Source organism: Microbacterium sp. MF43, assembly GCF_012847295.1.
Lineage (GTDB): Bacteria > Actinomycetota > Actinomycetes > Actinomycetales > Microbacteriaceae > Microbacterium.
On sequence record NZ_JABBDY010000002.1, the window covers coordinates 799,848 to 857,518 of the forward strand.

Here is a 57,671-nt window from a genome sequence, read left to right on the forward strand (position 1 = left end):
ACCCCCACAGATTCTCATTGTTGCCGTTGAGCACGACGAGGGAGGGATGCTTCGAGATTCTCCCGACGTTGTCTCGCGCCTCTGCCTCGATCTCCGCTGAGAGTTCGGGGTCTTCAGAGTATGCGGCGCAGGCGAAGAGGAAATCCTGCCAGACGAGGACGCCTTGCTCGTCGCACTCGTCGAAGAAGTCGTCACTCTCGAAGATGCCGCCTCCCCACACACGCAGGAGGTTGATGTTCGCGAAGCGCGCCTGCCCCACCCTTTGCCGGTAGCGTGATCTGTCGACCCGATGTGGGAAGGTGTCGTCGGGAATCCAGTTTGCGCCGCGGACGAAGATAGCGCGGCCATTGACCACCAGCCGGAACGCGGTGCCCTCGGCATCGACCTCTGTCTCGGCCAGGACGCTTCGGAAGCCCGTGCGGAAAGAGCGATGATCGATGATATGACCCGATGAGTCGAGAACCTCAACGCGGACCGTATAGAGGTGCTGCGGGCCGTGCCCGGCCGGCCACCAAAGTTTCGGAGAGGGGACGATGGCGCGAAGGACGTTGGCTGGCGCGTCTACGGGCTGGCGAGCGAGCTCGTCACCCTCCACAATGAGCCGCACAGATCCGCCATCTGGCGCGCCGGACACGTCGTAGACGACGTCCAGAAGACCGTTCTGGTCGACCAGTCTGGGCACGACGCGCACATCGCGGATTCGGCAAGACTCGTATGCGACGAGTTGGACGGACCGCCAGATTCCGCACGAGACTGCATCGATCCCCCAGTCCCAACCGAAACTGCACGCCATTTTCCGGACCGCATTGTACGGGTGATGGTTAGCGTGCGGGCGGTAACCGAGTTCCTGACTGCGACGATCTGCGTACTTGACGGGCGACTCGAAGCTGACCACTAGTTCGTTCGATCCGTCCCGCAACAGGTTGCCCACGTCGAAGACGAATCGCCGGTGCATGTTGCGGGTCACGCCGACGAGAGCCCCATTCAGGCGGATCGTCGCCACGGTATCAAGGCCGAAGAACTCGAGATCGACCTTCTGACCGCTTCTCCCACTCCATTCGAAGCGGCGACGGAACTCCCAATCACACAGACCAATCCAGTGGAGCCGGCGCTCGTTGGTGCTGTAGAACGGGTCTTCAATGTGTCCGGCACGGAGTAGATCAGTGTGCACCGCGCCCGGGACCCGCGCCGGGATCCACCCCTCGCCGAGGTCGGAGGGTTGCGGGCCTGCGACCGCGCGGAGTTCCCAGTCGCCGTCCAACTTAGCGGTAGTCACTCTCAAGCTGGGCCCCATCCGTTGCCTTCCCCTTCTATTTGCCTGATCTCTTTCCCTGCAGACTCCTCGTCACAGGCCTGAAAAGGGATGTCCTCGAGCACCTCCAGCCTATACATAGGATGAATTTGGTGCAACCATCAGAATCGTCGAGACATCTTTCGCTGACGGCGTTACAATCATCGGATGACCAATCTCCTGAGCGATCCGCTTGCGGCTGCCGAGCCGCGGGAGCAATCTCAAACGGATGTCGTCGTCGAGAGCGTGAAGGCCAGGATCCTCAGCGGCGAACTCCGCGCGGGCTCGAGGCTTCCCACCGAAAAGGATCTAGCAGTCGAATTCAAGGTGTCCAGGAGCTCTCTAAGAGAAGGAGTGCGCGCCCTCTGCATGATGGGGGTGCTCGAGACGCGGCAAGGCGACGGCACATATGTGACCGCGCTCGAACCGGGACTTCTGCTCGCGCCGATGAGCTTTCTCGTCGAGTTGTACACAGGGCCAGCGACCGCGCACCTACAGGCTGTGCGCCGCACATTGGAGACCGACGCTGCTAGCCGTGCGGCGCTCGCGATCACCGACGTTGAGCTGTCTCACGCCGAGAGTATCCTTAACGATTGCGAGGGCCTTATCGCTGCAAACGGTTTGGATCAGGTGGAACGATTCATCCGCGCGGACATGGCATTCCACCATGTGATCGCGAGAGCGTCTGGGAACCCCGTGCTCGAAGCGCTTATTGAGGCGCTTTCTTCCCGCACGATCCGCGACAGAATGCGGCGTGCCACCGTTGAGCACGGCGTTCTGGCTACGACTCACGCCGAGCACCAGGCCATACTTCACGCCCTGCGCGCACGCGACCCAGAGGCCGCACGATTCCGAATGGGCGCGCACCTGCTCGGTGTGGAGGACTTCATCCTGGATCATCCTGTGGCGTAGGCCGGACCGACCAGTTCGCGCCAATACTCGCCGTCCGGATAAGTAAATCGCGCGACCGATTCGTCGAGCATCTTCGCGCTGTATCCGGGAGCGCGCGGTACCACATAGGCTCCACGATCGACGATGCAAGGGTCCTCGAAGTGCTCGTGGAGGTGGTCGACGTACTCGGTCACGCGACCTTCAAGACTTCCCGAGATCGCGATGTAGTCGAACACGGAAAGGTGTTGTACGAGTTCGCACAACCCGACTCCCCCCGCGTGCGGGCAGACGGGGACCCCGAATCGGTGAGCCATAAGATAGACGGGCAGGATCTCGTTGATGCTCGCCAAGCGCGCAGAATCCAACTGGCAGACGTCGATCGCATCGGCCTGAAAGAACTGCTTGAAAAGCACGCGATTCATCCCATGCTCGCCGGTAGCGACCGCGACCGGTGCGACTGCTCGTCGGATCTGTGCGTGGCCCAGCACATCGTCAGGGCTTGTCGGCTCCTCGATCCACCGCGGCGCGAATCTGGCGAGGTCGCGTACTTTTTCGATGGCCTCAGGGACATCCCACACCTGATTCGCATCGATCATGAGGTTGATCTCAGGGCCGATGACATCACGCACGATTGTTAGCCGGCGCACATCGTCCTCGTGATTGGCGCCGACTTTGATCTTGATGTCTCGGTACCCCGCCTCAACGGCTTCTCGACACAGCCTCCGAAGACGGTCGTCCGCATAACCCAGCCAGCCCGCGCTTGTGGTGTAACACGGGTACCCGTTCTCACTTAGGTGCTCCAGGCGCGCGTCGCGCGATGGACCCATCGACTGGAGGATCTCGATTGCGTCCTCACGCGTGAGCGCGTCACTGAGATAGGTCAGGTCCATCGTGTCGACGAGCTCGGGGGGGGACATGGAGGCGAGGAATTGCCAAAGCGGTAGACCTTTGAGGCGCGCCGCGAGGTCCCACACGGCGTTCATCACTGCGGCCAGCGCCAGATGCTCCACCCCCTTGTCGGGCCCGAGCCAGCGCAGCTGGGAGTCGGACTTCAACATGCGATACGTGCCCCCGAGATCTCCTACGACGGCTTCTACGCGAAGCCCCACCAAGGTGGCGGCCCGAAGACGGCTCGCCAGCACGCACACATCGTTTCCCCGGCCGATGGTGAAGGTGAAACCGTACCCCGCCACCCCTGGAGCATCGGTGCGAATGATCACATACGCCGCGGAATAGTCGGCGTCGGCGTTCATCGCGTCCGATCCGTCTTGCGTGACCGAGGTGGGAAAGCGGACATCGATGACGTCGACTGCAGTGATTGTGGGCACAGATACTCCTATGAGTTGGATGTGGCGCTTGTGCGCGGCGAGAATCAGCTCTTTACAGCGCCCTGGAGAAGCGCGTCTTCCATGCGGCGCTGAAGAAGGATGTAGACGAGGTACACGGGGATCATCGTGATCAGGCAGCCGGCCAGCAGGACGCCATAGTCCGTTGACGTGAGACTGATGAGGGTGGGCAGCGCGACCTGGACTGTTCGTTCCTCGACCCGCGGACCGATCAGGATCAGAGCGAACAAGTACTCGTTCCAGAAGGTCAGGAAGTTGAGGATAAGAACGGTAACCACACCCGGAATCGTGAGGGGAACATAGACACTCACCAAGATGCGAAGCCGACTCGCGCCGTCGAGCATCGCGCTCTCCTCCAATTCCTGGGGCACCGCTCGCATGAACTGTGCCAACAGGATGACGGACAGCGGGAGGGCGGTCGCTGGGAGAAAGAGAATGAAGAACTCGCGGGTTTGGAAAAGCCCCATGACGACTGCGAGGAGGAGCGTCGGGACGAGCGCTGCGAAGGCCGGTATGAGGAGCCCCAGAGCGAAAAGTCGCTCGACGAACAACCCGAACCGACCGGTACTTCGCGCGATGGCGTACGCCGCGGGGATGGCAAGCACGAGAGTAAGGATCTCGGCCGCGACCGTGGTGAGGGTCGAGTTAACCAGCCCCAGCCCCAGCTCAACGCGGTTCCACGCTGCGACGAAGTTGCTGATGTCCAGGGACGTTGGCAGTGCGAAAGGTGCAGTAAAGATCTCCGTGTTGTCTTTGAATGAGGCGAATACGATGAAGATGATCGGTATCGCGAGAAGAGCTGCGTAGAGCCAAGCGAGGACGTGCGCAATCGGATTCAATCGGAGGCGTGACCCGCTCGCCCGCGGGCGCTTGGAAGTGTTCATGATGTCCACTACACCGCCGGTCGGAAAAGGCGACGAATGATGACAACCCCGACGATTCCGAGCGCGAAGAGAACCACTCCCACCGCCTGGCTGTAGCCGATGCGTGTTTGAGTGAATGCCAGGTCGTACACCAGAAAAGAAATCGTGGTTGATGCGTTCCCGGGGCCGCCCTTAGTTAGCAACAGAATCGACCCCGCCGAGCTGAACAGCACCCAGATGAATTGCAGCATGAGGATCACGCCGAAGTAGTCCCTCGTGATCGGGAAGGCGACTCCCCACATGCGCCGCCAATGTCCCGCCCCATCGAGCTGCGCTGCTTCGAAAACGTCGGATCCAATGCCAGCCAGCCTCGCGCCAAACAGCACCGCCGTGAATCCGATGCCTCCCCACAGATCAACCACCATCACCGTCGCAAGAGCCGTTTCTTGAGTTGCCAGCCAGGGGCGGGTCAACTCCGCGAGGCCGATCGACTCGAGCGTTAGATTGAATAGTCCTGTGGGGGCGAAGATCGCATAGAACACCATGCTGCGTGCGGAGACAGAGATGAGCGCTGGCGTGAAGAGAAGAATTCGAAGAAGGCGATGACCTCGCGGCTTCAAGGACACGTAGTACCCCAGCATGAAGGAACACACGAGCAGTATGGGAAGCACGACCGCGAGTTGGATCGCGGTGTTACGGACAGCGATCCAGAAGACCGGATCGGCCCACATTGTGACGAAGTTCTGCGCTCCGACATACTCGCTCTCCGCGACCAGACCGGACCACTCGAGGGTCGCGATCACGAACATCGCGATGAGCGGACCGATCGTAAAGACGCCGTACCAGACGATCGCTGGCGTGGTCAGCAGAGCAAGTCCGTGCTTGTCAGCGGATGCGCGCCGCCTCTTCGGGGTCGCAGGGCTAAGCGCGGCAGCCGTGGCCATGAAACTCTCCGTTCGATAGAGGCAGCGGGCGGGGCTCACGGTTCCGTCGAGACCCCGCCCGAATGAGCTCCTCAGGGGTACACGCTCTCCAGGCCGGCACAGATTGTCTGGGCGTCGGCTCCCGGTGAGTAGGCCAATGTCGTCTGTCGGATAAGGGGATCGGCGACCTCGCCCGGAACCGCGGTGTCGGGCATAACTGCGAACTCAACAGCGCTGGGCAAATCCGCGGTCGCCTCCGCGAGCAGCGGATTGGTGATTTCGACGGGCTCGTCGAAGACATAGGCGACCGAACCGTTCGCCTCGTTGACGAAGCGTCCGGCAATCTCCGGGGTGTAGAACGCCGACACGAAATCGCGGACAGCGTCGATCTTCTCGGCGCCGTTGTTGCTGATGAAGAATCCGCTGCCCGTGTAGCCGGAGAGCGCCGTCGGCTGGGTGTATTGTCCGCCGTCGGGGATGGGAAGGCCCCCCAGTTGGATGTTCAAGTCATCGGGGGTGTCGCCGAAGGCCCACTCGCCAGCGGACATGATCGCAGCGCTGCCATCATAGAAAGTCGCATTCATCTGGTCAGCGGTGTATCCCTCCGCATCGGCGATGAAGACACCCGCATCCCTTAGCGTCGTGAAGAGCTCGATGCCCTCCATGGCGGACGGGACCGCGCAGTAGTTTCCTTCCGCGAAGACGGCACGCGCATCTTCGGGACTCATGTACGATTGCATGATCTGCATGAAGAGCTTCTGACCCGACCAGTCACTTCCGCCGACGACGAGGGGCTCGGACCCGGTTGCCCGCAAGGCGTCTGCGGCGCGGATCAACTCGTCGGTGGTGGTGGGAACGCTCACGCCCGCGTCCTCCAGCAGGTCGAGGTTGTACCAGACGGGCCAGACGAAGCCGCGATATGGGAACCCGCTGAGCTGGCCCTCGGCGTTCTGCCACTCGTCGAGCGCCTCGGGCTTGATGGAGTCGGACAGTCCCCAGTCGCTGAGGTAATCATCAACCGGCACGGCCACTCCATTGGCGACCCAGTCGAGCGTCCGGCCGAAGAGATTCACGATGACGACATCCGCTTCGTCGCCCCCGACGACCGAGGTCTCGAACACCTCTTGGATGTCGTCACCTGCTGGGGTGACTTCAACCTCAAGTCCGCTATCTTCCTCGAACTGAGCGATCACATCCTCCTGGATCTTCCACTCGGGACTGTCGGGCGTAAATGATGACAGGACGGTGAACGTCTCATCCTCACTCTGCGCGCCCGAGGTGCATCCCGCGACGCTCACGGCCGCTGCCAGCAGGACCACCCCTGCGCCCGCCTTTATCGATCTGTTCATCATGCCTCCTTGCACGCTGTGTCGGTCTCTGCACGAAACATCCCACCAATTACGGGAATCTGCGCTGAGTTCCTTAGAATTTACATCACTGTAACGAGGAAAGATAGGATCAATTGGAAAGTCCGAACGATCCAAAACAAGTTGATCCAGTGCCTTCCAGGCGGAAGCGCTCCCCACGAAACTCGACTTCGCACGGCGCATCCGCGAGGACGACGAGCCGCGTGTGGTCGGCGAGTGCGACAACCCTCGCTGAGGCCGTCACCTCGTCGGTAACGTCCCAGAGCATCACATCGGCCTCGACGCCGACTATCCGTCGAGTCGCGTACACCACGTCGCCAACACGGATCACAGTCACGGAATGCTCTCCAGCGGGCAGGCGCCTCACCCCCCAACCGCTCCATCCCGCAGGCAGCGGAGGAAGACTCGCGCCGAACGACAGTTGGCCATCCTCATGGTCGAGGTGCAAGAGTCCTCGCACGACCGCCCATGTGTAGGTCGGCGGCATCCATGGGCTGGCTGCCATGCCCAGACTCAAGGGAGGTCGGTCGGGGGCGCCGGAGAACCACTCAGGGAACGCGCCGGGCGCTACTTGGCCGAACTGGACCGGGCTATCACTGAGTACGGGGACGCTTAGTGTCACGAGCGACGTCGCGGTTGCGTCCGGATCATGGTCGCGCACTGCTACTGCGATCCAAGCGCTGAGGTTCGGCCAGACACCCCCCATCAGGCCCAGTCCATACTCGTCGTCGTACTCCGGCTCACCCAGCGGCACGGTGCGGGCTCCTGCTGGTGCCTGGACGCGAGGCGAGGTGAGAAGGTCCGCCACCGCCTTCGCGCGGTCGCCCTCGGCGGCACCGAACAGGAGGGGAAAGACCACGTCGGAAGTAAGTTCCTGGCGCACCATCCCGTCTCCCGTCTTCGTCAACGCGTAGGAATTAAGCGCCGAGCTCCACAATTCTGCGTTGATCGCGCCCCGCAGCTCGCTCGCGCGATCGCGCCAAGACCCCGCCTGGGCATGCCCCGATGCCTCCAAGAGGTAACCCACATCGTCGAGGGCTTGGGCTATGAGGCTGTTTATCTCAGTGGTCGCGCCGAGGATCTGATAGCCGTTGATGATGTTTCTCCAGGTGGCGAGACCCCAGACGTTAGTCGGCTCGATGTATCGCGCGCTTTCCGCATAGAACAACCCGTCGGCGCGACGTTGATCGAGGAGGTACTCGGCGGCCGCGACGACCGTGGGAAGGATCCGACCGAGGAAGATCGGATCTCTGGCAACTCGGTAATGCGCGGCGACCGCAATGATGAAGAGCGGCGTGTCGTCCTTCACCGTGAGGGCGTATCCGTCACGGAAACCATCGAACGGCGGCGACGAGACGAGTGCAGAAAAGTCCTCGGTGCGATGCGCCACGCCGTGGAAGGTCATTGCGAGATGATCCCCCCGCGCCGGCGGATCGGTTTGCGGGTCGACCGCGCTCCGCATGAACTCGGTGATGTCTCCGGCCGGCTCTACGCCGTACTGGGCAACGAACTCGAGGAGCCGTGCGGCGAAGTCGGTGGAGAACAACGCCGCGCCGAGGACGAACCAGGCGATGTCCCGCACGACTGCAATGTCTTGTGGAGGATTGTTCGTGAACGCGGCCCCGGTCGCGAACTCGTGCTGCACCCGGATCGCGTTGATCTTCGCCCATTCGTTGGCGTCGTCGATTCGACTGTCCGGGGTGAGAATGGATGCTCCTGAGATGCTGGCGGCGAGCGTCTGTTCGTCGCGCAATAGAAACCCATCGTCCTCGAGTACAGCGTGGGCAGCCTCCTGCGTCCGCGAGATCGTGACTCGAACACGGGTGCGAGAGGAGGGAGGGACCGCGACGGCCCACTCCGACGCGGCGCGCGACGGCTCGCTTATTCGGACGGGCCCGAGTGCGTGACCAGCAACGAAAGTCACAGCGTCGCCTGAAGTTGCCCGAGCTGTGATGAGACCGCTCTCCGTGGAAACAGTGAAGCGAGTTTCCGATGGCGTCCATCCCGGCTTCTTGGAGTGGCGAGTGCGGACGTTGGCCGTGAAGTCCGCCCTTAGGAGAATGTCGACGCTCTGCTCACGGGAGGTCTCGTTGTGTAGGTCCAGCCATATCGAACACACCACCCGCCCGTCGTAGGAGGTGAGTGCAGTGGTACGTGACACCTGCCCCCACCCTGTCGCCCAGTCCGCACGGATGTGGCCGGGGTGAAACGTCACTGAGTCGGGTGATATCGCACGTCCCCCGCGACACGGGCTGAGGTCGACTCGCCCCACGAGGAAGGAATCAGCGACATCCCACAGATTGTCTACGCCCCCGTCCGGGCTTGCCTGGAGATAGCCAACCGAGTTCCCCAGCGACCCGCCTACTCCGATCTCCCCCCACTTGGCAGTGATGGCGAGTCGGTCAAGTGTCTCAACGGTCATTCCCTTGTTTCTTCCTTTCGGTGTCTGCTCCCGGCGCACGGGAAGAAGGTTTCAAGCGGGCGGCCCAAGATGAAACTCGTCGATCTCAGCCTGATATGCGTTCACGCGACCCCGGAGGACGTCGTCGACATCCACCCATGCGTTGACATGCGACGATTCCAGAAGCGCCATGCAGACCGCCACGTCCCGAAGCCCTTCCTCGCCAGTCACGGCGACTTTGCCCTCGCCTCCGATCGCGCCAAGCCATCGATAGATCTGCTCCGCAAATGGGTTCGCGAAGGTGTTCTCGCGGAGAAGCCCAACTCCTTCAAGGCGCGGTCCGGAAGGCGCCTCCCCGGGATGACCACTCCACTCGCCTAACGAACCGCGATAGGTCGGCTGCGGCTCGCCGCCGCCGGAGGTCGCCCAGGATGATGAGAGAGAGCCCACTACACCGTTCTCGAAGGAGAGCACGGCCTGCAGGACGTCGTCGACGTCGGCAGCCACCGCACCGCCGCCGCCGGTATACCGAATCGGCTCAGCGATCTTCGTGCGCGCGACGACGCTAACGACTTCCCCGACGGTGTAGCGCAGCCAGTCCACGTAGTGCACACCATTGTCCAGCGTCGTCCCACCGCCCGCGTACCGCCGACGATGCCGCCACGTCGTTCCTGCAACCACGCGGTCTGGCGCCCACGCTCCACCGACGTTGTTCCAAGAAACCTGACGAAGTATTCCCACGCCGCCGGAGCTGATCACCTGCCGCTCCACTTGCACCTCATCCATGCACCGAACCGTCTCCGCGACGCCGAGCACTCGGTCGTGCTTGATCGCTGTGGCGACGAGCGTCGACGCCGTGCGAACAGTGAGACCCAGGGGCTTCTCTGTCAGAAGGTGAAGCCCGGCACTTAGAACGTCGTGACCCACACGGTGGTGCAGAAACGGCGGGGTCAGGTCAAGCACGGCATCCACATCACCGGACGCGATCATGCCGCCGTAGTCGTCCCAGAGTGCCACAGGATCGGCCTGCACCTCGGCGAACGCGAGGTGAGGCATCGCGGTTGCACGCGAGGCGAACTCGATCGGCCACTCGGACCGCTCCTGCCACAGTGGCAAGATGCTTTCCGGGCGGCGAGTACATATGCCCCCGATGCGGACGTCGACACCGGCGGCAACGAGGTCCGCTATCCCCTGGAGGTGCGCGGACAGGATCCACCCCGATCCGATAATGCCGATTCGGATCACTTCGTAACCCCGGAGGTGAGACCGCTGATCAACTGCCGGGAGAAGATGATGTAGAGAAGAAGGGGCCCTGCTGCGGCGAGAGTAAGCGCAGCGAGAACTGCTGGCCAGTCGCTTTGAAACTGTCCCAGGAACTGTTGAGTGGCGAGTGTCACGGTTTGTGTTTGCGTGCTGGGCGCAAGAATGAGCGGGAACCACAGATCGTTCCAGATGGGGATCATCACAAATACCGCGACCGTCGCAAGCGCTGGCCTGATGCTGGGCAGGACGAGCCTGAAGATAGTGAACTCGCCTGCCCCGTCAACCCGCCCTGCTTCCTTGATCTCGGCTGGCACTGAGCGCATGAACGGGCTGAGGACGAGAACGGCGATGGGCAGCGATGACGCCGTGTACACGAGAATCAGTGCGAGCACAGTGTTCATGAGTCCCAGTGTTGACATCACTTCGATCAGTCCGACCGTTCCGAGCCTGACGGAAAGGATCAGGCCCGCCCCCAGGATGGCCGACACGATGAGACGACCACGGAAGGCGTACTCAGTCAGGGCGAAGCTGAGCATCGCTCCGAGGATGACGACAAGGAAGGTGCTGGCAACGGTCACCACTGCACTGTTGAGGTACGCAGCCCCGAAGTGCCCATCGTCGAAAACGCGTTCGTAGCCGCCCAGGCTGAACGCCTCTCCGATCGGTAGGGCGAATGGGTGGGCGAAGAGCGCGTCGCGGTCCTTGAAGGAGTTGATCGCCACCATGACGACCGGTCCGATTACGAGAAGGCTTCCGAGCGCGAGTATCAGGTGAGCAAGCCATTCGCCGCGCTGCTCTGGACGGCGCACAACGCGTCCTGACGACAACCTAGAGGGCATAGCTCGGCAACTTTCGCTGGACGAAGTAGATGTACGGGACGAGGACGATCACCGTGATGAGGACTGTCATTCCCGCGATCGTCGCGCCCATCGCCTGATTACCAGCGATTCCCGGCCCTCCGAAGAACGTCCGATAGTAGAGCGTTCCCAGCACGTCAGTGCTGTAGTTGGGTCCTGCGAGAGGACCCTGGAGAGTGAAGATCAGATCGAAGGCATTCATGCTCCCTGCAAAGAGGAGCACAGCTATCACGCCCACGGTGGGAGCGATAAGCGGCAACTGAACAGACCAGAAGATGCGTCCGTTGGTCGCACCGTCCATCCTCGCGGCCTCGATCAGCTCATCAGGGATGGACACGAGTGCAGCGAGGAACAGCATCATTGGCACGCCGAACGACTGCCAGACCGCGATCAGTGAAACCGTGACAAGCGCGGAGCCTTGAAGACCCAACCAAGGTTCGAACAGTTCACCCAGCCCAATCGCTTCCAAGATGTCCCGGGCAACACCCCAGATCGGGCTGAGAATCAGCAGCCAAGTGAACCCTGCCACCACCGTTGAGAGGACTGCCGGGGAGAAGAGGCTCGCGCGGTAGGCGGCGCGGAGACGTAACACCCGCCGAGCAAGCAGGACTGCGAACAGAAGCCCGAGAGGGATCTGCACGAGCATCTGTATCGCGAAGAAGATGCCGTTGTGGAGAAGCGCGGGCCAGAAGAGCGACGACCACGCCGGCGAGAACATCAGCGCAAGGTAGTTGTCCCACGGGTACTGTGTCGGCCCCTCTGCTGTGCCGCTCTCGAAGAGGCTGATCCCAAAGGACCCGGAGAGCGGGATGATCATGAAAACCATGTAGAGCAGGAGCCCGGGGAACAGGAACCCGAACAGGATGCTCGCTCTCGGTCTGAGGGTCGGTCCTGTGGTTCGGACTTGACGACGCTTCATCGATCGACTGTGATTTCGGTGGGCGGCCGGGGCTGTTCCCGGCCACCCACCGGAAATCACTGGCGAGGCTCGTACCACGACTCGAGCTGAGTCTGCGCCTGCTCGGCGGCTTCCTCAGCCGTAATGTCACCGTTGAGGACCTTCGTGGTGACGTCTGTGGCAATGTCGCTGAGGCTGGGCGTTCCGCGCGACAAGTACTGCGCCCACAGCCGAATGGTCGGCTGCGCGGTTTCGCGCCACGAAAGGTACTCCTGTGCGATCGGGTTTTCGAGCTCGACGTCGTAGTCACTCAATGGCAGGAACCCCGGGAACGCGTTCGCGTTCAGGACGGCTGCTTCCTCGCCTCCCAGCCACGCCAGCAGCTCTTTGGCCTCTTCGACGTGGTCCGACTCGGGATTGTAGGTGTACGCCGTGTCGATGAAGTCGTTGATCCAGCGAGGGTCGCCTTCGTTCTGCACCGGAGGCTGGAAGATGCCCACCTCGAAATCGGCCCTGTCCTCGAAGCCGCGGATCTCCCAGGAACCAGCAGGCATGATGATGGCCTCTCCCTGGTAGAACAGTTCCTGGGTGTCCGTGTACTTCACGCTCTGATAGCCGTCAGGCAGGTAGGGGATCCAGTCCTGCATGAACTGCCACGCAGCGACGTACTCGGGGTCGGTGAGAACTTGGCTACCGTCGATTACGGCCTGGCGGCCGTTCTCGCCGTCCCAGAAGTTCGGACCTACGTTGCTCAGGCCGGTCACCGTCGTGATCCAGGCGTCTCCTGTGCCGTAGGAAAGCGGGGTGTAGCCCGCCTGCTTGATCGCGTCGAGCACATCGAAGAACTCGTCGACGGTCTCCGGGGGCGTAAGTCCCAGTTCGTCGAACACGGTCTTGTTGTAGGTGAACCCGTGCATCACGGATGAAGCGGGAAGACAGTACGGAGTGCCCTCGTCGGTGGACCACGCCGCCTTTGCGACATCCGTCACTCGCTCCAATTCGGGCATGCCAGACAGATCCGGTAGGAAGCCCGCGTCCCACAGGGCCAGGCTCGTGTCGAACGGCTCGCAGGCAAAGACATCTGCGGCCGTTCCTCCCTCGAGCTTGGTGGTGAGAGCGGGGGCGTACGCCTGGTTGGGCGTCGCCTCGAACTCCACCTCGATGCCGGGATGGGACTCTTCGAAAGCAGGGATGATGACGTCTTCCCACACCTGTGCGTCATCACTCCTCCAGCTGTCGACCGTGATGGTGACTGCGTCGCCATCCGACTCATTGCCAGCAGAGCTGCAGCCGGCGACGACCAGGGTCGCTCCGACCGCGACGAGGGCAAGACTTCCGCGTCGTTTGTTCATGGGACTCTCCGTTGAGGCACTGCGGGAACCAGACGCGCGAAGCGCTCGCCTGAGGATTGCACCGTGACCCGTGCCATCCGAAATATAGGATGAATCCTCAGAGCCCCGTTGTCAAGGGCGAAACGATCACGGTTCATGCTCGGTACTGGCGCAGCGATGCATAGCGCCTCCCGGCTCTGGATTTCCAACGGATGAAGCTCTCACCCACACCCGCGCGAAGTCCTCCCCTGCGGGATAACGGGTCTGGCGAAGTTGCCGGCGAGAATCGCTATTCATCCTATGTATCTGAGATTCGGGCGCGCCTACCGCTCGAAAGGAAAATGGAGCCCAATCTGCCTGCGGACCTCGTCGAGGGCCGCCATGATCTCTACACTCTCGGCGGGAGGCATGACCGGACTCTCCAGAATTCCGCGGGCGATCTGGTCCTCCAGCGCTGCCGCTTCGAACTGCATGCCACGATGCGGCACCTCCTCCTCGAAGCGCTCGAGCACCTTGCCTGCCGGATCTCGGACAACGAAGCTGGTCGGCGAGTACCACACGGACTCGACTTCGATTCGAGCCTCGGTCCCCACCACCACTGCAGTGTTCGGCCCCTGGGCGTCGATTGCCGTTTGAATTAGCGACTGCTTGCCGCCGGGGTACTGAAAAATCACAGACGTCTGACGGTCCACGCCTTCAGGCGTCGGTGACGAAGTCGCAAGGGTGCGCGCGGGGGGACCGAACAATTGCGACGCAAATGCGACGGGATAGATGCCGAGCTCGAGGATTGCGCCGCCGCCGAGCGACGGCTGGTTGAACCGGTGCGGCGGCTCTAGTGGAAGCCGCTGACCATGATCGGCAATCAACGTGTGGATCTCACCGAGCGTGCCGTCCTCGATGATCTGCCGTATCCGCACCATGTGGGGGAGGAAGCGTGTCCACATCGCATCCAGTACCACAAGACCCTTCTCTCGCGCCCGGTTCGTGACTAGGCGCGCTTCCTCCGCGGTGATAGTGAATGGCTTTTCGACGAGTACATGCTTGCCCGCATCGAGCGCCAGCAGCGCGTTCGAGGCGTGCGCGACGTGAGGAGTGCCTACGTAGACGATGTCGACAGTGGGGTCGTTCACCAAGTCCTCGTAGGACCCGTGAGCACGGGGGATTCCGAAGCTGGTCGCAAACTCGTCGGCTCGCGGTCGGTTCCGCGAGCCGACCGACACCACGGAGTGTCCGAAGCCCAGCAGGTCGCGGGTCATCGACCGGGCCACACTACCTGTCCCGATGATTCCCCACCGAAGTGCTTGCCGCATCTCAACCTCCGCGCTTATTGTTAGGATGAATCGCTAGGCATTCTTCCACTTTCGCGGCCAAAAGTCTTGTCCATTCCAATTGTCAAGGCGATAGATACGATGAATCGCCCGTTCGCCCACCGAAGCTCCGAGGACCAAAGATGACTCAACCGATGCCCCTGAAGCGTTCCACGGAGCCGCACGACTGGCTGTACAGCGTCGCGTTCATCCGCGCGCTCGAAGAGCACGCACTGACCCTCCGCCGTCAAGAGCTCGTGAGCGGGTCAATTCATGTGTGCGTAGGGCAGGAGACGGCGCCCGTCGTAGCGGCGGGCGTGTTGGATCAGCGAGATCGCGTTATCTCGACGTACCGCGGCCACGGGTGGGCACTCGCGAGCGGAGTCCCCCCAATGCAGTTGATGAGCGAGCTCCTCGGTCGAGGCACCGGTACCAATGGTGGCCGCGGCGGCTCGCCATATCTCTCCGCCCCGGAGTACGGATTCATCGGCGAAAACAGCATCGTCGGCGCCGGCGCACCTATCGCGAACGGAGTGGCGATGGGGCTGCGCGCCGCGGGCGAAGGCGGAGTCTGCGTCGTGGCTTTCGGCGACGGGGCGACCAACCAAGGCGCGGTCCACGAGGCGATGGTCTTCGCGGTCGCGCGTAATCTGCCGGTAATCTTCGTCTGCGAGAACAATGGCTGGTCGGAGATGACCCCGATCTCGGCGACAGTCCCCCACGTGTCGCTTGAGCAACGCGCAGCGGGCTATGGAATCAACACTCGAGTCGCCTCAGGTTCAGACCTGTCGACAATGCACGACGTGTTCGCCGATGTCGTCGAACGCGCGCGACGTGGAGATGGACCCTCGTTTGTCGAGGTCCACTCGCCCCGCCTTCTGGGGCATTACAGCGGTGACATCGAACATTATCGCAGCGCCGAAGACAGGGCGTCCGCCGCGGCGCGCGACCCCCTCAAGCTCTTGGCGGCGCAGCTCGCCGATCAGTCGATAGACGAAAGGGGACGAGTCGACGCAATCATCGAGTCCGCTCGCGCCGCCGCCGACGAAGCCGTGCAGATTGCGCTCTCACAACCCCTACCTTCCGCCGAATCGGCCCTAGCCCACATCACCGCGGCAAAACCTCCGGCGTTCGCCTCGGCCGACGCCAGCGGCGCAAAGGAGGAGCTGACGTACGCTCAAGCGGTCAATCGCGCGCTGATATCCGAGATGTCGGAGAGGCCCGAGGTGGTGACGTTTGGCGAGGACATCGCGATACCAGGGGGCACGTTTGGGGTGACTCGAAACCTGTACAAGACCTTTGGCGAGGAGCGGGCGTTTGACACCCCCATCGCCGAAGCGGCGATTCTCGGCGCCGCCCTCGGTGCTTCCCTCGAGGGGTTGCGGCCGGTCGTCGAGATCATGTGGACAGATTTCCTCTTCGTCGCATTCGATCAGGTAGTCAATCAAATGTCCAACGTGCGCTATCTTTCGCGCGGATCACGTAGCGCGCCCCTTGTCGTGCGAATGCAGCAAGGGATTACGCCCGGCTCGTGCGCCCAACACTCCCAGAGCTTGGAGGCTCTGCTGGCTCACATCCCGGGTATCAAGGTGGGTCTCCCGTCTGACGCGCAGGACGCCTATGCGATGCTGCGCGCCGCTGTCGCTGACCCCGACCCGGTCTTCATCATCGAATCGCGGGCGCTCTACGGCGAGAAGGCGGCCGTCGATCTCGGCGGGGCGACCGAAGCAGTAGGCGGCGCGCGGCTGTTGAAGCAGGGACACGACCTCCTCATCGTGACCTGGGGTCGGATGGCACGCACGGCGCTCCGCGCGGCCGAGCAGCTGGAGGCGTCCGGTGTGTCGGCTTCTGTGCTCGACCTCCGCTGGCTCAGTCCGCTCGACGACGAAGCGATTGGGAACGCACTCAAGTCCTCCGGGGGCAGGTTGCTCGTCGCGCACGAAGCGAATCTGACCGGCGGCTTCGGGGCGGAGGTGGCCGCGAGGGCCGCATCGAAGTACTTCTGGCTCCTTGATGCTCCGGTGGCACGTGTTGCAATGCCGGACGTTCGAGTTCCTGCGTCTCCAACACTGCAAGAGGCAATCCTGCCGAACGCGGAGTGGATCGTCCGTGGGGCGATGGGCCTGGTGGGGCGATGACGTTCGATCTAGCTGGTCTCGACACCGTGTTTGACGGTGTCGATCACGCCGAGGACCTCTGCGCCCTCCGCGACGGACGAGTCGCGTTTGGCGGTGAACGCGGACAGATCTATATCGGCGATCCAGCCTCTGGTCACTTTACTAAGGTCGCGTCCTGCGGGGGCAGGTCACTCGGAATCGCAGCAGACGCATACGACAACCTTTATGTCTGCAACCCAGGCTTAGGGTCGGTTCTTCGGTACAACGCGGTGGACGGGTCGGTAGACACGGTGACCCGGGGGCCTCGCGACGTCGGGTTCGTGCACCTCAACTCACTCACGTTTGCCCCAGACGGTCGCGCATTCGTATCGGACTCCGGGTCATGGGGCGAGGATGACGGGAGAGTTTACGAACTCCTCGGCAATGGGCAAACCCAACTGATGACGATGGAAGCCCCGAGGTTCACGAACGGCCTGGCGGTGGACCCATCGGGCCGCTACCTCTACGTCGTTGAAAGTAGATTCGGCGTCTCGCGCTTCGCGATTGAGACGCACACGCTCGGGCGACGAGAAACCGTCCTGCCAACCGCCGGCCGGGTTCCCGACGGTCTCGCGTTCACCATCGACGGTGGGATGATCGTCTCCTTCTATCAACCCAACACGATCTGGAAAGTTGATCCGGACGGCCGCGTAGCGACACTGCTTGAGGATCCGCAAGCATCTATGCTCGCCATGCCGACAAACGTCGCATTCGCGGGAGACCGTAACCGGACCCTTCTCATCGCCAACCTCGGCGCACGAACGGTGGTCGCGCATGAGTTGACCGAGTCAGGAGCTCACCCCTTCCGGCCAGAAACGCCTCTGGCCGCCCGGTCATGCGGGGCCGGGCCAATTGACTCGACAACCGACGAGGTCGTCTCGGAAGATGAGCGGAGGGGCGGACGATGACCGTCATCGTGACAGGCGGCGCCCGCGGGATAGGTCTGGCGTGCACTCGGCAGCTCCTCGAGCGCGGCGAGCGCGTAGTCGTGGTCGATCAAGACGTGGCCCCTCTCGACCGGACGCTGCAGGAATTCAGGTTGACGGAGGGGCTGGACCGCCTCGTCGCCGTATCTGGCGACGTCGCGGACACCAGCGTGCTGTCGGAGGCCTGCGAACTCGCCAGAGGCGTGGACGGAGTCGTTGCCTGTGCTGGCATCAGCCGCCCCGGTCCCACACTCACGTATCCGCGAGGCGCGTGGGACGCGATGATCGAGATCAACTTGAGCGCCGTCTTCGAGACATTTCGCGTCGCCCTACCAGTCTTCACCGAGGGGGCATCCTTCGTGGCCATTTCCTCCATCTCGGGCAGCCAAGGATTCAGCGGGCGGGCCGCGTACTCCGCCACCAAAGCAGGGGTTGAGGGCCTCGTCCGGTCTCTCGCGATCGAGTATGCACCGCGGATCCGCGTGAACGCCGTCTCGCCTGGATACATCATGACGGACCTCGTGAGGCAAAATCTCTCACGAGGCGTGATCGACGAAAACGAGATACTCGACCGCACCCCCATGGGCCGCTGGGGCGAGGCAAGCGACATCGCCGACGCCGTCGAGTTTCTTCTATCTCCAAAGTCTTCCTGGATCACGGGCAGCGTGCTGACCGTTGACGGCGGTTGGACGGCTCTTGGATTGGGAGGGTCCGACCGTGCCCCCCGATCTTGATGAGCTAGCCGACCCGGGCGACCGCATCGCCTCGGTGATCGCCTACCAGTTCACGCTTCCACTTGAGAATCCGGTCCGTAATGGTACGACTCTCATTTCCGATCGAGAGTACGTGGTTACAGAGGTTTCCACGATTGCTGGGACGGTCGGCCGCGCAGTCGGCTTCACGCGCGGTGCCCCACTCGCAACGATCATCGAGAGTGTGATCGCGCCGTATGCGATCGGGCTGAATGCCTCGGCAGGCCGAGCGCTCGCCCGGACCCTGGCCCCTAACGCCGAGCGGTTCTGGGGAACGCGCGGGATGTTCCCGCGCGCGCTTTCACTTGTTGACATCGCCATGTGGGACGCGTGGGGATCGCAAGTGGGTTGGAGCATTAGCGATCTCGTCGGAGGCTCCGGCGAACAGACGGAGGTACTGGTCGCTCTGGGCTATTACCGCGACGGGAAGACTCTCGACATGCTCGCGGCGGAGTATGCGGAGATGGCGCAACGGGGTCACCGCAAGTTCAAGATGATGGTGGGCGGGGACACCCCGGCTAACGATGCTCAGCGCGTACGGGTCGCTCTCGACGCCCTGCCGCACGACGCGAAGCTCTCCATAGACGCAAACGGCAAGTGGGTTGATGCGCGTGAAGCGCTGTCGTTTCTGGAGATGCTTCCCTTCGTGCCGGACTTCGTCGAGGACCCGTTCGTGCCTGGTGACAGCCTCTCTCTTCGACGGCTTCGCCGCAGTTACTCCGGCCGCATCGCCATTGGCGAATGGGAGTCGGATGCCGCTAGCTTCCGCAGGTTGGTCGACGAGGACCTATTGGACGTTGCGCGGATAGACGCGACCGCCTGCGGGGGGATCACGGGGTGGATTGATGCAGCCGCCATCGTCAAGTCCGCTGGTAAAGCGATACTTCCGCACTACTTTCCCGAGATTCACGTCCACTTGGCGGGCCCGTTCGGCGCCGAGGCCCTTGAGACGGTCCCGGTCCAAACCGGCGCCGACAACTTCGATCAGCTGGTTGTCAAAGCGCCATGGGAGATGGAGCCGGTCACGGCAGCCGCCACGGCGCCGGGACTGGGAATTCTTTGGGACGAGAAGATCTTCCCCCGCAACCATCCGCCAGTGAGCGCGCACGCATGAGCCGGATACCCGCCCGACTGAAGCTGGGCGAAGAGGGGACTCTGACCGCCGAACTCCTGCCGCGCGCAGGCATGGGGGTGGGAGCGGTCCGGTTCGCGAATCGCCTTGTCAGTTGGCAACGTTCGGCTTACTCCACCGCGAGCAGCTCGCATGCAGACCCGTGGCTCAACGCCTTCTCCGGTGGACTGATCACCACGTGCGGCCTTCGCAACGTCGGCGCGCCGAGTGAAGGGCACGGGCTCCACGGCAGGTTCGCCCTCACTCCGACCGAAACTGCTCGAGTGGATCGTCCAGCGAGCGATGTCTGGAGCGTTAGCGCGGAACTCAACGACGACATGTTGCACTGCAGCCGGACGGTGGTGGTGGATTGCGCTCGCGGGTTTGTCGAGATCCTTGATGCGGTGCGGAATGACGGCGTCCTGCCAGAACCCGCACCCTTGCTGTATCACGTCAACTTTGGTGGTGACTTGCTCGGCATCTCGACTTGTGTGCGACTCCAAAGCCGCGGATATGAGGCGAGGGACACGGCCTCCAACCTGGAATGCGGGCACTGGTCCGCTCCATCGAGTGTCGGGGCATCGCACGAGGTTGTTCTTGAGCATCAGTCTGTTGATGGAGAGGAGGGCGTCACGGTCATGAACTACGAGGCAGGCATCCGCGCTCACGTGCAGTGGACCGGATTGCATCGCCTTCATCAGTGGATCGACTTCCAACCCGGGTGGGGTGTGATGGCCATAGAACCGGCGAACTGCTCGCTCCTCGGGCGACGTGTCGACCGTGAAAGTGGTCGCTTGCCCACTCTCGCACCCCGTGAGGTGCGCTGGACATCTGTTCGCGTCACGATGGAGGTGATATGACGAGGAGTTGTGTTGTCACGGGCGGTGCGGGAGGAATCGGGAATGCGATCGCGCAGGAACTGAGGACAGCGGGCTGGCACGTCGTTACTGTCGACATCGCTGGCTCGCCTCACGTCGAAGGTCATGTTGTCGGTGATGTTGCTGATCCATCGACCCATCAGCGCGCGGCACAGGCGGCGGAAGCGTTGGCGCCGCTCGGTGGCTGGGTGAACTGTGCCGGCTACAACATCCTCGGTGCTGTTACTGAAGTGACCGAGGCGGAGTTGCGCCACGGGACCGACGTCAATCTGCTCGGCGTCTTTCACGGCACCGCGGAGGCCTGCCGCCGGCTGGTCGAGGCCGACAGACCGGGCGCGATCGTGAACATCTCCTCGATTCAGGCAGCCGTAGGATTCCCCGGTTTCGCCGCCTATGCAATGACCAAAGGAGGCATTGAGGCTCTCAGCCGGCAGGTGGCGGCAGAGTACATCGCGCGCGGCATCCGATGCAATGTCGTCGCACCGGGACTAATTCACAGCGAGATGAATGATCGCCTACTCGCCGCGAGCGCTCACCCAGAGACATTATCGGCACAGTGGGCGCAACTCACGCCGATGGGTCGTTGGGGTCAACCCAAAGACGTCGCCGCCGCGGTGAGCTTCTTGCTTGGCCCAACATCCTCCTACATCACGGGAGAGGTTCTCGCTGTTAACGGCGGAGCTCTAACCATCGCGCGAGGTCACGGGTGAGCGGTTCGCGCGAGGCGGAAGAGTTTTTTGCCGCGGTTGCGAAGATGCCGCCGGTCGGACTAACGCCGAGCACCTTGCGGAAGCGACGACACGAGCTTGCACGCGCGTTCGACGGTGGCCCGGACGTCGCTTTGGTGTCCGACGGACGGGTGGACGGTGTACCCGTTCGGCGATACTCTGCTGAGAAGGTCAACTCCGCCACGACCGGATACCCCCTCATCTATGTTCACGGCGGAGGGTGGGTTGCCGGAGACACGTCCACCCACGATGGAGTCTGCCGCGATCTGTGCGCGTCGCTTGAGGTGGACGTGCTGTCGGTCGACTTTCGTCGACCCCCAGAAGACCCATACCCGTCCGCCGTCGAAGACGTCTCCGCCGTTATCCGTAGTTTCACGCGCCGCGGGCTAGAAGTGCTGATCGCCGGCGACGGGAGCGGCGCCCACGTGGCCGTCCAGGCCGCCGTCCGCGCACCGGGGTGTGTCGCGGGGGCGCTGCTCATCCAGCCTGCCTGTGATCCTTCGCTCGTGGCCGACCAGTGGGACTCGCTGGGTTCCCGTGGCCTCCTCACCAAGACCGCGATGCGCTACTTCTGGTCGACCTACCTTGCGGGCGCGCGGCCTCTGGCGCTGTGGGACGAGGACCTCCGCCGCATGCCGCTGACCTGTGTGGTAACGACATCCCTTGACCCGTCCGCCGCTGAGGCTCATCGCCTGGTCGTCGAGATGCGCGCGGCTGGCGTAACGACTCACCACGTACATGCGCGGGGATATCCGCACGGCGCGTTTACTCTTCCCCGGGCCTTTCCGTCGGCGCGGCCCGTCCTACGAGAGGCTGCGGCGTGGCTGGTGAGCACTGCGCTGACAGACAATGAAAGGTAGATCGGTGACAACGGGGTCATACTGGACGGCGCGGAGAACCACCCTGCGCACCGGGATGGAGGCGGAATACGAGCGCATCCATGCCCGTATTCCCTCCGCGCTGGCAGATAGCCTGCGCGAGAACGGAGTGCTGAGTTGGCACATCTGGCGAGACGGACAGTTCCTCTTCCACCACATAGAAACATCGCGTCCCTATGACACCGTCATCGATGACTTGGAGAGTTCAAGCTCTCCGTTACCCGAATGGGAGTTCACGATGAGCCAACTCCTCGACCCCGCGAGAGACTCCGACATACGCCTTCGCAGCGTCTGGAGGCTCGATGAGAATGGCCAATCGAACGGTGTCTCCCCGCACACGGACCCTCGAAGCGGCGCTTGGCGCGACTCCACCCTTTAGGGAGGAGGCTGCCGCTCCTCACCGCGTAGATCGGGTTGGTCCCAAATGTCAGAGGTCAAGAACGAGCCCGACGTAGCGCGGGATGCCGCGCTGCAGCGGGATCAATGGGTCGCGGTTACCGTAGATGTCGGCTGGCGCGACCGCGCTGCACGATCCAGGCGGCTTCGCGGTTCGCGGCCGTGACCGCGAGGTCAAGGTCGTCGCCGAGCGCGAGTAGGGCTGCGAGGGTTCCGGCGAAGGCATCTCCGGCGCCCGTGGTGTCGACGACGTTGACGGGCTCTCCGCGCACGTGTCGCACGGCTGATCCGTGTGAGATGAAGGCGCCGCGGCTGCCGGCGGTGAGGACGACGCTGCGGCTGACTTCGGCGAGAGCCAGCGCGAGTTCGGCTCGGTCGTTCGTTGCGAGGCTGACGATGCTGCGCGCTTCGCCCTCGTTCACCAGCAGCGGGTCAGCGTTGCGGAGAGAGTCGGCCGCGAGCGGGCTCACCGGGCTGGCATTGAGTATCAAGCGTCGGGACGTCACCTCGCACCGGGAGATCACCGCGGGCGGGACGGACTCTGGGATCTCGAGCTGGATGAGGACGACGGAAGGCTGGAGCGCGTCGAGGCTTGCAACAACGGCGTCGGGCTGCAATTGCGCACTCGCCATCGGCATGACGATGATGATGTTCGGGACCCCTCCGGCAGACCATAGGAGACTAGGTGTGATGTCCAGGGACGTTGTTTCGGGACTTGGCCCGGGAGTAGTTGAGTAGCGTAGGCCTCCCGGTGGGGGTCTGCTGCACGGATAGGTGACATCTGATCTGGCTTGCCTGGGAGGGTGGGCCTGGAAGGATGCCATCGTGCCCAAGCCCTATCCGAAGTAGTTCCGTGACGATGTGGTGCGCGTCGCGGAGAACCGCGAACCCGGAGTCACTGTCGAGCAGATCGCCAAAGACTTCGGGGTTCATCCGATGACGCTCACGAAGTGGCTCGCTCGCTCTCGCGCCGTTGAGCGAGCTGTCGAGACCGGGTCATCTTCGCCGGGCGACCGTGACGCGGAGTTGCGGGAGCTGCGTCAACGCAACCGGCTGCTCGAGCAGGAAGTCGAAGTCCTGCGTCGGGCGACGGCGTATCTGTCGCAGGCGCATCTGCCGGGAAAGGGCTCTACCCGCTCGTGAGAGAGCTCGCCGCTGACGGGATCCCCGTCGTGGTGACGTGTCGGGTTCTGAAGCTCGCCCGCCAGCCCTACTACCGCTGGCTGGCCCAGCCCATCACGCACGCCGAGCTGGTGGAGGCGTATCGCGCGAACGCCCTGTTCGATGCCCACCGTGACGACCCGGAGTTCGGGCACCGTTTTCTCGTCGATGAAGCCGCCGATCATGGTCAGGCGATGTCGGTGCGGACAGCGTGGCGGATCTGCCGCGACAACGGCTGGTGGTCCGCGTTCGGGAAGCGCTCGCGCGGGAAGAACGGCAAGAAGGCCGGCCCTCCCGTCCACGACGATCACGTGGGCCGCGTCTTCACCGCGACCATCCCGAACGAGCTCTGGCTCACCGACATCACCGAGCACCGCACCGCCGAGGGCAAGCTCTACCTCTGCGCCGTGAAGGACGTCTTCAGCAACCGGATCGTCGGCTACTCGATCAGCGACCGCATGAAGTCTCAGCTCGCCGTGGACGCGCTCCGCAACGCCGTCGCACGACGCTCCGAGACTGCCGGCTGCGTCGTTCACAGCGACAGGGGCAGTCAATTTCGTGCGAAGAAGTTCATCCGTGAACTGCGCCATCATGGCCTCGTCGGATCGATGGGACGAGTGGGCGCTGCAGGCGACAACGCGGCCATGGAATCGTTCTTCAGCCTTCTGCAGAAGAACGTCCTCGACCGCCGCGCCTGGGCCACACGAGAGCAGTTGCGCATCGCGATCATCACCTGGATCGAACGGACCTACCACCGGCGCCGACGGCAAGCCCGACTCGGACGTTTGACGCCGATCGAGTTCGAGACCATCATGAACTCGCCACTGGCCCTCGCGGCCTGACTAACCCCTGTCACCTAATCGTGCAGCAGACCCGGACCCTCATCGTCGAGCATCTCTGGCCCGCACCCGGCGTCCGCTACGTCGGCAACGGCAGACCCCGCGGACCCAAGCCGAAAGAACTGCCACCGATGTCCTAAGACATCGAGTGTCACCGATGTCCTGATACAGAACCGTCACCCATGTCAACATTCGGAGTTCTCAGGGGCACTGTGCGGTCACACCCGATTCACCGCGGTTGTTCCCGCTCTTGTTCCCAGTCGATGCCCACCTCGGCTGGGTGACCGGGGCTGAGCGCGAGCACCCGCGGAGCCGTCGCGGCTACTGTTGATCAGGTCTGAGCTGCAACCCCGCTGGCGATGACTTCGATCACGCATGCGGCGGCGCCTCGGGCCCAATCGTCGAAGACGTGGGGGCGCAGCACGATCTCGCAGTCGCTGGCTGCCCCGAATGCGTGCTCGGCGAAGGCGGCGCGCAGCCGGTCTTCATAGAGCTCGTACTCAGTGACGTTCTCGCCGGCGATGACGACTAGCTCTGGTCCGACGAGGTTGACGAGCGCGGCGAGGGCCGATCCAATGACACCGCCAGCCTGCTCGAACGCCGCCCGCGCGATGGGGTCCCCCGCGTGAGCCAGAGCGAACGCATCCTCGATCGTGAGGTTCGACTCGACGTGTCCATGCCTGATGAGGTTGAGGATGGCGGCGGTCGATGCGACCGCCTCGACGCACCCACGACGCCCGCAGCTGCACACGGCATCGGCCGGACCGAGCGGGAGGTGTCCGATCTCGCCTGCGACTCCGTGCGCGCCCTGCACGACTCTTCCATGGAGGTAAAGTCCGCATCCGATTCCCGTGCCGATGGTGATGACGGCGAAGGACTCGACATCGCGGCCGGAGCCGAAGAACAGCTCCGTGACAGCAAGTGCCCTCACATCGTTCTCCAACACCGTCGGAATGCCGGTGACGTCCTGGAGCGTGCGCGCCAGGGGTATAGCCTGCCAGCCGAGGAGCGGCGAGTCACGAACTATCCCGCCATCCCGATCGACATCGCCGGAAACCGCGACGCCGAGGCCGTCCACCGGCGCCGTGGAAGCGGAGCGCAATCGGTCGACGACACGGGTGACCGCGTCCACGACATCGACCACAGCTGCGGTGGCGTTGACCTCCTCGGTGCGCTCGAGGATGTTCGCACCCAGATCGGTGAGCACCCCGTAGGTGCGCTCGGCGGTGATCTTCACGCCGATGATGTGGGCGCGGTCGTGCGCGACGGCGAGCGGGCTGATCGGCCGACCGACGGACGGCGACGATCGGTTCTCACCGTTCTCGATGATGAAGCCCGCGCCGATGAGCGGCGTCACGGCTTTGGTCACTGCTGCCTGCGAGAGGCCTGTGGCGCGGGAGATGTCGACTCGTCCGAGCGGGCCGTGGGTGAGGATCCGCCGGAAGACCGCGACGGACGCGGGGGAGGTGACCGGGATGCGCTTCACGGAGTCAGCCTTTCAGTCCGCTGGAGGCGATGCCGGCGAAGAACTGCCGTTGCATCGCGATGAAAATGATCACGAGCGGGAGCGATGCGATAAACGATCCCGCCATGAGCGTGGGGTAGTCGGTTCCATATTGTCCCTGCAGATTGGCCAGTCCGACGGGGAGCGTCATTGTCTCTGGGGACGAGGAGACGATGAGCGGCCAGAGCAGGTCGTTCCACGAGTACAGCGAGGTCAGCACCGCGAGCGCCGCGACCGTCGGGCCGACCATGGGGAGCATGATCCGCCAAAAGATCTGGAACGCGTTGGCACCATCGAGCCTCGCTGCCTCTTCATAGTCGGCGGGCAGGGCCAGGAACGCCTGCCGCAGGAGGAATGTGCCGAATGCCGAGAAGATCCCAGGGATCGCGATCGCAGGAACGGTGTTGAGCAGACCGAGCGCCTTCATCAGGTCGAATTGGGCGATCAGGAAGAGTTGACTGGGCGCCATCAGCATGACGAGGAACAGCACGAACAGGACGTTTCGACCGGGGAAGTCGAAGCGCGCGAACCCGTAGGCGGCGAGCGTGCAGACGAGGAGCTGGCCAGCGACCCGCAGCACGAGGGCGGCGGTCGAGACCCAGAGCATGCTTCCGAACGGCACCGTCGCGAAGAACCGCTCGAACGCGCCGAGGTCGATGGTTTGCGGCAAGAACACAGGCGGGACCGCGCGCGACTCGCTGACCGACTTGAACGTCGTGAGGATCTGCCAGACGAACGGAAAAACCATTACGGCGGCGCACGCGATGAGGATGGCGTGAAGGTACCACTGCGAACGTCGGTGACGGCGCGACGCTTGGACGGGCTCGGGCGCCCGTGCGGCCGCCGGCCTGCCGGTGACAATGGTGGCGGTCTCAGCCATAGAACACCGTCCTTCGCTGCAGCCTGAACTGCACGGCGGTGACGATCATGATGATCAGCAGCAGCACGATCGCGATCGCCGCACCGTATCCGCGGTCGAAACGCAGGAACGTCTGCTGGAAGAAGAAGTAGACGATCGTTTGCGACGCGGTCTCCGCTTCGGAGCCGCGGATCAGCATCACGTAGATGAGGTCGAACATCTGCAGCGACGAGATCACTGACAGCACCGAGACGAAGAAGATGCTCGGCGAGAGCAGGGGCAACGTGACGGCGAAGAACTGGCGGACCGGGCCCGCGCCATCCAACGACGATGCTTCGATCAGCTCGGGCGGAACGCCCTGGAGACCGGCGCCCAGGATGATAATGCTCGTCCCGAGGCTCATCCAGATGCCCACGATGGCGACGGCGTAGATCGCGATCTCGGGATCGGCCACCCAGCTTGGGCCGTCGACGCCGACCAGACCGAGAGCTTGGTTGAGGAGGCCGAACTCGCCGTTGAAGATGTAGCGCCAGACCATGCCGACTGCCACCGGAAGGGTGACGATCGGCAGGAAGAAAAGCACGCGGTAGACATTCTTGCCGTGGCGGACGTTGTGGATCAGGGTCGCGATGACGATGCTAATCGGGATGCCGAGCAGCACGATCGCCGTATACACGGCGCTGTTACCCAGCGCGGACCAGAACTGCGGGTCGGCGATCAGGGTGGCGTAGTTGTCGAGTCCGGTGAACGTCTCGCCGCCGAACGGCTTGGTCTCGGTGAAGCTGAGATAGACGGTCGTGAGCAGCGGGATGATGTACAGCGCAAGGAGGCCGACCAGGGCCGGCGCGATGAACGCCAGCCCCGGCAGGTTCTGCCTCAGTCTGCTGCGAGAGTGGGGGGCGGAGCGCCGTGCGGCGCTCCGCCCGATCGGGTGACTGCTCATTCTTCCTTCGCGAGGACGTCGTTCATTGCAGCGGCGAGCTTGTCGGCCGCGACCTGCACGGTCTCGGTTCCATTCCATGCCGGCGGCAGGTACTCGTCTTCTAGGGCGTTCCATGCGGCGGTGTCGGCGGACACCGGGTAGACCACCCCGTAGGGGACCTGGTCTATGAAGGCCTGCAGGTTGAACTCGGGCATCGCGTCGACCCAGGCCTGCTGCGTGCCCTCGTAGGCGGGGATGACTGCACCGGTCGCCGCCTGAATCTCAGCCGCTTCTTTGCCTCCCAGAAACAGCAGGAACTTCTTGAGCTCTTCAGGATGCTTGGTACCGGCGAAACCGACATTCTGAATACCGTTGATGACGGTGGCGCGCTGCGCGCCCTCCGGGAGCAGGGTCACGTCGACCTTGGCACGAAGGTCCGCGTTGTCGTAGAACCGCTGCGCGTAGAACGAGCCGCCGTAGTACATCGCGACGCTGCCGTTCTCGAACTGCGCGACCGCCTCGGTGTCGGCGAACTGCTCGAGCGTGGGCGAAACGCCTGCTGCCTGCAGGTCGGTCCAGAACTGCAGACCCTCCTGCGTCTTAGGGTCGTCGTAGCCCGACTTGCCGTCCTCGATGATGTATCCGCCGGCCTGGGCGACCGTGTTGTAGAAGCCTTCCTGGCGGTTCAGCGGCGCCGCGATGCCGTACACGCCGGCGTCGGCATCGGTGAGCTGTGCTGCCGCGGTCGAAACGTCATCCCAGGTCCACTGGTCGGCGGGGTACGCGACGCCTGCGGCGTCGAACAGCTCCTTGTTGTACCAGAGCCCGATCGTGTCGAAATCCTTCGGCAGTCCGTACAGCTCGTCATCGTAGGTGAAAAGGTCCACGAGCGCCGCGGGGTACACGCCGAGGTCGACCTCTGCCTCCTCGATGGCGTCACCGAGCGGCAGCAGCTGGTCGTTCGCGGCGTATACCTGGAACCGGTCACCGAGCATCCAGAACGCGTCGGGGGCGTTGCCGCCCTGCGCGCCGACCTGCAGCTTGGTCCAGTAGTCGGTCCATGGGTTGACCTGCAGGTCGACCGTGATGCCCGGGTTCTCAGCCTCGAACGCGTCGATGAGCTGCTGCATCGTCTCGTCCTGGGACCACACCCCATAGGTCAGCGTGACGTCGCCGCCGTCGGAACCTCCGCTGCCGCCCGTGCTGGAGCATCCAGCGAGCAGGGCGACCGCAGCGACGGCGGTGACACCACCGGCAATCCATTTGCGCATGTGATTCGTTCTCCTCTTGATCAGCCTGGCCACCATGCCAGGGCTTATTCGGCCAGACGCAGCGTCAACCAGTCGACGTGCGCCTCGTCCCCCACGTCGATCGAGGTGCGCAGCGTGAGCGTGTCCGCCCCTCCAACTGCGATCTCGAACGGCAGTGGGTCGGTTCCTCCGCGGACGGTGAAGCTTGCAGTGAGCTCGCCGTCGACGAGGATCTCGGCGATGGCCGTGGCTGTGGGGGTCTCATCATCAATGGCGACGAGACCGGTGAACCGGGTGGTCGTTCCGGTGATGGCGTACTCGATCTCTGACTCGTGAGAGACACCGAGCCCATCGGCGAATGCCTGCCCGCGAACCTGCAGCGGTCCACCGTCTCGCGGATCCCCCCCGCCGTTCGCGAGGCCGCGCTCGACCGGGCCGACCGCGTTTCTGGCCGACACGAAGGGCAGCGCAGAGACATCCTGCGACGCCGCGGTCAGCGGGGTCAGGATCCGCACGTGGGACACGACGGGAACGTCGTCATGACCGGGCGCCTCTAGTGTCACGACTGCGAGATCGCCGGGTTCGGGCCGTGAGGTCGGGCGAAGCATCCATCCGCCGTCGTCATTCCGTGTGGCTGCCCAACCTGGCGGGACCCGCAGGTGGGTTGCGTCGCTGTGTACGGTGACATCGTCTCCAGTCAGCACCACGATGCGCTCCTCTACCCGGGGCCGCGCGAGCGCGGGGCGGGTTGTTGCGCGGTTCAACGGCGCACCGGCCGGAGCGACGATCGCTACGAACCCGCCGCGAGGCGCGAGCCGCACTTCGACGGCGTCTCGGACACCGGTGGACCGCACCTGAGTCAGTGCTCCGTCGGAGTCACCGATGGCCCAGACATCCGCCGGACCGCCGATAAGTTCAGCAGGCTCGAACGCCACCACCGTCTCTCTCGACTCCGCGCCGACGCAACCGATGAACCATCGGTCACGGCTGCGCCGCGCGATCGTTGCGTGTGTGTCGGGGTGGCCGTCGAGCAACCTCACCTCGTCCCACACGGGCGGCAGTTCGGCGAGGAACTTGGCTGCCAGCGGCCGCGAACGGTACTCGTCCGGATCGTCCGCGAAGTGGGTGATCCCGCTCTCGTAGACCACGCTGAGAGCGAGTTCGTGTCCGTCGCTGGTCTCGCGATGCGGCGCACTGAAGGTCACGGGGGTGTAGTCCATCGCTCCCACGACGTTCCGGGTGAACGGCTGGATCACGTTGTGGGCCGCGGTCAGCGGCTGGCCGTAGAAGACGTAGTACTCCGCACCGCGAATGCCCTCGTAGCTGATCACGTGCGGGTAGGTGCGGGCCCAACCGCGGGGGATGACGGAGCCGTGGAAGTTGACGACGAGGCCGACCCGGGCCGTCTCCGCGATGATCGCGTCGTACCACCGGTAGCGTTCCTGCGCCTCGGACTCCATGAAGTCGACCTTGATCCCCGCGACACCCCAGGAGCGCCATAGCGCCAGCTTGCGGAGGTTGGTCTCACCGTCGAGATCGCTCCATGAGCTCCACAGGTGCACCTGGATGCCGCGGGCGCTGGCGTAGGAGACCAGCTCCGGCACCCAGGCGGGATCCCACCCGCAGTCGACCAGCACATGCTCCCAGCCCTGCTCGGCGGCGAAGTCAGTGAAGCGCTTCTGCACGTCGAGGTATGCACCGGAGAACTGGCTGGACCACCAGGACCAGGCCGCGCGGCCGGGGCGCGGCAGGAGAGCATCCGGGCCGGCGGCGGGGGCGAGGTCATCGACCAGAGTGGAGGTAATGACGTCGGCGAGCGAGCCGGCGACGAGCACCCGCCAAGGCGTCAGGTGCGCGCCCTCCACCTCGATCTCGACATCGGCAGGGGTGATGGTGAAGGTCTCGCCGTCGAAGGAGGCATGGGCACCAGAGCTGCGCCCGTCGATGGCGGACTCGCTGAGGAGAACGAACCGGTCCCGGCTGACTTCGAGCAGCAGTGGGAACCCGTACTCGCCGGCGGGCAGGTCGCGAAGGTCGCTGCCGAACCTCGGCGTCTCATACCAGGTCTGATACTCGAGCACCCATGCCCGTGCGTGAGGAGCGACGGCGACACGGGTGCGTTCGTGGCCCATGAGTCGAGCCGTGTCGGGCAGCCGGTACCGGAAGGCGAAGCCGTCGGCACCGACGCGGACGACCACGTCCCAGGCCACCTGTCGCGTGCGTAGCGCCACGGTGATCTCGCGGTGCTCGACGTGTCGAACGCCGACCGCCTTCCCCGAGGCCGCCAGCCACTCGTCCTGAACGACACTCTCAGCGGAGGACACGATCTCGGCACCGACGCCGAGGTCGAAGCCATCGACGTCCACGCCGAGTTCGACCCGCGCGATGGAGGCCTGAGCCAGCTGGAACTCGAGGACCGGCCGGCCGTCGTTCGTGGTGAGGACCGCACGGCGGTCGCCGTGGCTCGCCTCCACGGCTGTTTCGGGGGCGGCATGCGTCAAGGCGGGGACTCCGTTGTCGATCGGGATTGGAGTTGCGGTCAGGGACGAGGATAAGCATGATTAATTCATGACGTCAAGTATAAAACTTCACGCCGATCAGAAAGTCCGCGCTGATGCGGATGATGCGGCGTTTACCGTGCACCTGCGCAAGGCCGGGACAAGTGTCGTGTTCGCCCGCGACATCTTCGGACTACCGGCGGTGGTCCACTGGGGCGCCGAACTGAGCGACGCCGACCTGCCCGGCCTTCTCGCGACTTCGCAGCCCGCAGTGATGAACAGCTCGATCGACATCCCGCGCACGTTCTCGATCGCGGCCGGCCGGACCTTCGGCTGGTCCGGAACACCGACCCTCAAGGCGCACGATGATGACGTCCAGCTCGAGGGCTTCACCCTCGTCGACGCCGACAGTGACGGTGCCGAGGCACGGTTCGCCGTCCGCGATGCGGGCGAGACGGTGGAAGCGGTCTTCACCTATCGCTTGGATGTCGGGGCGATCCTCCACGCCAGCATCGAGATCGAGAACCTCTCCCCCCGGTGGGTCGATGTGGACGCCGTCCGCGCGCTGATGCCACTTCCTGCGCGCGCCAGCGAGCTGATGGACTTCACCGGGCGCTGGACGCACGAGCGTCATCCGCAACGGTCCGAGGTGCGCGACGGGACCTGGATCCGCTCCTCTCGACGCGGCCGGCCAGGGCACGATTCATCGTTCCTGACGCTCGTGGGCACTCCGGGATTCTCGTTTCGCGTCGGCGAGGTGTGGGCCGCGCACATCGCATGGAGCGGAAACCAGGAGACGCTGGTCGAGCGCCTCCCCGAAGGCGCCGGAGTGCATCGCACGGTCCTTGGCGCGGGTGAGTTGCTGGATGCCGGCGAGGTGGGGCTGGCGCCGCACGACACATATCGGTCGCCCACGGTGATGTTCGCGTGGAGTGACACCGGGATCGATGGCATCACCGCCCGATTCCACACCTCGATCCGCTCACGCCCGCAGCACCCGCGTTCACCGCGGCCACTGCTGCTGAACACCTGGGAGGCTGTCTACTTCGACCACGACCTGGACACCCTCACGAATCTCGCCGACATCTCCGCTGAGGTCGGCGTCGAACGTTTCGTCCTGGACGACGGCTGGTTCCACGGTCGACGCAGCGACACCGCCGGATTGGGCGACTGGCACGTCGACAAGACCGTCTGGCCTGACGGGCTCCGCCCGCTCTCCGATCGAGTGCATGCGCTGGGCATGCAGTTCGGCCTGTGGTTCGAGCCCGAGATGGTGAACCCCGACTCCGACCTGGCCCGGGAGCACCCCGAATGGATCCTGCGCGAACTCCCGATCCTGGAATCACGACACCAGCATGTACTGGACTTCTCTCGAGAGGAGGTCGTCACGTTCATCGTCGACCGCCTCGACGACATCATCGCGGCCGCCGGCGTGGACTTCGTCAAGTGGGATCACAACCGCGACCTCCATGCGGCGCTCGGCGGACGGGGAAGCCGGCAGGTGCACAGCCACACGCACGGTGTCTATCGGGCCTTCGAGGAGATCCGGCGGCGGCATCCGCATCTCGAGATCGAATCCTGCGCCAGCGGCGGCGCCCGCGCGGACCTCGGCATCCTGCAGTTCACGGATCGAGTGTGGGCGTCTGACTGCAACGACCCCGTCGAACGACAGCAGATTCAGCGGTGGACTCAGACGCTGCTGCCCCCCGAGTTGATCGGTGCGCACGTCGGCCCTGCGGAGTCGCACACGACCCATCGCCACGCCGACTTCTCGTTCCGTGCGGTCACCGCTCTGTTCGGCCACGCGGGGCTGGAATGGGATCTGCGCGGCGCCTCCGCCGAAGAGCTGACCGCCATTACGGCGTGGACCACGCTGTACCGGGAACTCCGGGGTCTGCTTCACGCCGGGACGACGGTCCGCGGTGATGCCGTCGATAGCGGCACGCTTCTGCATGGCATCGTGAGCCCCGACCGGAGCGAAGCTGTATTCGCGTGGGTCCGCACGGAAACCAGCACAACGGCCCACTCGCCGCGGGTCCAGATTCCGGGATTGGATTCTGCGAGGTCCTATCGGGTACGCGTGCGCGAGGAGGTCGGCCGGGCCAGTCGACACCAGATCGCAGACCCAGCCTGGCTCGACGATTCCAGCGAACTCACCCTCACCGGCGCCGTCCTGGCGCAAGGGCTTCCACTGCCTGTGCTGAATCCGGGTCAGGCGCTCTTGCTGCACTTCACGAGCGACACCGAGGCCTAGAGCACGATCAGGATGGGGGCGGCCGACGAGTCGACCACCCCCACCCATGTCTACTGCCGCACGATGATGCGGTCGATGTCCGGGCTGTACCCGCCCGCCGAGTCGAACGTGATCACGTTCGCGCCGGCAGAGAGCGGCAGATGCACGGTCTGGGTGCTGACATCGTTCCAGTCGGCAGTGACCGGGAATGTCACCGTGATCGGAGCTCCGCCGTTGACGCGAATCTGCACCGTTCGCACCGATGCCGATGCGTAACGGATGTGGACCGTCGTCGAGCCCGCCTGCTGCGCATGCACGCCGTTGAATGCCAGTGTCGACGCCCCGTAGAGATTGCCGACCTTCTGGCCCGAACACTCCGGACCGGTGCACGAGGCCACTGAGGCGTTCCCCGTACGTGTGTTGGCTGCGGATTCGGCTTCGTAGGATCGCAGCACCATGATGCGGTCGATGTCTGGAGCGTAAGCGGCCCCTCCGATCGTGACCGTGTTGGCGCCGGCCGCCAGGGTCACCGGCACTTCGACGTCGCGCACGATGTCCCATCCGCTCGGGTTGCCGGCGTTGCCCTTGCCGGAACGGGGTGGGCTCACGGTCTGCGCTGCTCCCCCGTTCACCGACACTGTGAAGGACCGCGGATCCTCGGAGAGATAACCGATGCGCAGTACGTAGGCTCCGGAAGCGGGCGCCTGGACGCCGTTGAAGCGAACGGTGCCGCCGTTGCCGACGCTGCCGACTTTGGAACCGCCCGAGCATCCCGGGCATGTCACCACCGCGGCGCCTCCCGCGAGTGTGTTGCCGGACGCGTCCGCCTCGAGCACCCGGTCGCTCGAACCGTTGAAGCGGAGCGGAGTGGCACTAATGTGCACCGCGAGCCCACCGTGCGCGCGGACTGGTATCGACAGGGTCGACGAAGATGTCACCGTCCGCGTCTCGGTCACGATCTCGCGATCGCTGGCGCCGTCCTTGAAGAGCGTGGCGGTGTAACTCCCCGAGCCGAGGAACGAGAGTGGGATGCTCGTCGTCCGGGCGGCGTCGGAAACGGAGCCGATGAACCAGTCTGCGCCGGACCGACGAGCGATCGTGGCATAGTCGTCCGGGAAGCCCTCGACGAGCCGACCCTCGTCCCACACCGTCGGGACCGCGCTCAGCAGGTGCCGCCCAACCCACGTCTCATATGCCGCGGCGGAGTCGGCAAAGTGCTGCATAGCCGAACTGAACAGCACACTCTGCGCGAGCTGATGCGCGTGCGTTGTCAGCAGATTCGAGTTGGAGAAGATGACGGGTGTCATGTCCATGCCACCGACGGCGTTCCGGGTGAACGGATAGGTCGCGGAGTCGGCTGCTGTGGGTGGTCGCCCGTACTTGTACTGCTCGCTCCCAAGAATTGCCTCCGAGGTGATCAGGTTGGGGTATGTCCTGTTCTCGCCCGCCGGCTTCGTGCTGCCGTGGAAGTTCACGAGCACCTTCGCCTGCAGCGCAGCCTTGGCGATGCGGTCGTACAAGGCCATGGTGTCCAGGCGATCGGACTGCATGAAGTCGATCTTCACGCCCGCGACCCCGCGGTTGGCGATCGACTGCATCGCGGTGTCGAGCTGAGCCTGGGAGTAGTAAGTGCCGTTGCTGTTGACGTAGTCGCCCTTGTTCTTCCAGATGAACACGCCGATATCGCGTTTCTTCCCATAGGCGACGATCTGCTCGATCGATCCGTTGGTGTCGTTGTAGCAGCAGTCGACGGTGACGTACTGCATTCCCAACTGCTCGGCGACGTCGATGTACTCCTTCTGCGAGCGCACCATGTCGTCACCGTCCGACGCCTTCTCCTCGTTGGACCACCATGACCACAGCGCCTTGCCCGGTCGGATCCAGGACGTATCCGTCCCGGCGGCAGGGGCCGGATTCAGGTCGGTGATCAGGCTCGTATTGACGATCGAATCGAGCGAGGAGCTGGCCGCGATCACCCGCCAAGGCGTGGTGAATGTTCCCGTGGTCGGCACCTGCGTACCCGCCGTCGAAGTGTCGAAGACGTTGCCGTCCGGTCCGGGAAGCTGCACCTTGAGCGTCCGGTTGTTGTTGCCCTGCGCATCGAGCCGCGTCGCCGGGTAGGTGGGGTTCACGTACACGGCGGCTTCAGAGATCAGAGCCCACTTGGCGTTGTTCGCAAGGCTCGCGAGGGTCGGCATCGCGAAATGCCGCGTACCCATCGACGCGGCCGAGACGTACGGGTACTTGTCTTCGTAGTCTTTCGCGTGACGGTAGTCGCTGGCCCAGAGGCCGGTATTGACCGGGAGCGCGACGGTCGTGGCCTCTCGGGTGATGTTGGTGGCCCCCACACCCGTGACCTCGTAACGGAATGCCACGCCGTCGTTCTGTGCGCGTGCGACCACTGCAAGCTGTGCACCTCCCCGGGTGAAGGAGAGCGTCATCTGGTTCGCGGATGACGTTACGGGACCGTCGAACTGCTCGACCAGGGCATAGCTCTGATTGACCTGGGTGTTGGTCTCCGCCCCGAACACAAGGCTCGTCGATAGATCGACCGCGGCGGTCACGACACCCATCTTGGATGCGTCGACGATGGGAACACCACCCTGCACGACCGAGTACGTCAGCGAGCCGTCGTTCTCGTGACGCACGGTGAGCGAGGTCTGACCGTCCGGCGAAGTGACCGTGTGGATTGTGAGTGCCGCTGCCGACTGGTCTGGCGCGATCACCCCTATGGACAGGACCAACGCTGCCGCCGTGGCGAGCGCAGTCCGCTGAAGAGTCGCCATCATGGCTCCTTCCGCGCTCGCGCCGTCGCGAACGCGCGACTATATTGACAATATAAAGTTATGTCGTCAAGTAACTATGAAAGTGAATCAATCACGCGACTGGAGTGATGAATGCGTGTTCTGCTCGCCGGTGGCGCCGGTTACATCGGATCCCATACAGCCGTTGCGCTCGTCGAAGCCGGACACGACGCCGTGATGCTCGATGAGCTGTCGAACGCCTCCGCCACGACGGCAGACCGAATCGCGCAGATCACTGGGACCTCGGTGCCACTGGTCGTGGGAGATGCGGCCGCCGACGCCGCCGTCGTCTCCGCCTTCGGAGAGCACGGGCCGTTCGATGCAATCGTCCATCTGCGGCGTTCAAGGCCGTCGGGGCAGTCGATGCAGATGCCCTTGCAGTGGTACGCGAACAACCTACGCACCACATGGGCGTTGCTGCGAGTGGGATTGGCACGCGGGAGCGGGAGGTTCCTCTTCTCCAGCACCGGCACCGTGTATTCCGACCCGGCTGGGACGTTAGGTCCCCGCCGAGTGGTGGAAGCGCGGCATGAGGCGGCTAGGCAGTGCGGCCGGCGCGGGACATTGCGTCTGCGAAGCCGTTGAGCAGGAGTCGAGGCGGCGTCGTCCTCCGCGAACAGCGTCGAAGTGATCTCGGTGACGAGCGGAAGGACCTTGGCATCTGCGGGTGCGTCCATGCCGTTGGGGGTGTCGGATGTGATCGTGCGTCTCGGGTGAACAGTAACCCCTCGAGTCTTACGAGCAAGTACGCAGCGAGCGCCAGGTAGCCGCTCGCAGCGCTGAGCTCCTCGAAGCCGGCATGGCTGAAGCTGCGGAATGCCGCTTCGACCCCGATCGAGCGCACACGCGCTGAACACCATCGTTCGGTAACCGCTGGAACGATTCTGCTTCGCCTGGGTGCGGATGAAACTCTCGCTTGACACAACGAGTCCATTCGCTGTAATCCTTTACTGTAAACCTTTACACCCTGGAGCGATATGCCTACGATCCACGACGCCGCTGCTGCTGCTGGCGTGTCGACTGCGACTGTGTCGCGGGTGATCAACAACACCGGCCCGGTGTCGGATGCGGTGCGCGCCCGCGTGGAAAAGGCGATCGCGGAGATCGGCTACCGGCCGAACGCCCTGGCCCGGTCGCTGCGCACGGAGAGCACCGGGACGATCGGGCTGATCGTGTCGAACATCCTGAACCCGTTCTTCACAGAGCTGGCGCGGGCCGCGGAAGACGCTGCCATCGACGCCGGATACACCGTGGTGCTGGGCAACTCCGACGAGCGGGCCGACAAGGAGAACCTCTATATTCGGCAGCTTCTGGAGAAGCGCGTGGACGGGTTGATCCTCAACCCCGCCGACGCCGCCTCAAACTACATAAGGGAGGTCGCCGACCGCGGCGTGCCGATCGTGCTGATCGACCGCAGCGTAGCGAATGTCAACGCTCCCCTGGTCACCGCAGACCCCGCCCCAGCAATCACCGATTTGGTTGCTCACCTGTGCGCGAGCGGATTCACCCGCCCGGCGATCATTTCCGGACCGACGACGTTGAAGAACGGCCGCGACCGGTTCGATGCGTTCAGCCAGGCACTGCGTCTGAAGGGCATGGAGCTTTCGCCGGCGCGTGTGGCCGTGGGTGACTTCGAACGCGAGTCCGGCTATGTCGCGATGACGAGCCTGCTCGAGGCCGACCTTGCCCCGGATGTGGTGTTCGTCAGCAACGGCCGCATGACCCTCGGCGCGCTGGAAGCAGCCCGCGCCCGCGGGGTGCGAATCGGACCCGGCGGTATGGGGATCGCCGCCTACGACGATGACCCGTTCTACTCCCTGCTCACGCCGTCGATCACTGCGATCGCGCAGCCGACCACCGAGCTCGGCGGAGCGGCGATGCGCACCCTTCTCGAGCTGATCCAAGGAGGTGAACCCGCCCGCACGCACAGCCTTCCCGCCCGCCTCATCGTCCGCGAATCGACAACAACTCCCTGACAACCCTCAATCAAGACAGCGAGGTCTCGACATGAGCAATACCCGAAGCTTCCGCATCGCCGCCGGCATGCTGTCGGTCGGTCTTGCCGCCACCACCCTCACCGCCTGCGCCGTAGGCGGTGACACCCCTGACGACGGCCCGATCGAACTGCAATTCCTTGGCGCGGAAGACATCTCCGCGTTCCAGCCAGCGATCGACGCCTACGAGAAGGACCACCCGAACGTCACCATCGTCTACAACGCCGTACCGTTCGCCCAGTTCAACAGCACCATCCAGGCGAGGATGTCCTCCAAGGACGCCTCCCTGGACCTGTACATGGTCGACGAGCCTCGGGTGCCCTTCCTGGGCGCCAGCGAGTACGTCGTCCCCTACCCCGGCGAAGCCAGCGACTACGAGGGGATCGTCAGCGACAGCGCCGTGGAAGCGGTCACCTGGGACGACAAGGTCTGGGCGCTGCCGCTGTGGACGTCCTCCCAGGTGCTGTACTACAACACAACCCTGCTCGACGCCGCCGGCATCCCCGCTCCCAGCGCCGACCCCGCGGACCGGCTCACCTGGGAGGAGCTCACCGACCTGGCCGCTGAGGCGCAGGCCGCCGGGGCACAGTGGGGCTTCTCGTTCCAGCAGGTGGATCGCTACTACCAGCTGCAGACGCTGCCCGAATCCCTTGGCGGCGGACCCGGCCTGACCGGAGACGACATGCTCACCCCCGACCTGGTCAACGACGGCTGGGTCGACGCGATGAACTGGTACCACGACACGTTCGACTCCGGGCTGTCCCCGCGCGCCATCGAACCTGGCCAGATCCCGCCGCTGTTCACTGACGGCAACCTGGCATTCCTGGTCGGCACCCCCGTCTACGCCGCACTGCTGGCGGGCACGGAGAATCTCGAGTGGGGCGTGGCGCCGATGCCCGCGTTCGCAGACGGCGAGGCGTACACACCGACCGATGGGTGGGCGCTGGGCGTCAACCCGTACTCAACCAAGCAGGAAGCGGCGTGGGACTTCATTCGCTACCTCACCCTCGACCCCGAGGGCAGCGCGCTGACCATCGAGGGCAAGCCCATCCCGTCGGCCAACAACGCCACCATGGACGCCTACCTGGCCAAGCTGCCCGAGCTGGCCGGCGGCCATGCGCCCCAAATCTCGGACCTGGTCTCCTACGAGCTGGAGAACACCGCCATCCACCGTCCCCGCACCACCGGATACGTGGCCTTCGAAGAGATCATGAACAAGACGTTCGCCGACATCCGCAACGGCTCGGACGCCGAGGAACGGCTCACCCAGGCGCAGAACGACCTGTCGGCCGCGTTCGGTCGGGTGCCCGAGGGATGAGCATGACCACCACCCGGACATCCGTCCACGACACCGTGGGGGTGCAGCCCCGACTGCACCCCCACGGGGCCCGGAGACGGCGGCGGCGCACCGGCCGCCGCGAAGCCCGCCTGGCACTGGCCTTCCTCGCACCGGCGCTTCTCGCCCTGATCCTGCTGCGAATCTGGCCCATGACCGCTGCCGCGCTGACGAGCTTCACTCCCCCGGGCGGCACAGACCTGGCCCAGCTCACCCTTGAAAACTTCCGGTTCCTATTCGCCGATGCCGGGTTCGCGAACATGGTGAGAGTCACCCTGCTGTTCTCGCTGATCGTTAACCCGCTGCAGATCTTCCTCGCCCTTGCCCTGGCGGTGCTGCTCACCCAGAAGCTGCGCGGGGTCCGTGGCTGGCGGGTGATGGTGTTCCTTCCCGCCGCTGTTCCGCAGGCTGTCTCCGCCATCGTGTGGGGCGTCGCGATGCGACCGGACGGCCCCATCAACGGGTTTCTGGCCGTGCTGGGCATTCCGCCACAACCGTTTCTCAGCAGCCCGAATCAGGCGCTGCTGTCGATCATCGTGATCGTGTCGTGGATCGGCGTCGGCTACTGGATGATGTTCCTGATCGCCGGGCTGCTGGACATCCCCGCGATGTACACCGAAGCGGCCGCCCTCGACGGCGCCGGATGGTGGTCGACGTTCTGGAACGTCACCCTGCCGCAGCTGCGCAGGCCGCTCGCGTTCGTGCTGGTCGCCGACACCGTCGCGAACTTCCTCGTCTTCGCGCCGGTGCACATCCTCACCCGCGGCGGCCCGGAGGGCTCCACCGACCTCGTGATGTACGAGATCTACACCCGCGCCTACCAATTCGGCGACCTGTCGCTGGCGGCAGCGGAAACCGTGCTGCTCGTCTCGCTGGTGATCGCCATCGTCTCCGTCCAGTTCCGCCTGCTCCCGGGAAGAACCGACTGATGTACGAACTGTATGACCCGCTGCGCAAACCGCTGGTGCGGCGGCTGTGGACAATCGCCGCCGTCGTTGCCGCGGTGGTCTCCGTGCTGCCGCTGCTGTGGATCACGCTGACCGCATTCAAACCGCCGTCAGGCATCTTCCGGGGCCTGTTCCCCCTCACCTGGCAAGCCATCGTGCCCGCCCCCGTCACCCTGGACAACTTCACCGCCCTGTTCGCATCCTCGTTCCCGCTGGCGTTGTTCAACTCCGTCTTCGTGGTCACCGTGTCCGTCGCGGTCGGGCTGCTTCTGTCCTCGCTGGCCGCGTACGGCCTGGCAATCTTCAACTTTCGCGGCCTCAGCATCCTGTTCGCGGTGATCGTGGTCAGCTTCCTCATCCCGTTCGACGCGGTCGCGATTCCGCTGGCCGAAGTGTTCCGAGCGGTCGGGCTGAACAACACCTACCTGGGGCTGATCCTGCCTGGCATCGGCAATGGGTTCGCGATATTCCTGCTGCGTCAGTTCTTCCTCGGCATCCCCCGCGAGCTCATCGAAGCGGCCCGGGTGGATGGCATGAGCGAACTGCGGATCTACTGGACCATCGTGCTGCCCATGTCCAAGCCGGCGCTGGTCAGCGCCGCGCAACTGCTATTCGTGTTCCAGTGGCAGTCCTTCCTGTGGCCGTTGCTGATCGCCACCGACCCGCGACTAACGGTAGCGCCAGTCGCCCTGGCATCATTCGCGGGCCAGTTCGAGGTGAACTTCGGGCTGATGTTCGCCGGCTGTGTGGTCACCGTCCTCGTCCCCATCGCCGTCCTCCTCTACGCGCAGCGTTACTTCGCCACCTCTGTCGCCAGCACCGGGAGCAAAGGATGAGCCACGCCCTCGTACTCGGAGCAAGCCGCGGGCTCGGCGCCGCCACCGCCCAGCGGCTGGCCGCGGACGGGATCCACGTGCACCTGCTGGCGCGGGACCTCGACCGGCTCACTGCGTTGGTCACCGGCATCCGCGAAAGCGGCGGACACGCTGACGCTCACGCCGTCGACGCGACTGAACCGGAAGGGTTCGACGCGCAGTTGGCGGCACTGGCCGACCGATACCCGATCCGCCGACTGCTGATCAACAGCGGCGGCCCGAGACCGGCCGGGTTCGATCAGCTCACCGACACCGACTGGCACGACGCAGGACAGGGCACCCTGATGGTCGCCGTTCGCGCCCTCCGCGCAGTGAGACCGGGCATGGTGTCCGCCGGGTTCGGTCGGATCGTGGTCGTGGGATCCTCTAGCGTCCGGCAGCCCATCGACGGGCTGCTGTTGTCCAACGTGTACCGGGCGGGAGTGTTAGCGCTGGTGAAGTCCCTCACTCCGGAACTCATGGCGGCCGGGGTCACCATCAACATGCTCTCACCCGGCCGGATCGACACCGACCGGGTGCGGTCCCTGGACGCTGCCCGCGCCGCCCGCACCGGCGGCGACCCGACCGATGTTCGCGCCGAATCCATCCGCCGAATTCCCGCCGGACGGTACGGCACCCCTGCCGAGTTCGCCGACGCAGCCGCCTTCCTGCTCTCCGACACCGCGTCCTACCTCACCGGGCAGTCGATTCTCGTCGACGGTGGCCTGGTCACCGCCCTGCCTTGACCGAAAGACATCCATGAGACTCCGCACCGCCATCTTGAACGGCACCCCCGCCACCGTCGCCGTGCGCGACGAGGAAACCTACGCAGTCGTCGACGCGACCCGCCCGCTGGATGACTCGCTGCGCCACGGGGTGCTCTCCCGACATGCCCGCCCCGAGCACATCGACCTAACCATGCTTCCCACCGTCGCGCGACGCGCGACCGAACCGGCAACACTAATCCAGCACCCCGGGAAGCTCTGGGGAATCGGATTGAACTACCGGGAGCACGCCGGCGACCTGGACGAGACTGCCCCCACCGAACCGGCATCGTTCCTCAAGGGCGCGCACACGCTCACCGAGCCGGGCGGACCCATCGAGATCCCGCACGGATCGACCGGCACCACCAGCGAAGCGGAGTTCGGCCTGGTCATCGGCAAACACGCCCGGCATGTTCCCGCCGCCCGATGGCGTGACTACGTGGCCGGCATCTGCCTGATCCTGGACCAGACCGAAGAGAGCGTGCTCCGCCGCAATCCGCGGTTCCTCACCCGCGCGAAGAACTCCCCGACCTTCCTCGTGCTCGGGGCCGACCTGATCACGCTCGATGAGGTGGAAGCTGCCTGCGACGGCGACGTCTCCCACCTGCAGGTCGCCACGAAGCTGAACGGCACCCTCGTCCGCCGCAACATCGCCGCGAACATGTCGTTCCCACCCGATCACCTGGTGTCCTTCCACAGCGACCTCATGCCCCTCCACCCCGGGGACCTGATCTCCACCGGAACCCCCGGCGCCGCGCACATCACCGCCGGCGACAGCGTCAGCTGCGAGATCACCGGACTCGCAACCCTCACCGTCGACGTCGTCGATGCCGCCCTCTCATCCGCCCGGAGCACCCGTGTCTAAGATCGTCGCCGTCGAAGCCGCCACCGCTGTCATTCCACTGGACAGCCGGACCGGGTTTTCCACCCGCACCGTTGACGACCGTCACTACGGGCTGGTGAGAGTCCACACCGACGACGGACTGACCGGGATCGGGTTCTGTTACGCCGGTCACGCCGCTGGTCACCTCGTTGCCCACGCGGTACTCGACCTGCTGGCACCGGTGCTGCTGGGTGAGGACCCGCAACGGGTGAGCGGGCTGTGGGGACGGATGTACAGCGAATCGCTGCTGCACGGGCGCACCGGTTCGGTCATGCGCGCCATCAGCGCCCTGGACATCGCGTTGTGGGACCGCAACGCTCGCGCCGCCGGCCAGCCGCTGTGGAAGCATCTCGGCGGTATGCTCGGAGACTCCGTGCCCGCCTACGCCAGCGGCGGCTACTACCTGGACGGGAAAGGCCCCGATCAGCTCGCCCAGGAGACCGCGGAGCACGTCGCGAATGGGTTCACTGCCGTGAAGATCAAAGTCGGCAGAGTCGCTGTCGCCGACGACGTCACCCGGCTCGCCGCCGTCCGCGATGCCGTCGGCGCCCAGGTGGAGGTGATGCTGGACGCCAACAACGCCTGGCCGGACCTGTGGTCCGCGGTCCGCGCCGCTGAAGCCTTCGCCCCGTACCGACCGGCGTGGTTGGAAGAGCCGTTCAGTCCCGACCACGCCCGCCTGCACTCCACCCTCGCCGCCCACACACCCATCCCCATCGCAACCGGCGAGATCGAAGCGGGCCGCTGGCGTCACGCCGAACTGCTCGCCGGCGGCGGTGTGCAGGTGCTGCAGACCGACGCTGCCGTGTGCGGCGGCATCACCGAATGGCGCCGCATCGCCGCCATCGCCGACGCCCAGGGGGTGAGCATGGCCCCCCACTGGTTCCACGACCTGCACGTGCACCTGGTCGGATCCACCCCGAACGCATCCTGGGTGGAGTTCTTCGCCGACGACCAAGTGCTCAACTTCCGTCGCCTTGTCACCGACCAGCTCACAGTGACCGACGGCCGCGCCGTGCTGCCCACTCAACCCGGGCTGGGGTTCCAATTCGACCCGGACGCAACGAAGACTTACACGGCGGATCACCCCTGGGAGCGACGCGAACGCTGATGAACGTCCCCCACCTCATCTTCCGCCCCGGTGTCCCGGCGCTCTCACCCACCTACGGCAGCCTGGGCTGGAGCAGCGTGGGCATCGTGGTGCACGGCGACGACCTGCTCCTTCTGGACACGGGCGGCCCCGGCTACCGCGCGCTGTGGGACCAATGGCTTGGCGAGCTCAGCGCAGACCGTCATGATGTCACCGCGGTGCTGCTCACTCACTCCCACTGGGATCATCTAGGCGCAGCGCCCCATTTCCCCAACGCCCGGTATGTGATGACCGCCGAGGAGTATGCGTGGGCGGTCACCGGCGGTGCGACCAGCCCGTACGTCGACTCCGTGACGGTCGCGCACCTGCGTGCCACCGGGCGGCTGGATCTGGTCGCGGGTGGGGATCAGGTCGGTCCCGTGGAGGTCCTCGCTACTCCCGGTCACACCCCCGGCCACCTCAGCTTCGCCGTTACGACCGCGGACGGGAGAGACGTGTTCGCGGGAGACGCGATTAAAGACACGCGAGAATTGCTCACCGGCGTGTTCGCGATCACCCAGGACGCCGCGGCCAGCGAGACCAGCAGGCAACTTCTATGCGACGAGCTATTCGCAGGCGCGCGGCTGCTGCTTGGCCACTCCGGCACTCACCCGGCGAGGGGCGCGGAGAACGCGACGGTGCCTCTGATCGCCAAGGAACCGTTCAATGTGGAGATGAGGCAACCATGAGGGTGGTCGTGGACTGCGACCCCGGCAACGGTCAGATCGCCGCGGACGTCGACGATGGGATCGCGCTGGGCCTGCTTTGGGCGAGCGCTGACGTCCACGTCGAGGCGGTCACAGTGGTCGACGGTAATGTCGCCCACGACATCGGCGCGCGAGTCGCCGCGAGCCTGGCAGCACTGTCAGGCACCGAAACCCCCGTCTACGACAGTGCTCTCACTGCCGCGGGGGAACCGGCCGGGTACTGGCGCGCCCAGATGGACGCCCGCAGCAGCACGGACGATGTCGACCTCTACTGGACAACGCCCACCGTTCCCCTGCCCGGAGACCCGGACCCGACCCAAGCCGTCGACGCGCTTACGGAGCTCCTCCACCTCCACCCGGCCGACTCGCTGTCACTGCTCGCCATCGGACCGCTCACCAACCTCGCCGGACTGGAACGACGCCACCCCGGCACCCTGGCCCGCGCGCATCAGCTGGTGGTGCTCGGCGGGGCGTTCACCGGGCCCACCGGGTTGCGAGAGCTCAACTTCGCGGTTGATCCGGAAGCCGCCGACCTGGTGCTCTCCACCGACGCGCCCATCACCCTGCTGCCGCTGGACGTCAGCCGACAATCCTGGCTCACCCTCCAAGATGTGGCTGTGCTGTCCGCCGCCCCGCACCCGCTGGTTCGTCATCTGGCAGCGACCGCCGTCCCCTGGGTGCGGTGGATCTCCCACTCGCGTGATTGGCCCGGAGCGAACTTCCACGACGTGCTGGCGGCGGCGATCCTAATTGACCCGACGCTGGCCACCTATCGGGACGGTCGCGTCCGCGTCGACATCAGCGACGGCCCGAGCCGTTCGCGCCCCTACCTGGCCGGGCAGGACGGGCCCCACCGCATCGTCGCCAGCTTCGACCACGACCGATTCATGCGCCTCGTGCTGGACACGCTTGGCGCCTGGCAACCAGAAAGGACACCATGATGTCCGACGCATCGGCACCCTCACCCGCCTTCGTGCGCACCATACTCGCCTCCCGGGTCGGGGACGCGATGGGAACGCCCACCGAGAACCTCACCCCCACGCAGATCCAGGAGAGGTTCGGCTGGGTGACCCAGTTCAGCGGTGATGGCACCGACGATTCGCTGATGGCGACGATCCTTGCCGAGGCGCTCATCGCCACCGGCGGCAGTGCCGGACCCGACGAGTGGGCCGCGGGGATCCTCGCCCACCGGACGGAGATCCTCGGCAAGAGCGACAAGTTCTTCCCGTCGGTGCTGCACCTGCTTGAGAAGCTCGCCTCCGGATACCGTCCCGCCGACGTCGCCGCAGGCAACATGCCCAGCTCGAGCTCGGCGATGTGCATCTGGCCGGTCGGTCTGCTGCACGCCGGCGATCCCGACGCCGCCGCCCATCACGCACAAGACCTTGGCGCGCTGATCCACACCGGACTCGCGGACCATTGCGTAGACGCTGCCAGCATGATCGCCGCCGCCGTCGCGGCCGCCCAGTCGCCCGGAGCCGACATCGACGACTGCGTCACGGCCGCACTCGACGCACCCCGGCCAGACAGCGGATCCCTGATGCGGCGCGCCGCCGAAGAGGCGGTGACGCTCGCAGCGGACAGCCCCGACTACGCACGATTCCGCGAGCAGTACCAGCTCCGGTTCAATCGGCCCATCTTCTGCGACTCGCTGGAGACCGTGCCGGCCGCCCTCGCGCTGAGTCTGCTCGCCCGTGGCGATGTGCGCACTGCGGTCGAGTACGGCGCGAACTTCGGGCGAGACACCGACACCATCGCCGCGATGGCCGGAGCGATTTGCGGCGCTTTGGCGGCCGCCCTGCCCCAGGATTGGCTGGACCAGCTCGGCGCCCCGGCCCGCCACTCCGCGGAGCGCCTGGCCGGGCGATTGCACGCCACCGCGCTCAGCTATACGGAGGTCCGCGCGGGGCGCGCAGCACGCACCCTGCGAGTGCTACGGGAAGGATGACCATGCGAATCGTTATCACCGGCGCCGCGGGACGGCTCGGTTCCGTGCTCAGCGACGGACTGCAACGCCCCGACCGGGACATCGTCAGATCCGACCTCACCGCGCTTCCCGCCGGGCGCGGTGAAGCGCACCGCGTGGACCTCACGAGCTACGAGGACGTCACCGGCCTCGTCGCCGGCGCTGACGCCGTCGTCCACCTGGCGGGGATCCCCGACGAGGCGCCGTTCGGTGATCTGATGGCCGCCAACATCTGGGCCACCCGCAACGTGTTCGAAGCCGCTCGGCAAGCCAAGGTCAGGCATGTCGTGTACGCCAGCAGCGCGCACGTGGTGGGGATGTACCGTCCCGGTGAAGAACTGGGCCCGGCCACCCCGCCGGCTCCCGATTCCATGTATGCCGTCACCAAGCTGTTCGGCGAGAACGTCGCGCATCTTTACGCCCAGAAGCACGGGCTAGCCGCGACCTGTCTCCGAATCGGCAGCTTCCGTCCCACCCCCGAGAACGCCCGGCAGCTGGCCACCTGGCTGAGCCCGGCCGACGCGGTGCAGCTGTTCGACCGCTGCTTGGACAACCCACCTCAGGGAATGCGGGTGCTGTATGGGGTGTCCGCGAACCGACGCAGCTGGTGGGTCGATGACGCCATCGACTCTGTCGGTTACGCCGCCGCCGATGATGCCGAACTGTTCGCCGCGGACGTCGATGTCGACGAGTTCGAGTTCCAGGGCGGGCCGTTCGCACAACGCGGCTACCGCGGCGGCGCAGGCTAATCCACCACACCCACCACGGTGCAGCGTTGCCAGCCGTCACGGGCACAGCGGACGGAGCATCTGCAGGTCGCGCCAGGGTTCTTCGGTCGGCGGGACGATGCGGGGCGCGCGTCGAGCGAGCGATGTGGACGGGCTTTCGTGGCGCACGTTCGGAATCCCGAACGGCCTGGGGGGCGCTCCACCCGCCCCCCAGGCCGCGCTTTCTAGAGCTTTTGCAGGCTCACGTCGTCAATCTGCATCCAGGTCCCCGCTCCCGCGCCCCACGTACCCGTGTGCAGTACCACTGTCGAGTTGCCGCCGGTGTTGAATGTGACGATGAAACGGGTGTAGCCGGCGGCCTGACCGTGACGGACTTCTCCGAGCACCGAGCCCGACGTGGTCTTTGCGCCGAGCCAAGCGTTGTTGACGTTTGCCGATGTCCGGACCCATACCGTCACCCGGTAGGTGCTGTTCGTTGTCACCGCGATCGTCTGGCGGAGCGCGCCCCAGCCCGTCCCGGATGTTGCGAGCCAACCATTGTCCTGCCCGCTGCGCGACTTGCCCTGATTTACATCGACACCCGCGCTGTGGCTCCCCTCAGACCACCATGGGGTGGTGGCGGCGCCGATCGTCGTCTGGCTCTCGAATCCCGGGTCGCTCACTATGTTCGCGCCGCCGGCGGGAGGGGTCTGATACTCCATGGCCCCGATGTCCACCCCCTGCCCGACTCCAACCGCGCTTCCGCGGAGGTCGCTCGAGCTTGTGGACGCGGCCCCGTTGTCCACGGCCGGACTGGTTGCGGTGAGCTGCAGATCGCGCGCACCGGCGTTGACGAAGGCGGGTTCAGCCACGATGTCTCCGCTGCCCAGCGGATAAGCCATGCTGACGCTGGGCCCGAACAGGTTGTGGTCATGCGGGAAGTTGAAGATGCTGAATGACGCGTTGGTCTTGAAGATGTTGTTGCGGATGGTGATCCAACCGCTCGCAGGTGCCGGGCCAGGCTCGCGGTAGTAGTACTGGTCGAAGAGGGTTGAGGAGTCCGAGCTTCGCACGACCGTGTTGTTCGCCGCGAGGTATCCAGACGGCGTGGTGGTTGTGTCCCACGCGATGAACTGTTGGTAGTCGTCACTGACGTTGTACGTCAGTGATACGTTGCTCGAGCTGGTTTCCGTCACCTCCAGGAACCCCTGCGAGCCGCGTGAATAGTTGTGGTGAATGCTGATGTTGTTCTTCTGGTGGAGGAAGCCCTCGATCTCGATGGCGCCACCGTCCGCTCCGTAGGGGCTGTTGGTGCTCCGACAGTTGATGAAGTCGTTGTAGGCGATCTCGATACCGCTGTTGTTGGCCGATACGCCGAGTGCACCGTACGAGGTCTCTGCGCCAGCGTCCATGCCGCGGAATGCGATGCGGAGATCGCGGAACGTGTTGTACTGCACCTTGGAGTTCTGGCCGTACGTTTTCACGCCGACGCCCACGTCGGTAAATGTGCTGTCCTCGACGATCACGCCTGTGCCGTTGCTGGTGACTGCGACAGCACCGCTCGTCTCGTACTTGGTCCCGGTGATCCCGAGCCCGTCGGAGTTGTCGAAGACGACGCCGTCGGTGAATGCGAGGTTGTCCACTTTGACGTATGCGCCGTCGATCTTCAGCATGTTGAGGCCGCCGGGGTTGGTAAGCACCGGCTGCGTGCCCGAACTATAGGCGGTTACGACGATGAAGTTGGACGAGTTACCCGAGTGATCGATTGTCGCCGTGCCGGTGAAGGTCTGCCCTCGTTTGAAGGCAATGACGTCGCCAGCTGAGAAGGATGCAGTCGTGACCCTGGCGAGGGTGCGCCAAGCGGAACCGGCCGATGTCCCGGAGTTCGAGTCGTTTCCGTTGGCGGAGTCGACGTAGTAGACGGTCCCACCCGACCCCGGGGACGGATCGCCTGAGGATTGGATCCTTGCTCCCGTGGCTGGTGAGAGCGGATCCGCCGATGCAGCGGTTGGGGCCGCGAGGGTTACTGCTGTGGTGATCGCCAGTACTGCCACGGTGGCCGCGGCAGGCCGGATCTTAGTCAGCTTCATTGCTTCCTCATTCTGTCGGGCTCATTGGCGGGAGCCTGTGGCCGCGTGGAGTCGTGATCAATCTGCTCGCCGCTCCAGCGCTGGCGATCGATGCGCTCAAGAGGTCCTGTCCGCAGGCGAGCTGCGCTGCGAGAGATCCGGCGAATTCGTCGCCCGCGCCCGTGGTGTCGACTGGGGTCACTCGTGGCGAGGGAACCACTTGCGGGTCCGGGTGGTCGGCGTCCGCCACGAGCGCGCCCTCAGCGCCGGCGGTGATCACGACCGAGCGCACGAGCTGGAGGAGTCGCCGAGCCAAGACGTGGAGGTCGCCTTTGGTCTCGATCCCGTGCAGGTCCAAGACCATCCGAGCCTCATGTTCGTTCGCGATCAATGGGTCGGCGCCATGGATAAGGTCACCAGGGACGGGGATGGTCGGACTGGGGTTGAGGATCCAGCGACGCCCGTGCTCGTCCGCCCACCGCCGCGCTGCTTCGATGGCGCTGATAGGTATCTCGAGTTGGGCGACGACCACGTCGGGTCGGATCTGATCCAAGCTCGCGAGGACCTGTTCGGCCGAGACGTGCAGGTTGGCACCTTGGACGACGAGGATGGAGTTCTCGCCGTCCGCTCGTACGGTGATGACCGCGCGACCGGTCAGCGCCCCAACTGTGCGGACATGAGCGGTGCGGACGCCGCTCGATCGGAGGGCGTTTTCGATCCGCCTTCCCGCGTTGTCGTCGCCCGCGGCGCCGATGAGGTAAGTCCGGGTGATCCGGGCGGCCCCGATCGCTTGATTGGCACCCTTGCCGCCCGGGTGCTCCTCGTACCCTGAGGCGAGGCGGGTTTCGCCGGGGCCGGGCGCCACCGCGCAGGTGACGACGAGGTCGAGATTCAGGGATCCGAGGACGGCCACCCTCCCCGGCCGGAGGCCCGGGTCGAGCGTCCCATGCGCGTACTCGGTCACTCCTTGCTCCCACTGAGAGACGCGGACGCTACGAAGTACCGCTGCAGGAGCAGCAGGATGACCGCCGGGATGAGCGCGAGGATCGCCGTCTCGGCGAACACGCGCCCCTGATCGATGTCGAACGCACTGTAGGACTTCGCGATCGCCACCGGCGCGATGTCGAGTTGGGGATCGTTGATGACGAGGATCGGCCAGAGGTAGGCAGACCAGGTGCCGAGAAAGATCAGAAGCCCTGCGCCGATGAGCGGCGGCTTCGAGAGGGGCAGGTAGATCGACCAGAAGATACGCCACCACCCTGCGCCGTCGATGGTCGCGGCCTCGGCGAGCGAAGCGGGGACCGCGAGGAAGTACTGACGCAGCGTGAAGACCGCGAGTCCGGCCCCGAGCCCAGGGAGGATGAGCCCGGCATAGGTGTTCGTGAGATCCCAGCTGGCGAACGTGCGCGATAGGGGGATGGCGACGGCCTCGAAGGGAATGAGGAAGCTGAAGACGACGGCCGTGAAGATGAGTGCTCGACCTTTGAACGGGATGACTGCGAGAGCGAACGCCGCGACCGCCGAGAAGAACAAGCCGAACACGAGGGTCGCCACGGCGACGATGACGCTGTTGAGCAGGTTCAGGCCGAAGCCGCTCTGGAATGCGGAGACGAAGTTGGTCAGCGTCCAGTCCTGCGGCCAGATCATCGCCCAGGAGAGCGTCGCGCTCGACTGGGCAGTTTCCACCGAGGACCGGAAACTGCTGGCGATCAGCCAGAGCACGGGAAGGAGGAAGAGGAGCGTCACCCCTACTGCCAGAAGGGTGAGGAGCGTCCTGCCGAGTTTCCGGCGGAGCCTGGCTGCCGGTCGGTGGAGATACAGGGGGCTGGTCGACATCAGTCTTCCTTCGTCCGCAGAAGCCGGAACTGAACGATGGTGATCGCGATCATGATCACCAGGAGCACGACGAGCTGCGCCGACGCCAGGTAGGGGTCGGTGAGCACATAGGTGCGGTTGTACACGTCATACATGAGGAGCGAGGTCGATTTCTGCGGGCCTCCACCGGTGAGAATCGCGATCGGAGCGAAGAGCACGAAGTTCGCGACGGTATCGGCGACCAGCACGAGAAGCAATGGTCGCTTGAGCTGCGGCAACGTGATGGAGAAGAACGTCCGGATGGCGCCGGCTCCGTCCATCTTCGCGGCCTCGTAGTAGACATCGGGGATGTCGTTCAGCCCGGCGATCAGGAAGATCATCCAGTACCCGATCCCGATCCAACTGGCTATGAGCATGATGCTGTAGAGCGCCTGATCCGGGCTCAAGAGGAATGGCTGGGCGGGGAGACCGATCGCTTCGAGGATGCCGTTGACAGGCCCGTCCGGTCGCAATGCGAATCCCCACACGATGGCAGACCCGCTGAGTGGGATTGCCGCCGGCAGAAAGATCAGCGTGCGCCACAGTCCAGTGAGAGGAAGCCCCCGGGTGAGCAGGACGGCGACCAGCAGCGCGAGGAAGATCTGAAGCGGGTTGATGATGACGTTGAAGACCAGGGTCTGCTGCACGCTGTACCAGAACGACGCGGACGTGAAGAGTTCCTCGAACATGCGGAGGCCGACGAACTGGGGCGGAGCCACGCTGCCTGGCAACCCGAACTGCATCGACTTCACGATGGCCTCGAAGCCCGGAATGATGCGCAACACGACGATGAGCGCGAGCATCGGCGCGAGGAAGAGTACCGCGGTGCGTGCGTCGCGACGCCGCTTGAGATCCGAAGTCCTTGCCACTGCAGGGTGGGTGGCAGGTCGGGCAACGCGCTGCCTGGGCTGCGAGATGCTTGTCACTTGTTCGCCTCCTTGAGAGAGCGGCCCCGGTGGTCGGGTCCACCGGGGCCACTGAGTCACTGCTGGTACTTTTCCCAGGCGTCCACGAGCTGCTGGTTCGCGGAGTCCAGCGCGGCCTTCGCATCGGCGCCATTGATGATGTCGCTGAAGGTCTTGCCGATGATGTCCTCGAACTCGACGTAGCCCACCGTCTGCACCCGGAGGGTCGCGGTGTTGTCGAGCTCGTACTGCATCAGTTCGACCGCGCCGTCCATTCGAGGGTCTTCGAACGTGGGCTTCTGCCAGTACGCCGCAGCGCCTTCGAGGTTGGCCGGCGGGACGGGGACGTTTTCCAGGTACTGGGCGTAGCCGCCGTTGTCCAGCCCCATGAACTTCAGGAAGATGAGGGCGGCCTCCTTCTTCTCGCTCGCCGGGTTGATGCCGACACTCCAGCCGCCTGTCGGCGTCGCAGCTTCGCCCCCTTCGAACGCGGGGAACGCGGCGACGCCGTAGTCCAGGCCGGCCTCCCCGTTGAACCCATCAGCCCACCAGGGGCCGCCAACATAGAACGCCACCTGCCCGCTCTGGAACAATGCGGGGGTTTCGTTCGCGGTGATGCCTCGCGGCGAGATGCCCTCCTCGAAGAGCGACCCGTACCAGGAGAACGCGTCCACCCACCCGTCGTTGTTGACTTCGGGTGTGAGGTTGCCCTCGCCGGTCGCCCCCACCCCACCGCCGGCACTGACCGGCAACGGCTGAAGCTGGTAATAGCGGTCGATCTGGTCGAACAGCAGGCCGTAGCGGGCGCCCGCAGCCTGCGCCTGGCGGGCCATCTGCTCGACCTCTTCCCACGTGAGCCGGTCCGCCGGGTCGGCGGAGGGCGCCTCGATGCCCGCCGCTTCGAGAAGAGCCTTGTTGTAGTACATGATGTTCGTCGACGTCTGGTAGGGCATCGCGAGCAGCTTCTCGTCGACCATCGCCGCATCGATGGATGCCGGATCGATCGCGCCCTCAAGGTCGGGGAACGCGGCCGTGATGTCGGTCAGCCATCCCCGCGCCGCATATGCGTCGGTGCGCGGCATATCGACGTCGAACACGTCCAGGGATGAATCCTGGTTGCCGAGACGCGTCGCCAATGCACTGTTGAAGTCGGCGAACGGCACCGACTCGTACTCCACAGTGATATTCGGGTGCGCTTCGTGGAATGCGTCCAGAATCGGCTGCACGGCGTCCGCCGCGTACGCGGCGCCCGAATAGGTGATCGTCACCGGCTTGTCGGGGTCGGTGAAGTCCGTCGAGAGGTCGTCGCTGCCGCCACCGGCCGCAGCTGAGCTGCAACCTGTCAGGGCCGCTCCGGCGAGTGCGAATGCGGCGAGTGCCACAGTCGATCGCCTCACTCCGTTGTGAAAGTGCATTGCTGTTCTCCTTAGATGTGTGTCGGACCCGCAGGCAAAGGGACCGATTCGACCCGTTCGGGTTGAGACAGCCGAGAGAGGAAGAGGTCGCGGAACCCTTCCACGTCGGTGTCGATCGCGACCGAGGCATTTGCCGGTCTGGGTCGCGCCAACGCGAGGCCGCGGTCCGCGACGACCAGACCCCGCGCAAGTTCACTGGTGAGTTCGGCCTCCACATGGGCGTCCGCCCAGGTGAGCAGCGAGCTGTCGAGCACTGCCGCGACCACAAGCGGGTCGTGAAGGAAGCATGCGTGCTGGTGCTCCGGCCGGTTGGGGAACGCCCGTGAGAGGAAGTCGATCCACGCGTTGGCGCATTCTCCCGCCCACGACGAGAAACCATCGCTCGCTCGGGCCAGCACCTGGGCGTCATCGCGCGTCAGCAGCACGCGCGCTGTCTGGTCGAGCCCGACCATGCGGATGCGTGCCCCGCTGTCGAGCACGATCTGAAGCGCCTCCGGATCGACATAGGTGTTGAAATCGCCGACCACGGTGATGTTCTGCGCGTATCCGGTTGCTGCGCCGGCCATCAGCACCAGCTCGCGTGCGGACTCGGCGAAGCGAGGCTCTCGCTGGATCGCCCGGGCGAGATTGGTCATCGGACCGATGGCGACGATCGTGATCTCCCCAGGCCGTTCCAGGACGCGATCGATCATCCAGTCGGCGGCGTGCTGGGCGCTGGTCGGCCCGAGGAGTTCCCTCGAGGTCGCCTCCCCATGATTCGGTACGGCCAGCCGGAAGAGCTCTTTGACAGGTTCCATGTCACGGCGAAGGGGTTGGGTGGCGCCGGCCAGCACCGGAAGCTCGGGAACCTTGAGCCGATCTGCCAGGCGGCGGGCGACGTCGACCCCGATCCGGGTGTCGACGTTGCCATTGACGATTGTCAGCCCCAGCAGGTCGATCTCGGGCGAGAGGACGGCGAGGGCGATGGCCAGGCCGTCGTCGATGTCGCTTCCGGGCTCGCCGAGCCCGGGGTCGGTGTCGAGGATGACAGGATTCCGATTCATGCGTGCGCCCTCGTCCGCTCGAGTTCGCGTGCGACCCTCGCCTCGACTGCGAGCGTGCGTTCCGCCAGCTCCTCGATGGCGACGCGGTCGTAGTCGCGGATGCTGCTGCGTATCCGGCGATGAGTCGTGCCGATGAGATCGGTGGGCAGCGCGCGGAACCCATGGAGAGCTCCCACGACGCTGCCAACGGTCGCTGCCGTGGAGTCGGTGTCTCTTCCGACGGACACCGTCAGGGCGACGGAGTCGACGAAGTCGGTTCCCCACAAGAGGCCATATGCGATCGCCGCGGCGCAGATGATGGTGTGCACCCAGTTGTAGTGGCCCAGTTCGCGGTCGATCCAATTCAGCGCCTCGTCCGCGGGAACGCCGCGGGCGTGGAGGTCCCGGAGACCGCGCAGTGCTGCTGCGAGACGGGAGCCGGGAGGAACGAACGCTGCGGCTCCGTCGAGCGCCTCCTCGGGAGTGTCCACGCAGAGAGCGATCGACAGCAGTGCCGCCGCCCACATCTCGCCGTAGACACCGTTCCCCACGTGGCTGAGCCGTGCATCGATGAGAGCGAGTCGCGTTGCCTCGCTGGGTCGGCCCGGGTTGACGAAGCCGTAGACGTCGGCCCGGATCAGTGCACCGACCCACTCGCGATACGGGTTGTTGAACGTGGCCGTCAGCGGAGGTGTCAGGCCGCTGGTGAGGTTGCGGTACGCCGCACGCTCAGCGGTGTAAGTCTGAGTGAACGGAATCCGGTCCAGCCAGTGGTCGGCGATGTCCGCTGTGGTCAGGCCGATGCCGTGCTGCTCGAGCATGTGCAGCGTCAGGATCGCCCAGTCGATGTCGTCGTCGCGGGGGACATCGCTGAAGGTACCGAGTGACGACTCGCGCGCCGACGGGTGGAGTGCCGCGATTCCTTCGGGAAGCGGGTCGAGTAGTCGGATGTATCCTCGCTGCGGCCACTGGCCTGCGGCGCGCAGGTAGATTTCCACCTCCTGGCGGGAGAGACCCTCCACCGGCTTGCCCATCGTGTTCCCGATCGCCCGCCCGGTCCAAGCGCCACGCAAGCGGTCCAGCAGCGCATCGTCGTCGGGACGGGAGAACGTCGCACCCGAGCCGAGCGCGAGCAGCTCCTCGTCATCCTCCGGCTCGACGAACGTCCATCCCGCCGATCGGTTGAGCGTCTGCAGCTCGTCGGCGATCGACTTCAGGAGCGCGATGTCACCATCGGCGGCTGCACGCCGAGCTTCGGTGAGCAACTGGCTGGCGTCATATCCGGAGTGGGTGAGCTGCTCCGCTTCGTCGGGGACGATGTCGCAGGGGTCGAGAACGTTGTGCAAGTGCGGCCTCCTTAGGCAGATTCGCGCGAGACGAGTTGGTGTTGAACGACGACGTGTCGAGAGGGAGTCCGGTCTCCGTCGTCAATGCGTCGCAAGAGAAGCTCCCCGGCGGCTTGGCCGATGTCCACGGCGGGGATTCGGATCGTCGATAGGGATGGCCGCACAAGACGAGCGGCTTCGATGTCGTCCACCCCGATGATCGCGATGTCGGCTGGCACATCGAGCCGCCGCGCGCTCAGCGCATCGATCGATCCGATGGCCATCAGGTCGTTCGCGCAGAACACGGCGTCGGGCGGTGTCCGGGCCGTGTCAAGCAGGTGCGACATCGCACGGAAGCCCCCATCCCGAGTCCAGTCGCCGAATGCGACAAGATCCGGACGTTGTTGGACACCGAGCTCCGCCAGGGCCTTCTTGTATCCTGCGAGACGCTGATCGGCCGGCGCCGTCGACGACGGGCCCGAGATGCAGCCGATGGAGGAACGGCCCATCAGGCTCAGATGCCTCACGGCGTCAGACCCGATCCGTTCGTCGTCGCCACTGACCCAGTCGATCGAGAGCTCGCTGACCCCCGACCCGACAGCCACCACGGAGATTCCCGCATTCTGGAGCTCGATGATCTGGTCATCCATGTCGCTTACCGCGACGACTACGCCATCGACGTGGCGGGCGATCGCGTCGCGGGCGAACATGTCGACGAGACGACGATCTCCGCCCGCATCGAACAGCATCACCACCTGGTCCGCGGCCGAGAGGTGCGTCTGCAGGCCACGAGCCAACGCCGGGTAGAACGGGTTCGTGATGTCTTGGACCACCAGCGCGATGGCGTTGCTTTTCTTCGTGTTGAGCGCGCGAGCGAAGAAGTTTGGTCGAAACCCGAGGTCAGAGATCACCCGCTCCACCCGTGCCCGGGTCTTCGGGGCCACGGGACGGTTGCCGGAGAGTACGTGCGACACCGTCGTCTTGCTCACGCCCGCAGCCTCGGCAACGCGCTGGATGTTGACACCGTGAGAGTTCATTTTTCCAAACTAGTTTGATCGAATACTGCCTCAAAAAATGAGCTCTTCGTCAGCCCCGAAACCCGCTTCTCCGCAAACCGGTTTGCTTACTATCGCTGATTCCAGGAAGGTTGTCAAGTCCTGC

Annotated in this window: 51 protein-coding genes (2 of these 51 cut by a window edge); 23 read left to right on the forward strand and 28 right to left on the reverse strand. The window is 64.8% G+C overall.

The window, feature by feature from the left end; all coding sequences use genetic code 11:
- Positions 1-1,261, reverse strand: partial view of a glycoside hydrolase family 2 protein gene (locus HF323_RS08045; RefSeq protein ID WP_223169220.1) — the 5' portion only. 1,178 nt of this gene lie to the left of the window's left edge; only the first 1,261 of its 2,439 coding nucleotides appear in the window; the start codon lies at positions 1,259-1,261; its stop codon lies beyond the left edge, outside the window.
- Positions 1,262-1,459: 198 nt separating this feature from the next.
- On the opposite strand from HF323_RS08045, the gene HF323_RS08050 reads away from it, so the two are divergent.
- Positions 1,460-2,203, forward strand: a complete 744-nt coding sequence (locus HF323_RS08050; protein ID WP_169582035.1) for a FadR/GntR family transcriptional regulator — start codon at positions 1,460-1,462, stop codon at positions 2,201-2,203.
- Here HF323_RS08050 and HF323_RS08055 read toward each other — a convergent pair.
- From HF323_RS08055 to HF323_RS08100, 10 genes are all read right to left on the reverse strand, one after another.
- Positions 2,188-3,510, reverse strand: a complete 1,323-nt coding sequence (locus HF323_RS08055) for an enolase C-terminal domain-like protein (protein WP_169582036.1) — start codon at positions 3,508-3,510, stop codon at positions 2,188-2,190. The two genes, HF323_RS08050 and HF323_RS08055, sit on opposite strands and share 16 nt — an antisense overlap.
- Positions 3,511-3,554: 44 nt before the next feature.
- Positions 3,555-4,412, reverse strand: a complete 858-nt coding sequence (locus tag HF323_RS08060) for a carbohydrate ABC transporter permease (protein ID WP_169582037.1) — start codon at positions 4,410-4,412, stop codon at positions 3,555-3,557.
- 8 nt (positions 4,413-4,420) lie between these two features.
- Positions 4,421-5,335 carry a sugar ABC transporter permease gene (locus HF323_RS08065; protein WP_169582038.1) on the reverse strand — a complete coding sequence of 305 codons (915 nt, stop codon included), beginning with the start codon at positions 5,333-5,335 and terminating at the stop codon, positions 4,421-4,423.
- A gap of 71 nt (positions 5,336-5,406) precedes the next feature.
- The gene (locus HF323_RS08070; RefSeq protein WP_169582039.1) at positions 5,407-6,666 is read right to left on the reverse strand and encodes an ABC transporter substrate-binding protein; all 1,260 of its coding nucleotides are present in this window, start codon (positions 6,664-6,666) and stop codon (positions 5,407-5,409) included.
- A gap of 106 nt (positions 6,667-6,772) precedes the next feature.
- Entirely contained in the window at positions 6,773-8,434 is a 1,662-nt protein-coding gene (locus tag HF323_RS08075; protein WP_169582040.1) for a hypothetical protein, read from the reverse strand.
- 720 nt (positions 8,435-9,154) lie between these two features.
- Positions 9,155-10,327, reverse strand: a complete 1,173-nt coding sequence (locus HF323_RS08080; protein WP_169582041.1) for a Gfo/Idh/MocA family oxidoreductase — start codon at positions 10,325-10,327, stop codon at positions 9,155-9,157.
- Positions 10,324-11,070, reverse strand: coding sequence for a carbohydrate ABC transporter permease (locus tag HF323_RS08085; protein WP_211160329.1), 747 nt, complete (start codon positions 11,068-11,070; stop codon positions 10,324-10,326). The genes HF323_RS08080 and HF323_RS08085 overlap by 4 nt, the downstream gene beginning before the upstream one ends.
- 103 nt (positions 11,071-11,173) lie before the next feature.
- Entirely contained in the window at positions 11,174-12,019 is an 846-nt protein-coding gene (locus HF323_RS08090; protein WP_211160330.1) for a sugar ABC transporter permease, read from the reverse strand.
- Positions 12,020-12,177: 158 nt separating this feature from the next.
- Entirely contained in the window at positions 12,178-13,311 is a 1,134-nt protein-coding gene (locus tag HF323_RS08095) for an ABC transporter substrate-binding protein (protein WP_169582044.1), read from the reverse strand.
- 443 nt (positions 13,312-13,754) lie between these two features.
- A complete protein-coding gene (locus HF323_RS08100; RefSeq protein ID WP_169582045.1) occupies positions 13,755-14,741 on the reverse strand; it encodes a Gfo/Idh/MocA family oxidoreductase in 987 nt (328 codons plus the stop codon).
- A 152-nt stretch (positions 14,742-14,893) separates the two neighbouring features.
- Here HF323_RS08100 and HF323_RS08105 point away from each other — a divergent pair, with 152 nt between their 5' ends.
- Positions 14,894-16,876 carry an alpha-ketoacid dehydrogenase subunit alpha/beta gene (locus HF323_RS08105; RefSeq protein ID WP_169582046.1) on the forward strand — a complete coding sequence of 661 codons (1,983 nt, stop codon included), beginning with the start codon at positions 14,894-14,896 and terminating at the stop codon, positions 16,874-16,876.
- Between the two features lie 8 nt (positions 16,877-16,884).
- Here HF323_RS08105 and HF323_RS15725 read toward each other — a convergent pair whose 3' ends face one another.
- Positions 16,885-17,013, reverse strand: coding sequence for a hypothetical protein (locus HF323_RS15725; RefSeq protein ID WP_317451032.1), 129 nt, complete (start codon positions 17,011-17,013; stop codon positions 16,885-16,887).
- Between HF323_RS15725 and HF323_RS08110 the strand changes: the two genes are divergently transcribed.
- The 7 genes from HF323_RS08110 to HF323_RS08140 are packed head-to-tail and all read left to right on the forward strand — an operon-like array spanning position 16,990 to position 22,546.
- The gene (locus HF323_RS08110) at positions 16,990-17,802 is read left to right on the forward strand and encodes an SMP-30/gluconolactonase/LRE family protein (protein ID WP_317451031.1); all 813 of its coding nucleotides are present in this window, start codon (positions 16,990-16,992) and stop codon (positions 17,800-17,802) included. The genes HF323_RS15725 and HF323_RS08110 overlap by 24 nt on opposite strands.
- On the forward strand, positions 17,799-18,554 hold the full coding sequence (locus tag HF323_RS08115; RefSeq protein ID WP_169582048.1) for an SDR family NAD(P)-dependent oxidoreductase: 756 nt from the start codon (positions 17,799-17,801) through the stop codon (positions 18,552-18,554). Before HF323_RS08110 ends, HF323_RS08115 begins: the two co-directional genes overlap by 4 nt.
- Positions 18,538-19,686, forward strand: a complete 1,149-nt coding sequence (locus HF323_RS08120) for an enolase C-terminal domain-like protein (protein WP_169582049.1) — start codon at positions 18,538-18,540, stop codon at positions 19,684-19,686. The genes HF323_RS08115 and HF323_RS08120 overlap by 17 nt, the downstream gene beginning before the upstream one ends.
- The gene (locus tag HF323_RS08125) at positions 19,683-20,543 is read left to right on the forward strand and encodes a DUF4432 family protein (protein WP_169582050.1); all 861 of its coding nucleotides are present in this window, start codon (positions 19,683-19,685) and stop codon (positions 20,541-20,543) included. The genes HF323_RS08120 and HF323_RS08125 overlap by 4 nt, the downstream gene beginning before the upstream one ends.
- Positions 20,540-21,271 carry an SDR family oxidoreductase gene (locus HF323_RS08130; protein ID WP_169582051.1) on the forward strand — a complete coding sequence of 244 codons (732 nt, stop codon included), beginning with the start codon at positions 20,540-20,542 and terminating at the stop codon, positions 21,269-21,271. Before HF323_RS08125 ends, HF323_RS08130 begins: the two co-directional genes overlap by 4 nt.
- A complete protein-coding gene (locus HF323_RS08135; RefSeq protein ID WP_169582052.1) occupies positions 21,268-22,149 on the forward strand; it encodes an alpha/beta hydrolase fold domain-containing protein in 882 nt (293 codons plus the stop codon). The genes HF323_RS08130 and HF323_RS08135 overlap by 4 nt, the downstream gene beginning before the upstream one ends.
- Positions 22,139-22,546: an L-rhamnose mutarotase gene (locus HF323_RS08140; protein ID WP_169582053.1), complete on the forward strand. Its 408-nt coding sequence runs from the start codon at positions 22,139-22,141 to the stop codon at positions 22,544-22,546. The genes HF323_RS08135 and HF323_RS08140 overlap by 11 nt, the downstream gene beginning before the upstream one ends.
- 115 nt (positions 22,547-22,661) lie before the next feature.
- Here the strand turns inward: HF323_RS08140 and HF323_RS08145 are convergent, their stop codons facing one another.
- Positions 22,662-23,387, reverse strand: a complete 726-nt coding sequence (locus tag HF323_RS08145) for a PfkB family carbohydrate kinase (protein WP_223169223.1) — start codon at positions 23,385-23,387, stop codon at positions 22,662-22,664.
- A gap of 37 nt (positions 23,388-23,424) precedes the next feature.
- Here HF323_RS08145 and HF323_RS08150 point away from each other — a divergent pair.
- Positions 23,425-24,566, forward strand: a protein-coding gene (locus HF323_RS08150; protein WP_317451026.1) for an IS3 family transposase whose coding sequence is annotated in 2 segments (ribosomal slippage) — positions 23,425-23,682 and positions 23,685-24,566 — 1,140 coding nt in all. Because the reading frame shifts where the segments join, the coding sequence is not laid out codon by codon here.
- A gap of 328 nt (positions 24,567-24,894) precedes the next feature.
- Here HF323_RS08150 and HF323_RS08155 read toward each other — a convergent pair.
- The 5 genes from HF323_RS08155 to HF323_RS08175 are packed head-to-tail and all read right to left on the reverse strand — an operon-like array spanning position 24,895 to position 31,599.
- Positions 24,895-26,049, reverse strand: a complete 1,155-nt coding sequence (locus tag HF323_RS08155; protein WP_169582055.1) for an ROK family transcriptional regulator — start codon at positions 26,047-26,049, stop codon at positions 24,895-24,897.
- A 4-nt stretch (positions 26,050-26,053) separates the two neighbouring features.
- On the reverse strand, positions 26,054-26,947 hold the full coding sequence (locus HF323_RS08160; RefSeq protein ID WP_169582056.1) for a carbohydrate ABC transporter permease: 894 nt from the start codon (positions 26,945-26,947) through the stop codon (positions 26,054-26,056).
- Positions 26,940-27,869 carry a sugar ABC transporter permease gene (locus tag HF323_RS08165; RefSeq protein WP_169582057.1) on the reverse strand — a complete coding sequence of 310 codons (930 nt, stop codon included), beginning with the start codon at positions 27,867-27,869 and terminating at the stop codon, positions 26,940-26,942. The genes HF323_RS08160 and HF323_RS08165 overlap by 8 nt, the downstream gene beginning before the upstream one ends.
- Positions 27,866-29,119, reverse strand: a complete 1,254-nt coding sequence (locus HF323_RS08170; protein WP_169582058.1) for a sugar ABC transporter substrate-binding protein — start codon at positions 29,117-29,119, stop codon at positions 27,866-27,868. The genes HF323_RS08165 and HF323_RS08170 overlap by 4 nt, the downstream gene beginning before the upstream one ends.
- A 44-nt stretch (positions 29,120-29,163) precedes the next feature.
- Positions 29,164-31,599 carry a glycoside hydrolase family 97 catalytic domain-containing protein gene (locus HF323_RS08175; protein WP_169582059.1) on the reverse strand — a complete coding sequence of 812 codons (2,436 nt, stop codon included), beginning with the start codon at positions 31,597-31,599 and terminating at the stop codon, positions 29,164-29,166.
- Between the two features lie 136 nt (positions 31,600-31,735).
- On the opposite strand from HF323_RS08175, the gene HF323_RS08180 reads away from it, so the two are divergent.
- The gene (locus HF323_RS08180) at positions 31,736-33,850 is read left to right on the forward strand and encodes an alpha-galactosidase (protein WP_317451027.1); all 2,115 of its coding nucleotides are present in this window, start codon (positions 31,736-31,738) and stop codon (positions 33,848-33,850) included.
- A 50-nt stretch (positions 33,851-33,900) separates the two neighbouring features.
- Here HF323_RS08180 and HF323_RS08185 read toward each other — a convergent pair whose 3' ends face one another.
- Entirely contained in the window at positions 33,901-36,615 is a 2,715-nt protein-coding gene (locus tag HF323_RS08185) for a glycoside hydrolase family 97 catalytic domain-containing protein (RefSeq protein ID WP_169582061.1), read from the reverse strand.
- 111 nt (positions 36,616-36,726) lie between these two features.
- Here HF323_RS08185 and HF323_RS08190 point away from each other — a divergent pair, with 111 nt between their 5' ends.
- From HF323_RS08190 to HF323_RS08245, 12 genes are all read left to right on the forward strand, one after another.
- Positions 36,727-37,218 (forward strand): NAD-dependent epimerase/dehydratase family protein, encoded by a 492-nt coding sequence (locus HF323_RS08190; RefSeq protein WP_169582062.1) that lies wholly within the window; start codon positions 36,727-36,729, stop codon positions 37,216-37,218.
- A 392-nt stretch (positions 37,219-37,610) separates the two neighbouring features.
- A complete protein-coding gene (locus HF323_RS08195; RefSeq protein WP_169582063.1) occupies positions 37,611-38,609 on the forward strand; it encodes a LacI family DNA-binding transcriptional regulator in 999 nt (332 codons plus the stop codon).
- 31 nt (positions 38,610-38,640) lie between these two features.
- Entirely contained in the window at positions 38,641-39,945 is a 1,305-nt protein-coding gene (locus HF323_RS08200) for an extracellular solute-binding protein (protein ID WP_169582064.1), read from the forward strand.
- Between the two features lie 2 nt (positions 39,946-39,947).
- On the forward strand, positions 39,948-40,892 hold the full coding sequence (locus HF323_RS08205) for a sugar ABC transporter permease (protein ID WP_169582065.1): 945 nt from the start codon (positions 39,948-39,950) through the stop codon (positions 40,890-40,892).
- Positions 40,892-41,746 (forward strand): carbohydrate ABC transporter permease, encoded by an 855-nt coding sequence (locus HF323_RS08210; protein ID WP_169582066.1) that lies wholly within the window; start codon positions 40,892-40,894, stop codon positions 41,744-41,746. The genes HF323_RS08205 and HF323_RS08210 overlap by 1 nt, the downstream gene beginning before the upstream one ends.
- Positions 41,743-42,510 (forward strand): SDR family oxidoreductase, encoded by a 768-nt coding sequence (locus tag HF323_RS08215; RefSeq protein ID WP_169582067.1) that lies wholly within the window; start codon positions 41,743-41,745, stop codon positions 42,508-42,510. Before HF323_RS08210 ends, HF323_RS08215 begins: the two co-directional genes overlap by 4 nt.
- A 13-nt stretch (positions 42,511-42,523) precedes the next feature.
- Positions 42,524-43,393, forward strand: a complete 870-nt coding sequence (locus HF323_RS08220; RefSeq protein ID WP_169582068.1) for a fumarylacetoacetate hydrolase family protein — start codon at positions 42,524-42,526, stop codon at positions 43,391-43,393.
- Entirely contained in the window at positions 43,386-44,522 is a 1,137-nt protein-coding gene (locus tag HF323_RS08225) for a mandelate racemase/muconate lactonizing enzyme family protein (protein WP_169582069.1), read from the forward strand. Before HF323_RS08220 ends, HF323_RS08225 begins: the two co-directional genes overlap by 8 nt.
- Positions 44,522-45,229: an MBL fold metallo-hydrolase gene (locus HF323_RS08230; RefSeq protein WP_169582070.1), complete on the forward strand. Its 708-nt coding sequence runs from the start codon at positions 44,522-44,524 to the stop codon at positions 45,227-45,229. The genes HF323_RS08225 and HF323_RS08230 overlap by 1 nt, the downstream gene beginning before the upstream one ends.
- Positions 45,226-46,188, forward strand: coding sequence for a nucleoside hydrolase (locus HF323_RS08235; RefSeq protein WP_169582071.1), 963 nt, complete (start codon positions 45,226-45,228; stop codon positions 46,186-46,188). Before HF323_RS08230 ends, HF323_RS08235 begins: the two co-directional genes overlap by 4 nt.
- Positions 46,188-47,195, forward strand: a complete 1,008-nt coding sequence (locus HF323_RS08240) for an ADP-ribosylglycohydrolase family protein (protein ID WP_169582072.1) — start codon at positions 46,188-46,190, stop codon at positions 47,193-47,195. Before HF323_RS08235 ends, HF323_RS08240 begins: the two co-directional genes overlap by 1 nt.
- A complete protein-coding gene (locus HF323_RS08245) occupies positions 47,192-47,962 on the forward strand; it encodes an NAD(P)-dependent oxidoreductase (RefSeq protein WP_169582073.1) in 771 nt (256 codons plus the stop codon). The genes HF323_RS08240 and HF323_RS08245 overlap by 4 nt, the downstream gene beginning before the upstream one ends.
- A 203-nt stretch (positions 47,963-48,165) precedes the next feature.
- On the opposite strand, the gene HF323_RS08250 is transcribed toward HF323_RS08245, so the two are convergent.
- The 9 genes from HF323_RS08250 to HF323_RS08290 all read right to left on the reverse strand — a co-directional run.
- Positions 48,166-50,010, reverse strand: coding sequence for a choice-of-anchor Q domain-containing protein (locus HF323_RS08250; protein WP_169582074.1), 1,845 nt, complete (start codon positions 50,008-50,010; stop codon positions 48,166-48,168).
- A gap of 7 nt (positions 50,011-50,017) precedes the next feature.
- The gene (locus tag HF323_RS08255) at positions 50,018-50,953 is read right to left on the reverse strand and encodes a ribokinase (protein WP_169582075.1); all 936 of its coding nucleotides are present in this window, start codon (positions 50,951-50,953) and stop codon (positions 50,018-50,020) included.
- Positions 50,950-51,825 (reverse strand): carbohydrate ABC transporter permease, encoded by an 876-nt coding sequence (locus HF323_RS08260; protein ID WP_169582076.1) that lies wholly within the window; start codon positions 51,823-51,825, stop codon positions 50,950-50,952. Before HF323_RS08260 ends, HF323_RS08255 begins: the two co-directional genes overlap by 4 nt.
- A complete protein-coding gene (locus HF323_RS08265) occupies positions 51,825-52,712 on the reverse strand; it encodes a sugar ABC transporter permease (protein ID WP_211160332.1) in 888 nt (295 codons plus the stop codon). The genes HF323_RS08260 and HF323_RS08265 overlap by 1 nt, the downstream gene beginning before the upstream one ends.
- Positions 52,713-52,825: 113 nt before the next feature.
- Positions 52,826-54,130 carry a sugar ABC transporter substrate-binding protein gene (locus HF323_RS08270; protein ID WP_169582077.1) on the reverse strand — a complete coding sequence of 435 codons (1,305 nt, stop codon included), beginning with the start codon at positions 54,128-54,130 and terminating at the stop codon, positions 52,826-52,828.
- Between the two features lie 44 nt (positions 54,131-54,174).
- Positions 54,175-55,206, reverse strand: a complete 1,032-nt coding sequence (locus HF323_RS08275) for a nucleoside hydrolase (RefSeq protein WP_169582078.1) — start codon at positions 55,204-55,206, stop codon at positions 54,175-54,177.
- Positions 55,203-56,531 (reverse strand): ADP-ribosylglycohydrolase family protein, encoded by a 1,329-nt coding sequence (locus HF323_RS08280; protein ID WP_169582079.1) that lies wholly within the window; start codon positions 56,529-56,531, stop codon positions 55,203-55,205. Before HF323_RS08280 ends, HF323_RS08275 begins: the two co-directional genes overlap by 4 nt.
- A gap of 11 nt (positions 56,532-56,542) precedes the next feature.
- Entirely contained in the window at positions 56,543-57,547 is a 1,005-nt protein-coding gene (locus HF323_RS08285) for a LacI family DNA-binding transcriptional regulator (RefSeq protein ID WP_223169226.1), read from the reverse strand.
- A 49-nt stretch (positions 57,548-57,596) separates the two neighbouring features.
- Positions 57,597-57,671, reverse strand: the final stretch of a protein-coding gene (locus tag HF323_RS08290) for a MarR family transcriptional regulator (RefSeq protein WP_169582080.1). Its footprint extends 213 nt past the window's final position; 75 of the gene's 288 nt are visible here — the last part of the coding sequence; its start codon lies off the right edge, out of view; it ends in the stop codon at positions 57,597-57,599.

What these genes read in the sequence shown, in the direction of transcription:
- HF323_RS08050 (WP_169582035.1), top strand. Translation starts at nt 1,460, where the DNA reads ATGACCAATCTCCTGAGCGATCCGCTTGCGGCTGCCGAGCCGCGGGAG.
- HF323_RS08060 (WP_169582037.1), bottom strand. Translation starts at nt 4,412, where the DNA reads ATGAACACTTCCAAGCGCCCGCGGGCGAGCGGGTCACGCCTCCGATTG.
- HF323_RS08065 (WP_169582038.1), bottom strand. Translation starts at nt 5,335, where the DNA reads ATGGCCACGGCTGCCGCGCTTAGCCCTGCGACCCCGAAGAGGCGGCGC.
- HF323_RS08070 (WP_169582039.1), bottom strand. Translation starts at nt 6,666, where the DNA reads ATGATGAACAGATCGATAAAGGCGGGCGCAGGGGTGGTCCTGCTGGCA.
- HF323_RS08085 (WP_211160329.1), bottom strand. Translation starts at nt 11,070, where the DNA reads ATGGTGGCGATCAACTCCTTCAAGGACCGCGACGCGCTCTTCGCCCAC.
- HF323_RS08090 (WP_211160330.1), bottom strand. Translation starts at nt 12,019, where the DNA reads ATGATCATCCCGCTCTCCGGGTCCTTTGGGATCAGCCTCTTCGAGAGC.
- HF323_RS08100 (WP_169582045.1), bottom strand. Translation starts at nt 14,741, where the DNA reads ATGCGGCAAGCACTTCGGTGGGGAATCATCGGGACAGGTAGTGTGGCC.
- HF323_RS08105 (WP_169582046.1), top strand. Translation starts at nt 14,894, where the DNA reads ATGCCCCTGAAGCGTTCCACGGAGCCGCACGACTGGCTGTACAGCGTC.
- HF323_RS08115 (WP_169582048.1), top strand. Translation starts at nt 17,799, where the DNA reads ATGACCGTCATCGTGACAGGCGGCGCCCGCGGGATAGGTCTGGCGTGC.
- HF323_RS08125 (WP_169582050.1), top strand. Translation starts at nt 19,683, where the DNA reads ATGAGCCGGATACCCGCCCGACTGAAGCTGGGCGAAGAGGGGACTCTG.
- HF323_RS08130 (WP_169582051.1), top strand. Translation starts at nt 20,540, where the DNA reads ATGACGAGGAGTTGTGTTGTCACGGGCGGTGCGGGAGGAATCGGGAAT.
- HF323_RS08140 (WP_169582053.1), top strand. Translation starts at nt 22,139, where the DNA reads ATGAAAGGTAGATCGGTGACAACGGGGTCATACTGGACGGCGCGGAGA.
- HF323_RS08145 (WP_223169223.1), bottom strand. Translation starts at nt 23,387, where the DNA reads ATGGCATCCTTCCAGGCCCACCCTCCCAGGCAAGCCAGATCAGATGTC.
- HF323_RS08160 (WP_169582056.1), bottom strand. Translation starts at nt 26,947, where the DNA reads ATGGCTGAGACCGCCACCATTGTCACCGGCAGGCCGGCGGCCGCACGG.
- HF323_RS08165 (WP_169582057.1), bottom strand. Translation starts at nt 27,869, where the DNA reads ATGAGCAGTCACCCGATCGGGCGGAGCGCCGCACGGCGCTCCGCCCCC.
- HF323_RS08170 (WP_169582058.1), bottom strand. Translation starts at nt 29,119, where the DNA reads ATGCGCAAATGGATTGCCGGTGGTGTCACCGCCGTCGCTGCGGTCGCC.
- HF323_RS08185 (WP_169582061.1), bottom strand. Translation starts at nt 36,615, where the DNA reads ATGGCGACTCTTCAGCGGACTGCGCTCGCCACGGCGGCAGCGTTGGTC.
- HF323_RS08190 (WP_169582062.1), top strand. Translation starts at nt 36,727, where the DNA reads ATGCGTGTTCTGCTCGCCGGTGGCGCCGGTTACATCGGATCCCATACA.
- HF323_RS08195 (WP_169582063.1), top strand. Translation starts at nt 37,611, where the DNA reads ATGCCTACGATCCACGACGCCGCTGCTGCTGCTGGCGTGTCGACTGCG.
- HF323_RS08200 (WP_169582064.1), top strand. Translation starts at nt 38,641, where the DNA reads ATGAGCAATACCCGAAGCTTCCGCATCGCCGCCGGCATGCTGTCGGTC.
- HF323_RS08205 (WP_169582065.1), top strand. Translation starts at nt 39,948, where the DNA reads ATGACCACCACCCGGACATCCGTCCACGACACCGTGGGGGTGCAGCCC.
- HF323_RS08210 (WP_169582066.1), top strand. Translation starts at nt 40,892, where the DNA reads ATGTACGAACTGTATGACCCGCTGCGCAAACCGCTGGTGCGGCGGCTG.
- HF323_RS08215 (WP_169582067.1), top strand. Translation starts at nt 41,743, where the DNA reads ATGAGCCACGCCCTCGTACTCGGAGCAAGCCGCGGGCTCGGCGCCGCC.
- HF323_RS08220 (WP_169582068.1), top strand. Translation starts at nt 42,524, where the DNA reads ATGAGACTCCGCACCGCCATCTTGAACGGCACCCCCGCCACCGTCGCC.
- HF323_RS08230 (WP_169582070.1), top strand. Translation starts at nt 44,522, where the DNA reads ATGAACGTCCCCCACCTCATCTTCCGCCCCGGTGTCCCGGCGCTCTCA.
- HF323_RS08235 (WP_169582071.1), top strand. Translation starts at nt 45,226, where the DNA reads ATGAGGGTGGTCGTGGACTGCGACCCCGGCAACGGTCAGATCGCCGCG.
- HF323_RS08240 (WP_169582072.1), top strand. Translation starts at nt 46,188, where the DNA reads ATGTCCGACGCATCGGCACCCTCACCCGCCTTCGTGCGCACCATACTC.
- HF323_RS08245 (WP_169582073.1), top strand. Translation starts at nt 47,192, where the DNA reads ATGACCATGCGAATCGTTATCACCGGCGCCGCGGGACGGCTCGGTTCC.
- HF323_RS08250 (WP_169582074.1), bottom strand. Translation starts at nt 50,010, where the DNA reads ATGAAGCTGACTAAGATCCGGCCTGCCGCGGCCACCGTGGCAGTACTG.
- HF323_RS08260 (WP_169582076.1), bottom strand. Translation starts at nt 51,825, where the DNA reads ATGTCGACCAGCCCCCTGTATCTCCACCGACCGGCAGCCAGGCTCCGC.
- HF323_RS08275 (WP_169582078.1), bottom strand. Translation starts at nt 55,206, where the DNA reads ATGAATCGGAATCCTGTCATCCTCGACACCGACCCCGGGCTCGGCGAG.
- HF323_RS08285 (WP_223169226.1), bottom strand. Translation starts at nt 57,547, where the DNA reads ATGAACTCTCACGGTGTCAACATCCAGCGCGTTGCCGAGGCTGCGGGC.